The following is a 57671-nucleotide window of genomic DNA, read 5'->3' as shown; positions in this document are numbered from 1 at the left end:
TAAAAAATTTGTAAAAATCTAACAAACAATCCGTCTTTGACCAAAAACATAAAGCATAAAAAACCCGAGATAATCTCGGGTTTTAGTTTTAATAATAATCTTAAAACTCTACATATTTCGTCGATACTGTCCTCCAACCTCAAACAGTGCCGAGGTAATTTGCCCTAAAGAACAAACCTTTGCCGCTTCCATCAATTCCTCAAACATATTTTCATTTTCTAAAGCAGCACGTTGTACTTTTTTCAAAGTATCTTCAATTCTATCAGCATAGGTGGCATGCAATTGCTCCAATGTTTTTATTTGGTTCTGCTTTTCTTCCTCTGTTGCTCTAATGACCTCTTTTGGCTGAACCGTTGGTGATCCCTTGCTACTTAAAAAGGTATTCACTCCAATTATCGGAAAATCACCATTGTGTTTTAAGGTTTCATAATAAAGACTTTCTTCTTGAATCTTGCTGCGTTGATACATCGTTTCCATTGCACCCAAAACACCTCCACGTTCGGTAATACGATCAAATTCTTGCAATACCGCTTCTTCCACAAGATCAGTCAATTCTTCAATAATAAAAGCACCCTGAATAGGATTTTCATTTTTAGCCAATCCCAGCTCTTTATTAATAATCAACTGAATCGCCATAGCCCTTCTTACAGACTCTTCAGTTGGCGTTGTAATTGCTTCATCATAGGCATTGGTATGCAATGAATTACAGTTGTCGTATATCGCATAAAGCGCTTGAAGCGTTGTACGAATATCATTGAAATCAATTTCTTGAGCATGCAAACTCCTACCTGAAGTTTGAATGTGATATTTCAACATTTGAGCTCTAGCATTGGCTCCATATTTATTTTTTAAAGCCTTAGCCCAAATTCGTCTGGCCACACGACCTATAACGGCATACTCGGGATCGATTCCATTACTAAAGAAAAAGGATAAATTAGGACCAAACTTATTGATATCCATCCCTCTACTCAAATAATACTCGACGTAAGTGAACCCATTAGCCAGTGTAAAAGCCAACTGGGTTATAGGGTTTGCACCGGCTTCCGCAATATGATAACCTGAAATGGAAACCGAATAAAAGTTCCTTACATTATTTTGGATAAAATATTCCTGAACATCCCCCATCAAACGTAGAGCAAATTCTGTAGAAAAAATACAAGTGTTTTGAGCTTGATCTTCTTTCAAAATATCTGCCTGAACAGTTCCCCTAACTTGTGAAATGGTTCTAGCTTTTATTGTTTCATAAACCTCTTTTGGCAACACTTGATCCCCTGTTACACCTAGCAACATCAACCCCAAACCATCATTTCCTTCTGGTAGTTCTCCAAAATATCGAGGTCTCTCCTTACCTTCATAAATAGCATTTATCTTGGCCTCAACCTCAGCTTCCAAGTTATTTTCCTTAATATAAAGCTCACACTGTTGATCAATAGCTGCATTCATAAAAAAGCCTAACAACATAGGCGCCGGACCATTAATGGTCATACTCACAGAAGTCATTGCATCAGCCAAATTAAATCCGGAATACAATTTCTTAGCATCATCCAAACAACAAATACTTACCCCTGCATTACCAATTTTCCCATAAATATCGGGGCGGTAGTCGGGATCATTTCCATATAAGGTCACACTATCAAATGCTGTTGAAAGTCTTTTGGCCGGCATGCCTAAACTCACGTAATGAAAACGCCTATTTGTACGCTCTGGCCCTCCCTCGCCGGCAAACATCCTGGTAGGATCTTCCCCTGTTCTTTTAAAAGGGTACAAACCTGAAGTGAACGGAAACTCACCAGGAACATTTTCCTGTAAGACCCACTTCAGAATATCTCCCCAAGCCGAATACTTTGGCAATGCTACCTTCGGAATTTGTGTATGTGATAAAGACTCAGTATGTGTTTCTATTTTAATTTCCTTATCCCTTACCATAAAGGAATAAATCGGCTGTCTGTATTTATTAACTTTTTCATCCCAGCCTAAAATAACCTCCCAATTGTAAGGATCTAAATTCATTTTTACTCTATCAAATTCTTTCTTCAAGAGGTCAATAAATTCAGAATTCCCATTTTCTTTCGTAGCCTCCAAAACGTCATCGTCAATGCCATAGGCATTTAGTTTCAGTGAAGCATTTGAAACGCTTTCCAAAGCGGTAAAAATTCCAAATAATTTTTGGGCTACCTCAACCTGAGCTTCAACTTGCTTATCATAAGCCCGATTATTTTCTGAAATTTCAGAAAGATAACGGGTTCTAGCCGGTGGAATGACAAATATCTTCTCACTCATTTCTTTAGAAACTTCAAACGTAGATTCTAAATCAGCTTGAGCTTTTTCCACTAACTCATCCATAACGGCTTTATAAAGGGAATTCATTCCAGGGTCGTTAAACTGGGATGCTATGGTACCAAAAACCGGCATATCATCTGGATCGGCATGCCACAGGTTGTGATTACGCATATATTGCTTTTTCACATCCCTAAGAGCATCCTGAGCTCCTCGTTTATCAAATTTGTTGATTGCTACCAAATCAGCAAAATCCAACATATCTATTTTTTCCAACTGTGTGGCAGCTCCAAATTCAGGAGTCATCACATATAGAGAAACATCGCTATGTTCTAAAATTTCGGTATCGGACTGTCCAATACCTGAAGTTTCCAAAATAATAAGATCAAACTGAGCTGCTTTTAAAACTTCAATAGCTTCATTCACGTGCTTAGATAGGGCCAAATTGGATTGACGTGTTGCCAAACTACGCATATAGACTCTTGGCGAATTAATGGCATTCATTCTGATTCGGTCTCCCAATAGGGCTCCCCCCGTTTTTCTTTTGGACGGATCTACAGAAATAATACCGATAGTCTTTTCTGGAAAGTCAATAAGGAATCGACGTACTAACTCATCTACCAAACTGGATTTACCAGCACCTCCTGTTCCTGTGATTCCTAAAACAGGTGATTTAGCTGTTTTATTTCTATCGTGAATGATATTTAGTGTATCCTTGGCAACTTCCGGGAAATTCTCAGCCGAAGAAATAACTCTAGCAATGGATTTAACATCTCTGGATTCCAAATGATTTACTTCACCATTTAAATCATTGCCAACGGCAAAATCTGACTTTTCTACCAAATCATTGATCATTCCTTGCAATCCCATCTCCCTACCATCATCAGGGGAGTAAATTCTAGTGATTCCATAAGCCATAAGCTCCTCTATCTCCTCTGGAAGGATAACACCACCGCCACCACCAAAAATTTTGATATGGTCAGCACCTTTCTCCTTTAGTAAATCATACATGTATTTAAAATACTCATTATGCCCACCCTGATAGGAGGTCATTGCAATGGCATTGGCATCTTCTTGTATCGCTGTATTGACAACTTCCTCAACACTTCTGTCGTGACCTAGGTGAATAACCTCAACGCCAGTAGCTTGAATAATACGACGCATGATATTGATAGCTGCATCATGACCATCAAAAAGAGAGGCCGCAGTAACAATTCTAACTTTATTTTTGGGTTTATATGGTGTTATTTGTTCCATTGATAAAAAAACAGTTTTAAAGCGGAACAAATTTAAAGAATATTCAACAAAAGGAAGTATCTACTTTAAATATTCTAAAAAAATAGATTAAAAAAATGGGATATAAAATAAGTTAATTGATATGCTGATTGCTTAACCCGTCCTCCAATAGTTTCTGAAATGCTGGATATGAGTGATTATGACGGATAAAAATTTGTTGGACCGCTCTTATAAATGGTAAAACTTTAAATAAGATTGGACCATTTTCTGAGGATTCCAAAAGTTCCTTCTGCCAGACCAAAAACAGCTCATTGAATAACTCTTTATGCGCCTCATAATTATTTTCAATCTGGAACAGCATACTTCTGGAATAACTCTTAAACAATAACGGCATATTAATGATGCGATTAAAAAAACATTTGGTTTGCTCAGCAATTTCCAATTCACTGTTCATGGTTCTAACTATGAAATCGTTCCTTTTCCTACCTTTAGTAGTCACCAATAGCAAAAAGGCACTAACAATCAAATCATCATGTGGTACTTCACTTCTGTAATAAAAATCAACTCCTATATTAGTATTGATAATCATGACATTTCTTTTTAGCAAATCCTTTAAAAAATGTTGTAACGTAAAAACATCTTTTGGTGTAACCAACAATTGACGTTTGTAGGCCTTATCAGAAATGCTAATTATTTTTAAATGAAAATGAGGTGTCATAACTTTTATCGAATTACTAAATTTAAAAATAAAAAGCGATATAATTAAACATTTATCAAAATACGACCTTGTTTTTATCTATTTTGATAATTATTTAATGTGAAATTGGCACTCCTTCTTAAATTATTACGCCTAGGCACACGGGTAACAAACCAATAATTCGCAATGAAGTTGATTGGCAATTAGTATCTTTACTCTCAAATTTAACCTCAAAATACGAATGAAAACAAAACTTCTAGCCCTTTGCTTAACCTTTACTATTTTTAGTTGTGCCGAATTGCAAGATGTAGTCAACAACCTTCCAGACACCACTCAAACTCCCGGTATAGGAAATTCAGAAATTGCTGCTGGCTTAAGACAAGCCTTAGATAAAGGCATACAAGAACAAGTAAGCAAACTCACTCAAACAGATGGTTTTTATAAAAATGACATGGTCAAAATTTTGCTTCCTGATGAATTGAAAAAAGTTGACAAAACATTAAGAGACATAGGCCTAGGTAATCTAGCTGATGAAGGTTTAAAACTTTTGAATAGAGCTGCTGAAGATGCCGTTAGTGAAGCCACCCCTATATTTGTTGATGCGGTAAAAGGAATCACCTTTAATGACGCTAAAAACATTTTACTAGGATCTGACAATGCCGCCACCCTTTACCTTGAAAATAAAACACAGGTAGCTCTATATGAGAAGTTCCATCCGGTTATCAATAAGTCTTTTTCCAAAGTAGGAGCAGACCAAATTTGGGCTACCTTAATTCAGAAATATAATTCAGTTCCATTTACTGATGACGTAAATCCAGACTTAACCGATTATGTGACTACCGAAGCACTTCAAGGTGTCTACAAAATGATTGCTGTTGAAGAAAAGGACATCAGAAACAATATAGGATCCAGATCCACCGATCTGCTGAGAAAAGTATTTGCTCTACAGGATTAAATCTGAAATCATAGACCACAGAACCGAATAGCGTAAGTTATTCGGTTTTTTTATATAAACCGTCAAACGCGATCTTAGGATCTTTTCCTTCTGTAAAGGTTTGCCAAAACTGCCTTACGGTTCCATCGGGATTATTAGTCCAAGTAATTTGATGATAGCTCTTTCTACCTTCTTGATCCATAAACCCATCTGATTTTAAAATCATTTGATTTCCATTCAAACCGCCTCTTAAATGTAATTGCCCGCCTTGATTATCAATCCATAATTGTTCCCACTGGTCAGTTGAAGCATTATAAAAACTGTAACTACTACCCGTAAAATTACCTTTAGCACTTTTCCAGTTTTCTTGAAGCGCACATCCATCCTGAACTTTAACAATTCTATTTGAACCTGCCTTTGTGCCATCTGTTTTATAAACCTGCCAATTTCCTACCCAAAAATCAAAGGCCAGATGGTTTTCTGCGCAACAACCACAATTTGGTTCTGTTTGAGCAGAAAGCTGCAAACCGATAAAAACAAACACAAGAATAACTAATCTACTCATAATCTATCATTTACAGTTAAAACTATTTAATTACAATTAATAAAAAGCTAATATTAACATAACATTAGACTTGAATTTTTACAACATCTTTGCACTACGCTATCAAGGCGTCACTTCACCATAAAATTTGAATTAGTAAGAGTTAGTTAGTTTAAGGAATCGGGTCAAGTCCTTTGACCCGATTTTTTTATCAACAATTACCAAATTTAACTTGCTGTTTTACAAGTTTTTAAATATATTTAAAATTCTAACGCGTTGTTACAATGAAAAATCTCACAAAAATTAGGACAACCCAATCTCGACTACTTAAACGCTACAAACAACTTATGGAGCAGGCTTATAATTTTCGAGAAACGGATTCAGCTTTGAGTGATATTTCGGAGTATGATGCTATCAAGCTTTTAAATAAAATAAATCGATTAAAATACCTTCACATCGATGAAGTTACAAGCATACCTCCCCCCTTGAATAATTAATATAATTTTAACCTTTTAAATACGTCTAACACACTTTAATTAACGTAATTACATATAAAATTTAATCCTTTATATGAAATCACATTTTTGTAGAGTTGGCCGAAGAACAGTAAGCCCTCTAAGCAATAACAATTTAGACGAATTGAAAAAAAATCACGACAATATGGTGGAGCAAGCATATAGTACTATGCATACCGATTCTAGCCTAAGTGATTTACTTTTTCATGAAGCGTCAAAAATTAAGAAGAAAATTTTGAGCCTTAAGAATGACCTTAATGCTTCAAATCTAGATGCAGCGTTTTAAAGTATTTAAACGCATATTGCAATCTAGATCCGTACCAGGAAAAAAATTCGCCATCAGCAAGGACTATTTGGGCATTGGGGAAATTTTTTCTTAATAAGTTTTTATGCTCTATATTGAAGGGGTAAGGCTCCGAAGAGAGTAGTACCAAATTAACCTCGTCATACACTTCATTCAACACCACCTCTGGATATCTATCCAATGATTTGAAATAATTTTCAAAATGATTTAGCTGCAACATGGCATCTATAAAAGTTTGGTTAGCTGCAACCATCCAAGGATCTTTCCAAATAAAATAAGCAACCTTTTTTGAGGGCTTCACATCCACCCAATTAGTAAATTTTTGATACTCATTTGTAATTTTTGAAATAAGATCTTGCGCCATTGTCTGAACTTGAAAGACATCTTGATACATCTCTATTAATTCAAACACATCCTCCAAATTGAATATATCACTTAAATGTACTGGAGCAATTTGTACCAGTTCCTGAATCATTTCAAGTGTATTCTCTTCTTTGTTACACAAAATTATATCTGGCTGAAGGGACTTTATTTTTTCAAAATCCACTTGTTTAGTTCCTCCCACAACAGCCACTTCCTTTCTTATGTGCCCCGGGTGTACACAAAATTTTGTAACACCAACCAATTGACTTTCTAGTCCCAAGTCACAAATAAGCTCTGTAATACTTGGCACTAAGGATATGATTCTAGTTGGAGATTTGGAAAAGTATAGTTTTCTATTTAGTTGGTCTCTAAACTCCATTATAGATTTTCCAGAAAAGACTTCATTTGCCTTTGTAATTCTTGCGCTTTTTGACCCGCAACTTCTGCAAAATCCGCTTTATTGGAAGCATATATAATTCCTCTGGATGAATTGACCAACAAGCCGCAGTCTTTGTTCATTCCATATTTACAAACATCTTCCAAACTTCCACCTTGGGCACCAACTCCTGGCACCAATAAAAAGCTTTCTGGAACAATTTGCCTGATCTCCTTTAGATATTCTGCTTTGGTTGCTCCCACTACATACATCAAATTTTGAGCATTCTCATAAGATTTAGACGTTTCCAAAACATGTTTATAAAGCTCTGTACCATCAATTTTTTTAGTCTGAAAGTCGAATGCTCCTTCGTTGGAAGTCAAGGCTAACAAAATGGTGTGTTTATCTGCAAAGGATAAAAAAGGCTCAACAGAATCTTTCCCCATATAAGGTGCTATTGTCACACTATCAAATCCTAAGTCTTCAAAAAAGGCTTTAGCATACATCTTACTTGTGTTTCCAATATCTCCTCTTTTAGCATCAGCTATCGTAAAAACCTCTGGATACTTATCATTGATATAGTCTATGGTCTTTTTCAAAGATTGCCACCCTTTGATTCCATAGGATTCAAAAAAAGCAATATTAGGCTTATAAGCCACAGCCAAATGATGGGTTGCATCAATAATAGCCTTATTAAATGAGAAAATGGGATCTTCCTCCTTCAATAAAAATTCTGGGATTTTGTTTAAATCGACATCCAATCCAACACATAGAAAGGATTTCTTTTTTTTGATTTGCTCAATGAGTTGTTGCGTAGTCATAATCAGTTATAAAAAAAGCCCCGTTAGAGGCTTTTCATTAAATAGTTTCATCACTTGCTTTCAATTTCTGAGTGTTTTCAGCAAGCATTAATTCATCTATAATTTTTTGAATGTCGCCATTCATAATATTTTGTAAGTCGTATAAAGTCAAACCAATTCTGTGATCTGTTACTCGTCCTTGAGGGTAGTTATAAGTTCTAATTTTAGCACTTCTATCACCAGAACTTACCATACTTCCTCTTTTGGCTGCTTCTTCCTCCTGCTTCTTAGCCAATTCCATATCATACAATCTGGAACGTAATACACGGAAGGCCTTCTCTTTGTTTTTGTGCTGCGATTTTTGATCTTGACATTGTGCTACCAACCCAGTTGGAATGTGAGTCAATCTTACCGCTGAATAAGTGGTATTTACCGATTGTCCACCAGGACCAGACGAACAGAAATAATCAATTCGCACATCCTTTGGATCAATTTCCACATCAAACTCTTCTGCCTCAGGAAAAACCATACATGTAGCTGCACTGGTATGAACCCTTCCCTGAGTTTCTGTTTGAGGAACACGTTGTACACGGTGCACACCTGCCTCAAATTTTAAAGTGCCATAGACATCCTCACCGTTTACTTCAAACTGAATTTCTTTGAATCCACCATTGGTTCCTTCACTAAAATCCACGGTACTTACTGACCAACCTTTGCTTTCACAATATTTGGTATACATTCTGAACAAATCACCTGCAAAAATACTTGCTTCATCACCTCCGGTTCCTGCACGTAACTCAACCACCGCATTTTTAGAATCTTCAGGGTCTTTTGGAATTAAAAGAAACCTAATTTCATCTTCCAGAACTGGAATCTGTTCCTTGGCTTCATCATATTGCATTTTGGCCATTTCAACCATTTCAGCATCACTACCATCAGAAATAATTTCTTCAGCTTCTTCCAATCTATCTAAAACCTGCTTGTACTCATCACGCTTGTCAACTAGTACTTTCAGGTCTTTATACTCTTTATTTAACTCAACATAACGTTTTTGATCTGCAATAATATCAGGCTGAATGATTAAATCACTCACCTCATCAAAACGCTGTTTAACTATGTTTAATTTATCTAACATACAGATACCTCGAATTAGGCTGCGAAATTACGAAAAAATAGTTTAAGCCAAATGTTCGTATTTAGGAGTTGTCATTATTTTTTATATTCGCCTAAAACCAATTATTTAACACCTATTGAAACTCCTTAGACTACTATTATTTTGCCCCTTCCTCATCCTTGCACAAACACCAAACACCTCTTACCTGACTCCTGAAATTCAGTTAGGAAAAACTCTGGAGGCCAATGATGGTTTTCCCAATACCCAGCTCCAAAAAAGCTTTTTTTTAAGCTGGGGAAATTATAATAATCACAGGGATCAAGAATGGGTTTACAGACTCAACCAACCAAAAACAGGAGTTACTTTAGGTCTCATTGACTTTGGAAATAGCGAAGCTATTGGCACGGGTTTATCTGCTATGACTTTCATTGACTTTTCATTGAACAAATCCAAAAAACTAAGATTAAAGATGGGCTTAGGCGCATCCTATTTTAACAAACAATATGACAGCATCCACAACCCAATGAATAGAGCTATAAGCACCAATTTTACCTGGTCTTTCAATTCCTTTCTCTACTATCACATACATCAATCTGAAAATATAGACTATAACTTAGGCCTAGGATATTACCACCATTCTAACGGGCACACCAAACTGCCCAACCAAGGCTTAAATTCCCTATTAGTGAGTTTCTCTGGAGATATTAGATGGCAACACATAAACCAAACCGAGGAACCAATAACTAATGATTTTAAGAGAAATAGCTATAGATACTTTTCGAGTGCCTTTGGTCTGGGTTGGAACACCTTATCAAATAAATTCAATTCCACCAAAAATGTTTACAACCTGACTCTTTCTTATGGTAAGGTGATCAATAGAACCTTCAAGTTTGGTTTTGGAGCTTATTATAGATTCTATGAACATTATTATGACTATATTAAAAATGAAGAAACACTAATATTAGAGGAATATCCACAATTTAAAGACAATCCTTATGGATATGCTACTAATATTGGTCTATTAGGAAAAGGTGAATTACTTCTGAATCATTTTGGCTTAGAATTTCAAATTGGATTAAATATTTACAAACCTTTTTACTCGATTGATTGGAAACTAAACCAAGGTTATACTTATGAAAGACCTACAGAAAATGGACCTATAACCGTTGAAGTTCTGGGTGAACTCGACTGGTATTATGAAGTAAAACGAACGATCTCCAGTAAAATGGGAATCAATTATTACTTCATTGGAACTGATAAAACACCCAAACACAATTTTTTTATTGGTGCCCACATCAATGCTAATTTAGGTCAAGCAGATTTCACTGAATTTTCAGCTGGATATGTTTACAGTTTTCATTTTAGAAAATAAAACTTTTATCTAGTCGTTTTTAATACATGAATCAATTGGGAGCCATACTACTTTTCTATAAACCCTATGTTTTATGGTCTTTCGCCATTAATACTTTATTACTGGCCTACAATCCGGATATCATCCCTCTCATTTTCACTAAATTCTTTCTTGTTCTTTTGTTGTGGTTCATCATTAAGGAATCCCATGCCAGAAAAAAACTCGTTTTTTACAAAAACTTAGGCATAGGCACTTTCAAATTATTCTCCACTTTATTTTTCATAGACATTTTCGTTTCCTTAACTTTCATCTTGACTTTAAAAGTATTTATATGATTCTGGAAGTTGATAATGTTGAATTATCATTTAACAAAAAAACCATTCTTAACAGCGTCTATTTTAAGGCAGAACAAGGGAAAATTACTAGTTTGATTGGTAAAAACGGCTCTGGTAAAAGTTGCTTGCTTGAAATCATTTTTGGTTCGTTACAACCTAAATACAAACTAATAAGAATAAACAAAAAACCCTTTTTAAAGCCTTTACACTTATACAAGAATAAAGTTGGCTTTCTACCCCAACACCAAATTAGCCCAAGTAGGTTAAAAATTAAATCAATTTTCAAGTTGTTTGGAGTTTCACTAAACCAATTTATGATTGACTTTGAGAGCTTTAATAAATACAGAAACTCAAGAATCAATGAGCTTTCAAGTGGCGAGATTAGAATTCTTGAAACGTATGTGATTTTAAAAAGCCCGATGGATATTATTTTGCTGGACGAACCCTTTTCTTATCTAGCCCCCATAGCCGTTATTAAATTAAAGGAATTAATAAAAGAAGAAAAGGAGAAAAAAATCATCATTCTCACTGACCACCAATACCGAGAGGTCTTAGATATTTCAGACACCTGTTACTTTTTAAGTCAAGGAGGAACAAAATTGATTTCTTCTGAAAAGGATCTACAAAACCAAAATTATATATCATAAAAAAAGCGCTTCGTTATCGAAGCGCTTTTCATTTGAATTAGCCTTGGCTTAACCACATTTGGAGGACCCACAATCTGTACAGGTCAAACATCCTTCTTGGTAAACCAATTTATCTGAATTACAATTACTACATCTTCCTTTGGCTTGTGTACCATCTTCCACAAAACGCTTCAAAGCTCTTACAACACCATTTTTCCACGTATTAATTGACTCGTTATCCAATTGCAAACTATTAATCAAGTCTACAATCTTGTCAATTGGCATACCGTGTCTCAAGGTACTTGAAATCAGTTTTGCATAGTTCCAAAACTCAGGATTAAATTTATGGCTTAGGCCTTCAATGGTAGTTTTGTAACCTCTCTTATTCTTGTATTGGAAATCGTAACGAGAAGTTCCATCTTCATTTCTATTTTTGATGATTAATCCATCGGTAGCCCAACGAGGAATCAGGATGCCATCTTCATCATCAGCTAGCCCGGTGAAAATTTCATATGGCTTACCATCAATCAAACCAATAAATGCAATCCACTTTTCCTTATTGTTTTGGAATCTTACCACATCAGCTTCTAAAACCTGTGGACGTTTCGTTGGGAAAGCAGTCAATGTTTCTTGATCTTCTTCCTTTTTCTCTTCATTAGTAATCAAAACTCCAGAACGAGATCCATCACGATAAACAGTCACACCTTTACAACCAACTTCCCATGCTTTTAGATACAAATCTCCTACCAAGTCCTCTGAAACATCATTTGGTAAATTAATGGTCACACTAATGGAGTGATCTACCCATTTTTGCACCGCTCCTTGCATGCTCACCTTACTTAACCAATCCACATCATTTGAGGTAGCCTTATAATAAGGAGATTTCTTCACTAAAGCATCTAATTCTGACTGTGTATAATTTTTATCGGTATCAATACCGTTAACTCTCATCCACTCCTTGAACCTGTGATGGAAAACCACGTACTCTTCCCAAGAATCACCTACTTCATCAACAAAATCAACTCGAACACCTTTGTCGTTAGGGTTCACTTTACGACGACGTTTATAAACAGGAAGAAAAACAGGCTCGATTCCAGAAGATGTTTGAGTCATTAAACTTGTTGTTCCCGTAGGAGCAATCGTTAACAACGCAATATTTCTACGACCATATTCCATCATTTCATAATAAAGCTTTTCATCAGCTTCCTTCAATCTTAAGATGAATGGGTTATCTTTTTCACGTTCGGCATCAAAAATTGAAAAAGCACCACGCTCTTTAGCTGTATAAACAGACCCACGATATGCTGCTATAGCCAAAGTTTTATGGACTTCAACAGAAAAAGCATTTCCTTCCTCAGACCCGTATCTGATACCTAAAGCCGCCAACATATCGCCTTCAGCCGTAATCCCTATTCCAGTTCTTCTTCCCTCATAGGCCTTTTGACGAATGTTCAACCAAAGGTTTTTCTCCACAGATTTAATTTCCTCATTCTCAGGATCGGCATCAATTTTAGCTAAAATAGCATCTATTTTCTCCAATTCCAGATCAATAATATCATCCATCATTCTTTGAGCAAATCCTACATGCTTTTTGAACAATTCAAAATTGAATTTAGCTTTATCTGTAAACGGGTTTTCTACATAAGATAACAAATTGATAGCCAATAAACGGCAAGAATCATAAGGACACAATGGAATTTCACCACAAGGATTTGTGGAAACCGTTTTATAACCTAAATCAGCATAGCAATCGGGCACAGACTCTTTGGCAATGGTATCCCAAAACAAAATACCAGGTTCTGCAGATCTCCATGCATTATGCACTATCTTTTTCCAAATACCATTGGCGTCAATCGTTTTTGAAAATTGAGGTGATTCACTGAAAATTGGATATTTTTGCGTGTATTCGCTACCATTTTTAACCGCTTTCATAAAATCATCATCGATACGCACAGACACATTGGCTCCTGTGACTTTCCCTTGCTCTAATTTGGCATCAATAAAATCTTCTGAATCTGGATGGTTAATAGATATAGATAACATCAATGCGCCTCGACGTCCATCTTGGGCCACTTCTCTGGTAGAATTGGAATAACGCTCCATAAAAGGAACAATCCCCGTTGAAGTCAACGCAGAATTCTTCACATGACTCCCCTTTGGTCTAATATGAGACAAATCATGCCCTACACCACCGCGACGCTTCATCAATTGAACCTGTTCTTGGTCAATTTTCATAATCCCACCATAAGAATCAGAATCTCCATTATTGCCTATCACAAAACAGTTGGATAATGATGCAATTTGGTATGGATTACCAATACCCGCCATAGGGCTTCCTTGAGGAACGATATACTTAAATTCCTTAATCAAATCAAACACCTCATCTTCCGTCAATGGATTGGGATATTTTGCCTCAACTCTTGCAAGTTCTTTTGCAATTCTGCGATGCATATCATCTGGGGTTAATTCATAAATATGCCCTTCAGAATCTTTGAGAGCATACTTATTCACCCAAACCCTTGCAGCTAAATCATCTCCTTTAAAATATTTGAGGGATGCTTCAAATGCTTCTTCTGGTGTATAAGTCTTCTTAGACACGCCAACTGTATCTGTCTTCATTTAGTAATAGTTTGTTTGGATTAATATGAGTATTGAACAAATCGAATTTCGATATGTGAACTTACTAAAAATTTAAAACACAACACATGATAAATATCAGAAAGTTATCAAGATAAATGTGTTAATTTATTAATTATCAATAAGTTATTTATTTATCAACATAAAAAAGTTGACAAATTTTTATTTTTTGTTTAAAATTAATTTGGATGTTTTTTTTGGAAATACGAACTAAAAATCTACTACTACTCCTAGTCCTAAAATTTGTTTCCACTGAATTCTAGCTCCTTTCTCCACCAAATCCCCATCCTCAGCTTCTTCAAGGATTTTAATATCATCATCATACTTGAGGTGTGATGCCAAAGTGGCCCGTACGTAGTTATTCACTTTACAATCTAGACTAACCTGCCAATCTACATCTACATTTCCAAAGTTATTGATGTAATCTGTATAAAGGCTAATCCCATTCTTGAGATAGATATTGTAGAAAATCTGTGATTCATAAGCGCTTGTAAACAAAATCCCTAATTCACGCCTCACTTTTTGACCTCTTCGGATTAGGTTACCCTCTTCATCGTAAACAGCTGGATCAACACCAAAAGACCCCAAATTTGCCAAACGCTCATCTAAAACGAAGGTTGACTTGAGGGTTAAGGGTGAAAAATACATTGAAAACTTTTCTATATTCTTGCCATATTCCATACCGCCCCCAAGGAATAAATAACCTGGAGCCATAAATCTAGAAATAGCATTTTCGGTATCTGGATAATTATAACCATTGGAAAACTGGGACTTAAAATTGAATCGTGCAGAGAAATACCAATTACTTAAGGTATCCCTTCGATACCCTAAGTTTGACGTGATATCCATTAAATCATCAGTCTTTCTTAACGTTTGCTCCTCCTGCTTATTAACACCATATCGTGCTGTTGCTACGTTAACCCATGTTAAGTTCTTCGTCTCATACTTCAGTGAGCTTTCAAACCCTAGCAACCCAGAAATAGAGTTGGTACCCCCTGCATTCCAATTCACAAATGCCACTTGAGTTATATCAACACCAGCCTTGTTTTTAAGTGTCCAAAGTGGCTCATCAGTCTTCAGCTTTTCTTTTTCAAAAAAAAGGGAGTCCGGTTGCCCCACCATATTTTTCGAACAAAGAACAACCAAAAGGAGAATAAGTCCTTTAACAAATTTCTGCATTCAATCAATAATTAAATTCTCCAAATTCACTTTTGATAGTTAATTTTTTGACTTCAGAAGCCTCCACTCTACCAATGATTTGAGCATTAACGTTAAATGATTTTGAAATTGCTATAATATCATCTGCAATCTCTGGCTTCACATACAATTCCATTCTGTGCCCACAGTTAAATACTTGGTACATTTCTTTCCAGTCGGTATTAGACTGCTCCTGTATCAATTTAAACAACGGCGGAACCGGAAACATATTATCTTTTACAATATGAAGATTCTCAACGAAATGAAGTATTTTAGTTTGAGCTCCACCACTACAATGCACCATTCCATGCAGAGATTCTTTATCGTATTTAGAAAGAATAGCTTTTATTATTGGAGCATAAGTTCTGGTAGGCGACAAAACCAATTTACCTGCATCGATTGGCGAACTTTCGACAGCATCGGTCAATTTCACACCTCCAGAATATATCAACTCTTCCGGAACAGAAGGATCAAAACTTTCAGGGTACTTCTTCATTAAATAATTATGAAACACATCATGACGCGCAGATGTCAACCCATTACTACCCATACCACCATTATATCCTTTTTCATAAGTAGCTTGACCGAATGATTCCAGCCCCACAATCACATCGCCTTCATTAATATTTGAATTATCTATAACAGCATTTCTTTTTATTCGAGCAGTTACTGTTGAATCCACAATAATCGTCCTAACTAAATCCCCTACATCAGCAGTTTCTCCACCCGTAGAATGTATGGTTACTCCAAACTCCTTCAACTCAGAAATAAGTTCCTCTGTACCATTTATTATGGCAGATATCACTTCTCCAGGAATCAAATTTTTGTTTCTCCCTATCGTTGAGGAGAGCATAATGTTATCAGTAGCCCCAACACATAGAAGGTCATCCACGTTCATTATTAAAGCATCTTGAGCAATTCCTTTCCAAACGGACAAATCCCCAGTCTCCTTCCAATACATATAAGCCAAAGAGCTCTTAGTTCCAGCACCATCTGCATGCATAACCAAACAATAATCATCATCATTGGTTAAATAATCTGGAACAATTTTACAGAAAGCCTTAGGAAACAATCCTTTATCAATATTTTTAATGGCATTGTGAACATCCTCCTTTGAAGCCGAAACACCTCTCTGAGAATATCTTTTGCTTACTTCTTCACTCATAAGTTTGGTTTGAAATGCAAAAGTAATAATTGTAATTTATTTAACGCTGAAGAATCGTTTTGGAATTTTTTCAAAATGATAGAATCTGAAACCAAAATAGAATTGGATCCTAATCCCTCTTCCCTCTCAAGAATAAAAATAAAAAAAAGATCTATCGCCCATAATAGCAACAGATCCTCGTCTCTTAAATTTGGAACATAAGAATATTATTTTCCTTGCATTTGTTCCAAGTGAATTTCGTCTAAATTTGATTTCGCAACTTTCTTATCAACTGACCTCTGAGAAAAAATCAAGGTTGCAGCCATAAGCATAAGAACACTTACAATAAGCCTTTTCATGTTAAAATTAAGAATTGATTAATAGCAGTACTAAAGTACAAATAAATATCCTATGATATTTGTCATACTTTCCCTTTTCGTTAATCGCACATGAAATTAAGATGAAATGCAACGCTCAAAAAAAACCCGTAAAAAATACGGGTTTATAACATTAAAAAAACACCAAAGCTTATTTGGTAAATAGTAGTTCTCTATACTTGGTAAGAGGCCAAAGCTCATCATCAACTTCAAGCTCCAATTTATCACAATGGTATCTTATCTCCGTTAAGTAAGGCTTAACATTTTCGCAATAACCATGGGCCTTTTTATCAAGATCACTCAATTGATTCAACGTTTTTCGTTCCTCAATCATTTTAGTGACATTGGAATTGATTGCTGCGATATGTGATGATATATCTTCAATAAGACTTAATTGCTCGTTCGCTAATTTTTTATAATCCTTTCCATATATCTCCTTTAGTCCTCTCACGTTTTCTATAAGCAAATTTTGATATCTAACTGCCGTGGGGACCACATGATTTCTTGCAATATCACCCAGCACTCTACTTTCTATTTGAAGTCTCATGATATATTCTTCAACTTCAATCTCATACCTTGCCTTAGACTCCACTTCATTCATGACACCAAGATCTTTAAACAACTTGATGGCTTCCTTGGAAATCTTAACCTTTAAGGCTTCGGGAGTTGTCTTATTATTGCTTAAACCACGTTTGTGCGCTTCCTTTTCCCAAGCTTCACTGTACCCATTACCCTCAAACAAAATGTTACGGGATTTTTTGATATACTCTCTTAATATATTAAATATCGCCTCATCCTTTTTTAGGTTTTTCTTAGCGATAAGCTTATCAACTTCCCCTTTAAAATCGATTAATTGTCTGGCAACAATCGTATTTAAAACAGTCATCGGACTGGCACAATTTGATTTTGAACCTACAGCTCTGAACTCAAATTTATTCCCTGTAAATGCGAAAGGGGAAGTCCGATTCCTATCTGTATTATCTAATAAAATTTCAGGAATCTTTCCAACAACATTCAATTTAAGATCTGTTTTTTCCTCCGGTGAAAGTTTTCCAGAAGTAACATTCTCCAATTCATCCAACACCTTAGTCAATTGCTCACCTATAAAAACAGAAATAATGGCAGGAGGCGCTTCATTGGCCCCCAAACGATGGTCATTGCTGGCCGAGGCTATAGAAGCCCTAAGCAACTCTTCATAATCATAGACCGCCTTTATGGTATTTATAAAGAAGGCGAGAAATTGCAAGTTACTCATTGGTGTTTTACCTGGACCAAGCAAATTAACTCCAGTATCTGTACTTAAACTCCAATTGTTATGCTTTCCTGAACCATTAACTCCTGCAAACGGCTTTTCGTGAAGCAAAACTTTAAAATTATGACGCTCTGCCACTTTCTCCATGACATCCATTAAAAGGGAATTATGATCGACAGCCAAATTAGCTTCTTCATAAATTGGAGCCAATTCAAATTGGTTAGGTGCCACTTCATTATGCCTGGTCTTTACCGGGATACCCAACAACATACACTGATGCTCTAAATCACGCATATAAGCCATCGCTCTATTGGGAATAGTACCAAAATAATGATCATCTAATTGCTGCCCTTTTGCAGCAGAATGCCCTAACAAGGTTCTTCCGGTTTGCACTATATCTGGTCTGGATGCTGCCAAACCACTATCAATAAGAAAATACTCCTGCTCCCAACCTAGGGAAGCATTTACTTTCTTTACATTTTTATCAAAATATTTACAAACCTCTACCGCAGCATTATCCACAGCTTGAAGTGCTCTTAAAAGCGGGGTTTTATAATCTAAAGCTTCACCTGTGTATGCTACAAATACGGTAGGTATACAAAGCGTTGTTCCATAAATAAAAGCGGGAGAAGTAGGATCCCAAGCAGTATAACCTCTCGCCTCAAAAGTGTTTCTTATACCTCCATTTGGAAAACTAGAAGCATCAGGTTCTTGTTGAACCAACTGTCCGCCACCAAATTTCTCTATTGCCTGCCCCCCGCCTATTGGCTCAAAAAAGGCATCATGCTTCTCTGCTGTAGATCCCGTCAACGGTTGAAACCAATGGGTGTAATGCGTTGCTCCCTTTGATATTGCCCATTCCTTCATTCCTGTAGCAATATGCTCTGATACTACCCTATCAATTTTAGCCCCCTTCCTAATAGCGTCCATAACACTAGTATAAGCCTCTTTAGTCAGATACTGAAGCATGGAGTGCTCGTTAAATACGTGGTTACCAAAAATTGAAGACCTACGCTCATCTTCAGAGACACTTAATGGTCTTTTATTAATAGCTTCTTTTAAAGCATGAAATCTTAAAGTTGACATATAGAAAAATTATAATTCTGATTACAATATTAAAAGCTAAGAAATTACGAAAAAAACAGATTAAGACATAATTATTAACAAATATTCACCCGAAGCCTATCAAAATTAAAATTTATCAAACATACCCCCATCTTTCATAGGGCACACTAAAAAGAAATGTAAAATTTATCAAAAACCACCCTTCATAAATAGCAGATAAGTTAAAATAACATATATTTGCCCCATTATTGAATTATCAAAAATTAATTTAAAAAATGGCAAAATCTAAACTTGAGTATATTTGGTTAGATGGTTACTATCCAACTCAAAACATGAGAAGTAAAACCAAAGTTGAAGATGACTTTAGCGGGAAGTTGGAAGACTGCCCAATTTGGTCATTTGATGGAAGTTCTACTAAACAAGCAGAAGGCGGGTCATCTGACTGTCTTTTAAAACCGGTTGCAATTTATCCAGATCCTGCAAGAAGAAATGGATACTTAGTAATGACAGAAGTTTTAAACGCTGACGGAACTCCTCACGAATCAAATGGAAGAGCTACTATTGACGATGATGATAATGATTTTTGGTTCGGTTTTGAACAGGAATACTTCATCATGGATAAGAAAACACAATTGCCATTAGGATTTCCAGTAGGTGGATATCCAGGACCACAGGGATTATATTATTGCTCTGTAGGGGGGTTAAACACCCACGGAAGAGCCTTTGTTGAAGAACATGCTGATTTATGTATAGATGCTGGATTAAACTTCGAGGGAATTAACCAAGAAGTTGCTTCAGGACAATGGGAATTCCAATTGTTTGCGAAAGGAGCTAAGAAAGCAGGAGATGAAATTTGGATTGCCCGTTACTTACTTGACCGCTTAACTGAAAAATACGGGTATTATATTGAATACCATCCAAAACCTGTTAAAGGAGACTGGAATGGTTCTGGAATGCACGCGAACTTCTCTAATTCAGTATTGAGAACATGTGGAGACAAAGAAACCTACATGAAAATTTGCGAAGCTTTCAGACCAGTAACTAAAGAACATATTGAAGTTTATGGTGAGTTTAACGACCAACGTTTAACTGGAAAACACGAAACCGCTTCAATTAACGATTTCAGTTATGGCGTATCAGATAGAGGAGCTTCTATAAGAATTCCTATTATCACTGTAGAAAAAGGATGGAAAGGATGGTTAGAAGACCGTCGTCCAGCTTCTAATGGTGATCCTTATAAAATTGCAGGTAGAATTGTTAAAACAGTTAAATCTGCTATTTTAGACTAGACTGCCTCATTAATTTGTTCATAATAAAAAAGCTTACGGTATCGTAAGCTTTTTTTATTTTAAATACTTCTACAAACAAACTTATTTTATAGCCATATAAACAAATAAAATGTAGGCTCCTAATAGAACAAAACCCTTATACCTATAAATTTCAAATCGACGCGGGATATATACCATAGGTAATAGTACAGCAGCAATTCCTATCATCCAAAAGATATTAGTGGATAGAATTTCAGGAGTTGCAGGATTAACTTGAATTGGTTTAATGATAGCTGTTAGCCCCAAAACAGAACAAATATTAAAAATATTGGACCCTATCAAATTACCAAGTGATATAGCCTTTTCCTTTTTCAATGCCGCAATCACCGATGCCGCTAGTTCTGGAACACTCGTACCAATAGCAATCACCGTAACTGAAATAGCATATTCAGAGACCCCTAGCGCTAAGGCCAATTCCTTGGCTCCAAAAACCAACCATTCACTACCAAAATATAATGCCAAAGCACCTATCAACAACCACATAAATATTTTAAAGCCAGACACTTCTTTTAAAGCATCGTCTACTTCTTCCAAATTAATTGTCAAAGTCTTTCGGGAATCCCTTATCAGAATGATTAAAAATAGGATCAAAACAGCCATAAAAAATACTCCCTCCCATTTGCTCAATAACTGATCGTTTTTTAGAAAAACATAAAGCAACAGAGACATTATCATCATCATGGGCCAATTTAATTTGAAAAAACTGCGATCTACTATCAAGGGCGAAATTATCGCTGTCACTCCTAAAACTAACCCAATATTGGCTATATTAGAACCTATAACATTCCCCAAAGAAATATCTGAAGATCCATCCAAGGCTGCCTGAAGACTCACCAACAATTCTGGCGCTGAAGTTGCAAACGACACAACAGTCATCCCGATGACCAGTTTAGACAATTTCAGCTTAAAAGATAGTGCGACTGACGACCTTACCAAAAATTCTCCTCCAACAACTAAAAGTAAAAGCCCTAAAAGCACCCAGACAAAACTCATATTACATTTTTGTGCGAAGATAGACAACAGGAATTTCTTTTCACAATGGAACCAGAAAAAGGTAGAATTGAGTACTTTTTAAAATCATATTAATATTCTTTCACAGTATTTAACAATTAAGGTCATTTTCGACCTAAAGTCATGTTAAACTTTTACAGAAATCAAACTTCCGTTGTAATTTTGAATAAGAAATTTAAATAAGATTACAATATACTACATGACCATGTAGTTGTTTTCATAAATAGTTAGTTAGTTAAGAGTTAAAAACGTGCCGATGGCACGTTTTTTTTTACTCTTTCTTGAAAAAACTAAAAAAATAGTTAAAAAACTACAATTTTAGTTGTATAACTATTTTTTTAGTTATATGTTTGAATCAGAACAGTCAAATTTTAGATCGTTATGCAAAAGCTCACAAACAAAGAGGAAGAAATCATGCACATTTTATGGAGGCTTGAAAAAGCCTTTGTAAAGGATGTTTTAGCTGAAATTCATGACGACAAGCCACACTACAACACCCTTTCCACTATAATTAGAAACTTAGAAGATAAGGGTTATGTAACCTATAATGCCTATGGGAAGACTCACCAATACTACCCTATCGTTTCTAAAGAGGATTACAAAAAGAAATTCATGAACACGGCCATTGAAAGCTTTTTCAATAATTCTTATAAAAATGTCGTATCCTTTTTTGCCAAAGAAGAGAAAATAAGTGTAGAGGAGCTTAAGGAAATAATCGATTTAATCGAAAATAAGAAATGATATGGAATATTTCATTAAGGCTTCGAGCATTTTAACCATTTTCTATTTGGTTTATTTCTTATTCCTAAAACAGGAAACTTTCTTCCAAAGCAATCGGTTATTTTTGCTGACTGGGATTATATGTGCAATCATTTTACCTAATATTCTCATTCCTATTTATGTTGAAATAGAGCCTCAAACAATAAATTCAGACTTACCACAAGGCGTTTTGATTGAACCTACTGAAATCACCTCAAAGTTCGATTGGCTTATTCTTATTCCTTATACCTATTTCACTATTACCATCGTTTTATTGGGTAAATTTTTAATAGAGATTACCTCAATTTTTGGTCTTATAAAACGGGGGGATGTAAGAGATTCTGAAGATTTCAAAATGGTAGAGACCATTGATCCCATTTCACCCTTCTCCTTTTTTAAATGGATTTTTTACCATCCAAAACAATTTCACCTTAGTGAACTCAAGTTAATCATAAACCACGAAAAGGCTCACGCAAAACAATACCACTCCCTAGATGTCCTATTTATGGAACTGACATGTATTATATTCTGGTTTAATCCTATTTCATGGATTTACAAAAAATCGCTAAAACAAAATTTGGAGTTTATAGCTGATAAGGAAACGCAAAAATCATCTCAATGTCAAAAAACCTATCAAAGGTTACTTTTAAAAACAAGTCTCAAAAATCATCACATGGCCCTGGCCAACCCTTTTTATAATTCATTAATCAAAAAACGAATAGTTATGTTACAAAAATCAAAGTCAAGTAAAATTAAGGCATGGAAATACATCCTTATTCTTCCCCTTTTAGCAGGGTTTCTTATGAGCTTTAATACCAAGGAGGTGTTTCTAACCAAGAAGACAGAACCTACTAGTACCAATCAAATAACAGTGAGGGCTTCATGAACCACTCAAGAATTGAATAAGATAGAGGGTATGTTCACCAACAAGAATTTACAATTTAAATTTACAGATCTTACAAGAAATTCAAATCAGCTTATTGAAACGATTTCTATCAGCACAAAAAAGTTTAATGATTCAAAATTTACCAAACGCCTAACTATTAACAAACAAGATAATGCAGAAGGGATTGCTTCCTTTAATATTTCAAAACAGGGTGATGGCGATGACATTTTATTTCAATTAGCAGACAATAAACGTTTTCCCCAATCGAATCCAACTGTGCTTTTGGGAGAAAGAACCATAGGAATGTTAAAAGAAGTGGAAAAAGAGGAAAAGATGTTAGGAGACTCTCCACTTTACATTGTTAATGGAAAACCTTTAAAAACATACCAAATTCCCTCCAAACAATTTACTGTAGACAGCTCCATCACACTTATGCCAAAAAAAGAAGCTATTAAAACCTACGGTAATCAAGCGAAGGATGGTGCAATCATTTTTAATGGAAAGGTTTCCTTTGACCAAAGTAAAACCATCACAGAAATAATTATTAATAAGGATTTCACGGAAGCAGACTTGGTCAAGGTCAAGAATGATTTCAAAAAGGAAGGTATTGAAATTAAATTCAAAGGAATTAAGCGTAACGAACCAGGTTAAATAATAGCAATTAAAATAACGGCCAAGGGAACCAATTTAAGCGCCAATTATCAAATATCAACAAGTACTCCCATAAACCCAATCGTTATTCAATACAATTCAGATGGCAACAAAATATCAATCGGTAATTGGAAACAAAAAGAAAAGGGAGAACCTATATATGTTATAAGAAAGCCTCAGGATGACACGGTAGAAATCAAGGTTGATGGAATTAGAGAAAGCGATATGATCTTTATAGATGAAGATGGAGAAAAACAAACAGTCAAAGTTGCGGGTACAACTAAATTTCGAAAAAAAGATTCACAAGAAATAATTGAAATCAAAACCGATAAAGATGGAAAAGTGTCAAAGAATGTTTGGGTTACCAAATCTGAAGATCAACCTATGATTTGGACCTCTGATGAAGATGTAAAGATTGAAATTGACTCAGAAAAATCTGGTGATTTTTTCTTCGCTAGTCCATCAAATGCAAATCCGCTTTACTTAATCAACGGAAAGGAAGTCTCGAAAGAGGATGTCTCGAAAATGGATAAGGAGAAAATTGAATCTATTGATGTACTCAAAGGCGAAAAAGCCATAGAAACATACGGTGATAAGGCCAAAGATGGTGTCATAAGCATTAAAACGAAGTAAAGAAAATAAAATTCATTTATTTAAAACCAGCTAAATTTAGCTGGTTTTTTGCTTTCAATGCGATTCTTTCTCTTTCCTAAACAACTACTGTTTTCTTCACATAGAAAGATGAAGTACACCCAAAACCATTCAAAATGTGTCCATTTTTAGAACATAGAACCAAAAAACCATCAAAAATCACCTAGAAAAGTTACAAAACAAAACTTAAAGAACGAATTTAAACTATATTTTGAAATCATCTTCAAGAGATTAAAGTTTCATTTTGAAATAAAAAACACCTAAAACACTTTTAAATCAGAAATCAATTTCATCAATTTCAAGCAAAACATTTGGAGAAAATTATTCGGTCATTGTATATTGAAAAAACAATTAAACTATTAACTTTTAAAACCTCAAAATTATGATCGCTATTGCTTTGTATCTCATTGACCTTATTTGTTCAATGTTCTAAAAATGTCTCTGTAAAACTTAGTTCTAGAATAAGTTTTACTATTTTTAAACATTACAGAGTATTACGAAACATGAAATCCAGGTTTTTTAAGTTTTTAGCTTCAATAAATAGGTACGTCTTACCAAGTTTCACCAAACAAAAATTAGATCTTGCAAAAGCTAAAAAATGGCAATTAGCCATTATTGGGTGGCGAGCTTATGTGACCAAACAAGCCTTAGATTAAAAAAAAAACCACGAAAAGATTCCGTGGTTCATCGCTATTAATAATTACCTAGTTCTTAGTGTGGTAATTTATTTCTTAATAATCCGTAAACATAAGTTCCTAAAAGAGCAGATACGATCACTACCAAGATTGGCAGAAACCCTGCTCCCAATAAAGTAAACATAGGACCTGGACAGGCTCCTGCAAGTCCCCATCCCAGTCCAAAAATAATGCCTCCTATTAAATAGCGGCTAATACTCATGTCCTTAGGCGAAAAGCTAATTTCCTTTCCAGTTGTATCTTTTATATGTTTTCTTTTAATGACTTGAACCATAACTACGCCTATAGCCAATGCAGATCCAATTATACCATACATATGGAAAGCATCAAATTGAAACATTTCATAAATTCTAAACCATGAAGCCGCTTCTGATTTAAACATGGTAATTCCAAACAGCATTCCTATCACCAAATATGTTATTGTTTTCTTCATCATAATTTAAAATATTAATGGGAATAATAAATGCACCATTACCAAACCTCCAATAAAGAAGCCTATAACAGCAATTAATGAAGGTAGTTGTAAATTACTCAAACCCGAAATAGCATGACCCGAAGTACATCCACCTGCATATCTTGATCCAAATCCAATAAGAAAACCTCCAATAATCAATAATGACAAGATTTTAAAATTTGATAAAACAGATAAATCAAACATTTCTGAAGGCAAATAAGAAGAGCCCGCACTGTCAAAACCCAACTCCTTTAAAGAAGCAATAGAATTAGCACTGATATCAACTGCTGTGGAGTTAGATAAATAATGAGAGGCAATAAAACCTCCAATGATTGTACCTACAACCACCAACAAATTCCAACGTTGCTTCTTCCAGTCAAAACAAAAGAACTCGCAATTCTTATCTGCACCACATATGGTACATAAAGTTCTCAAGTTAGAAGACATTCCAAATTCCTTTCCGACTTTTAAAAGTAGAAACATCACAAACGCTATTAATGGCCCAGACACATACCAAGGCCATGGCTCCAAAATAAAATCCATAATTTTATTCAAATTAATTATTGTACAAAGTAACGGCAATATAAGCCTATTGTATGTAACATTTGTTACTTAATCACCCAAAAACTTAGTGTTCTCCATAGCTCACATGATCCATCTTACCTTTAAAAACCTTGTATTGAATGAAAAAATAAACTGCGACTAATAGAATAGCAACAGCAAACCACTTAATCCCTACTGACAACCCATAATCATCGGCTGCCATATTGTAAATAGTTAATGAGGGGTTTAAAGAATTGGTAGATGGCAACAAGTTTGGAAAGATGGAAGCCGCAGTTGATGCAAAACCACCAACAAGAAATAACGTTGAGAAAATAAGTCCTGTACCGTCCTTCTTAAAGCTTCTAATACGAAACAATCCAAATAGCCCGACAACCATTAAAACTGGAAACACCCATAAATATGGGTTCTTTATAAAATTATCAAATGGATTTGGTTCAATAATATGCCATGTTAAAACAGAAACAATTACCAAAGCCATTAGAATAAAGTTCAAAATAAATATGGCCTTTCTTAATTTCTTATTCAAAGAAGAATTGGTTTTAAAAATGATCCAATTGGCTCCATGGATGGTTAAAATAACAACTGCAATTATACCCAGAAGAATGGTAAACCAATCTATAATACCCAGATGCACCGCTTTCGGACTAAAAGTAGGATTCCATAATGGCAGAAAAAAATAATGAGGTTCATGTGCAGACACTCCATTTTCAACCATTCCCAAGTTCACACCTCTTACCACATTTCCTAGAGCTATCCCAAAAAACAATGCCAACAATAAACTTGAGATACCAAATGCCTTATCCCAGATACTTTCCCACATTTTATTGTGAACTTGCCCTCTCAATTCCAAACCAACGGCTCTAAAAATTAACAACCATAAAATCATCATTAAGGGCAAATAAAAACCACTGAATGAAGAGGCATACAATGTAGGGAAAGCAAAAAACAAAACACCCCCAGAAGCAATCAACCAGACCTCATTAGCATCCCAAAATGGACCTATAGATTTAGTAATTGCTTTTTTATCTTCCTCTGATTTTGCGAAAAACAAATGAATAATACCAGCTCCAAAGTCATAACCATCTAAAACCACATATATGGCTAACATAAACATAAGTACGATATACCAAAATAATTCCATAATTACGATTTTACGGGATGTGGCCCTTTATAAATAATTTTCCCCACTAAAATTAAAAACAACATTCCTAACAGTAAATAAAGGCCGATAAACCCTAAAAGCGTAAACAAGGTATTCCCTGAAGACACTGTTGGTGAGGCCCCTTCTGAGGTTCTCAGTAAATTATAGACCAACCATGGTTGTCTACCCAGTTCTGCCGTATACCAACCTGTAGTATTGGCGATATACGGAAATGGAACCATAAACAATAGCGCCCATAATAACTTTTTGGTTTGAAATAGTTTCTTTCGCTTCAACTGTATAAAAGCTAAAAGCATTAACCCAATAAAAATGGTTCCCAGCCCCACCATAATGTGGTAAGAATAATACAATCCAGGAATATTGGTTGGATACAAATCGGCATCAAATTCATTTAATCCTTTAATTTCAGCATCCCACTTTTGATAGGTCAAAAAGCTTAATATGTTAGGAACCGCAATTTTATTGTCTAACTTCTTATCTAAGATATTAGGTTGTCCTATAAGGATTATTTCAGAACCCCCATCTTCTGTTTCAAAAATACCTTCCATAGCAGCAAAGGTTACCGGTTGATGTTCCACCACATTTTTAGCTGCTAAATCTCCAGTAGGAAATGCTACCAAAATTGTTGAAATCAAACCAAAAATAATGCCCGTTTTTAGGAATAATTTTCCAAACTCAAGATGTTTATTATTCAAAATATAGAAGGCTCCAACAGCAGTCACTACAAAGGAACTAGTCACTACAGAAGCAGCTTGATTATGTAAAAATGAGGGCCACAACCAAGGATTTGAAAATAGTGCTGAAAAATTGTTCAAAACAAACTTTCCGTTTTCTAGAATCTCATACCCCACTGGATATTGCATCCAGGAATGAGTGGCAATGATAAGGAAACCGCTTGCCCAAGAGCCAAGAAAAACCAAAAAACCAGTTACAAAATGAAGTTTATGGCCTAAAAGTTTTTCTCCAAAAAGAAACAAACCAAGAAAAGAAGATTCCAAGAAAAAGGAAAACATCCCCTCCATGGCTAAGGTTTGTCCTATAATACCTCCAGTTAGTTCCGAAAATTTAGCCCAATTGGTTCCAAATTGAAATTCCATTGGGATTCCTGTCACCACTCCCATAGCAAAATTAAGAGCAAAAATTTTCATCCAAAACTTGGCGGCATCATTGTACTTCTCTAAATGAGACCGAAGATATTTCCATTTAAAGTAGACAATCATTAAAGACAGTCCCATGGTAAGTTGTGGAAATAAATAATGGAAGGTTATTGTGAACGCAAATTGCATTCGATCGTAGAAAAGCATATCCTCCATAAAGGCAATTAATTTTAGCTTATCAAATTTAAGAATTTAACTAAGGAACACAGCCATAAATACCAATAATAAAACTTCATTTCTAGCTGTAATTAAAAATTTAACACAAGTGATTTTTAGTAAAAAAACTCTAACTATCATTTCATACTTCAAAAGGCTTTTTTTGCAAAAAACCTGATGACTGAGGCTTCACCTTGATGATATTCACCCTCATCAAGAATAATAAAATCTTTTCTCAATTCTAAAAATTCCAGACCATCAAAATAGTCCTTTACCTCATCCGGTGAGAACAACATATCTTTATCTTTCGGTCCACCGGAACTAAAATTCAATTGTTCTTTTGAAAAACCCTCAAAAATCACATGCCCCCCTGGCTTCAAAAATTTCAATAGGTTTTGGAATACTTGTTTTTGGATGGATACAGGAAAATGAGTAAAACTAAATCCTATCACATCAAACAGCGTCTCTGATTCAAAATCTAGAGCATCGCAGACTTGATAATTAAATTCCACCCCATTCTTCGCAGCCAATTCAAGTGCTTTCTTCCTTCCTACTTCACTGTAATCAAAGGCCGTAACCTCCCAATATTGTAATGCGGCATAAACCGCATTTCTACCTTGACCTTCGGCAGGTAATAGAAGGCTTCCCTGATTTAAATCCCGCAACTTTTCCTTAAAATATTCATTGGGCCTTGTGCCATAGGTATACTCCTCTTCTTGATATCTGTTATTCCAAAAGTCTTTCATACTTAAATATCGTTAAAAGAGAAGAGATGGATTCTACCATCTCTTCCCTACCTAACTAAAAATCTAATTACATCAATCTAATTATACATTTTGGCCTTTTAACATTTTGTTCCAATACAAATAAGGCAATCCATATTTTTTCAACAACCACAATCTATAATGCTCCTTAGAACTATCAAAAATTAGCATTTGTTTTAACTTAGGGTCTGGAGTAAAATTGCCGTCATAGTCAAATTCAGCCAAAGCCATTTTACCATATCCAGTTATCAAAGGACAAGAAGAATATCCGTTATATTTCTTGTTGGTTGCTTTCTGTGACGCCATAAGTTTTTTTATGTTATCAATTACTACAGGCACTTGTTTTCTAACTGCAGCCCCTGTTTTTGCGGTTGGCAACCCTGCAACATCTCCCAAGCCAAATATGTTTTCATACTTGTTATGCTGTAACGAGTGTAAGTCAACATCTAACCAGCCATCAGCGTTTACCAGACTTGATTCCTTAACAAATTTTGGTGCCGTTTGAGGTGGTGCTAAATGCAACATATCAAATGGCATTTCAACTACTGTTTCTCCAGACATTTTTTCTCCTAAAGAATTGTCTTCAGTCACATAACAATTGCTTTCATCAGGGTCAACATTTTTAAAATAAACCAATTTTTTATCCGCATCAATCTTCACTGGAGCATAAAAAGGTTTGAAATGCATACCATATCTATTGATAACCTTCTCTAATGTTTTTTTAATGGGTTTCACACCAAAAATAACACTACCTGGGGTAGCAAATACCACATTAGTTTTATCTAAAAGATCATGTTTTCTGAAATAATCAGCAGATAAGTAAGCTATTTTTTGTGGTGCCCCACCACATTTTATTGGGGTGGTTGGTTGGGTAAATACGGCATTACCTCCTTTAAAATTTTTCAAGGTTTCCCATACATGTTTTGGATTGGTATAAATACTACAAACCACTCCTTTCTCCATAGCTTCAGGAAGTCCTTCAATGAGCTCTGGTGCCATCACCAATCCTGGTGCAACAACTAGATAATCATAGGAAATATCTCCATTATCTTTGGTTGAAACAGTATTTTTCTCTGGAATAAATCCAGTTGCAAAATCCTTAATCCAAGTCACCCCAGAAGGAATAACTTCTTTCATAGGCTTTGAGGTATCTTCATAATCATAAGTCCCAGCTGCTACCAAAGTAAAAGCTGGTTGATAGTAATGAGTATCTGATGGTTCTATAATTGCAACATCAAAATTTTTATTTTGATTTTTTAATTGGGCTGCAGTCATAATACCAGCCGTCCCTCCTCCAATAATAAGTATTTGATAATGTGATTTCATCTCGTCAAAATTTTACACTATAAAGATACCTCAAGGTCACAATTTATTCAGTAACCTTTGTTACAGATTGTTTATTTACAAAGAACTTAGAAATCTGACTACAATCTATTTCTTACAAGTATTTATTCCTAAAATAGGATATAGCGGACAAAAACCGACCAAGCTGGTTAGGATAAAAACTGCGGCCAAAACATACAGAATAATTGCAATCGTACCTTCTATGATATTAAAATACCCTAAGGCAATAAAAACGACAGCCAATAAAAGTCGAATGGTCCTGTCTGGATTTCCCATGTTATTTTTCATGACATTAATCTTTTAGCAAGTTTATAGTTCACCTAAAGTTAAGCAATAATATGCTCTAAAACATCCATTTACACTTATATCTAACCAAAAAAATTAGATTCCTTTTGATCCTTTATTATAAAAGTCCTAAATGGATGTTAGAATTTTCTGGGTCAAATCTCTTTCTTGAAGAACACCAGGTTGTTTCCACAAAATTTCCCCTTGCTTAAATAACATAAGGGTAGGTATGCTTCTAATGGCATATTTTGCTGATAAGGCTTGGTTCTTGTCCACGTCAATTTTGATAATCCTAACCTTATCACCCAAGCTTTCTTTAACCTGTTCTAGGATAGGAGCCATCATTTTGCACGGACCACACCAATCGGCATAAAAATCAACCAAAGTAGGTTGAGATGAAGCAACTATTTCTGAAAATTTTGCCATAACTAATTGCGTTTAAATTTTTAAATAATTTTATAAGTCAAAGTGGTTTCCCAAATATGATTTGTCACAAATGAATCTGAGTTGAGTTTCAAATACACATCGTGATACCCACTTCTGATTGATACCTTATCATTAATTCGATATTTCAATCCCAAGAACATCCAATTCTGATTGAGAGACTTAGGCCTTACACCTTGATCCAAATTTAATAAAACCTCATCATAAGCCGTAACCTGCAATTTGGTTTTCAATTCCTCTTTAAAAATGGGAATATTAACTATGAAACGGTATCGAAACCTATGATTAAACTTAGTTCCCTCAATTTGATAAACGCCTTGGTTGTTTACCAAGCGATCTTTAAATCGTTGTTCCAATCTTAATCTATGTGCCAGATTGAATTTCTTGAACTTATTTTTAAGTATCACCTGCTCCCAGACATTATTTTCCAAAACATCAAGCCTAGTACTAAAACTTGAATACGCATAATTTTTAATGTATGAATATCCGATTGAAAGATCCACTTCCTCTTTTGAAATATAATGAAACGAGGGTCTAACAATAAACTGCTCCCAATCTGTCGTAAAGTTGGTGCGTCTAAAATTAAATTCGGCACTCACATAATATTTAGCACTAATAGCACCTTCTAAGATTAGGGTATTCCAACTACTATAATGCTTGTAATTTGTATCTTGAGATTGTGCCTGTGGTATTACTAAAAGTAATAAAATACCCCACAAACAACTTTTTAAATTCTTCATTTAGCTTTTTAATTACATAAGAAAGCTTATTGGCTAAAGTCTTTTGTTCTGACATCCCTGCTTTTGATGGTCTTTAAACCACTCTGGCTGGTTCAATTCATTGTCAAACATATAATCTGCAATCAACCTAATGTCTTCCTCACTAAATGCTTGTTTGGGCATCAAGTTAAACTTCCTGACGGCCCCAGGCATTTGGGATTTTTCTAGAGTAGGTTCTTTAACAAACTCCCAAATCGCAGATTTAAAATCTTCTTTACTAGTTTCTGATCCCAAATAGTGCATTTTCACAGCTTGCATAGGTGGAGCCAACCTATTATCCATTGTAGCCGTAGGACTGTGACAAACTGCACATTTTGAATCTAAAAGTGCTTTCCCTGGATGATTTTCACGACTAGTCTCTACACGGTCTGCCGCTAGATAGTTCTCTTTTTTTACGGGTTGTTCACAAGCATTCAAGCCTATAAAAACTATTACTAATGCCACTATTTTTTTCATAATTAACTTATTTTACCAGTCATACAACTTACCATTGACTTGGCTTTTGCTGTTAGACCATTTTCTTCATCAATTGATGGATATCCCAATGACTTTAAAGTCTCTTTTACCTTCAAACTATCTGCTTCTGAATTACTGTGAAAAGAAACTTTGGATTGCATCACGTCAACCTCAACGTCAGAAATATTATGTATTTCAGACACTTTGGAAATGATTGTTTTTGCACAACCTCCACATTTTAGATTTTGAACTATTATTGCTGTTTTCATTTGAATTAAAAATTTTTCTCCCAGGCGAGATATCCTCCTTTGAGATCATATATTTGAATAAATCCCATTTTTTTCAAAACTTTTGCAGCATTGAAGCTACGCTGTCCTGATCTGCAAAAAACATAAACGGGTTTTGATTTGTCCATTTTGGCAAAACCTTCTCGAAAAGATCCCTGATCAAAATAATCTAAATTCAAGGCATTTTTAATAGTGCCTCTTTGGTATTCTTCAGGTGTTCTAACGTCTACCAGTTGCACGTTGTCTTGAATAGCCTTTTTATATTCTGAAATTTCAAGGACATCTATTCCTTCTATATTCTGGGCACCTAGCCCCATTAAATCACTTAAAAATGACATACTTACTAATTTTTGTTTAATGAATTGAGTTTGGGTTTACTGGTTTAAAGTGGATGGACATACATAATCTGTAACAGGAACCCCCGCTTCTTTTAGACCGTCAATCCCCCCATTTATATCAATTAAATTATGATATCCTCTACTTTTTAAAATTGAAGCTGTAATCATACTTCTATAGCCTCCAGCACAATGCAGATAAAATGTATCATCTTTAGGGAACTTTGATAAATAATCATTAAGATAATCTAAAGGTGTATTTTCTACATCCAACAAGTGCTCTGAAAAATACTCGCTCTCCTTTCTAACATCAAAAACTTCAATGGGTGCTTCAGTTTCCAAAATTTCCTTAAAGGTTTCTGAAGAAATGGAGCAAACCGAATCATAATCTTTTGATTCTGTTTTCCAGGATTCAAACCCACCTTTTAAATAACCTAAAGTTTGGTCAAATCCTACTCTTGACAATCTAGTAACTGCCTCTTCGACACGATCCTCTTCAACTACCAACAACAAGGGTTGAGCAATATCTGCTATCAATGCTCCTACCCAAGGTGCAAAATTGCCATCTAAGCCAATAAATATGGACCTTGGGATATGACCTTTTGAAAATTCTTCTTCAGATCTAACATCCAAAACAATAGCACCTGTTTCATTAGCAGCCAATTCAAACTCATTAGGTGTTAAAGCTCTAGTACCTTGAGCCAAAACCTTATCTATATCCTCATAACCTTCTTTATTCAATTTGACATTCAAAGGAAAATACTCAGGCGGAGGCAAAAGACCATCTGTTACTTCTCTTACAAACTCCTCTTTGGTCATATCTGCTCTCAAAGCATAATTCATTTCCTTTTGGTGACCTAAGGTATCTACAGTTTCCTTCATCATGTTTTTACCACAGGCTGAACCAGCACCATGTGCCGGATAAACCACTACGTCATCTGATAAAGGCATGATTTTATCCCTTAAGGAATCAAAAAGGGTTTCTGCTAATTGTTCTTGAGTCATATCTGCCGCCTTTTGAGCTAAATCAGGTCTTCCTACATCTCCCAGAAACAAGGTGTCTCCACTAAAAATAGCATGATCCTTACCATGTTCATCTCGCAACAAATAGGTCGTACTTTCCATTGTATGACCTGGAGTATGCAAAACTTTAATGGTAACAGCCCCCAAAGAAAATTCTTGCCCATCTTTTGCTATAATAGCATCAAAACTAGGGTTCGCATTTGGACCATATATAATTGGGGCTCCTGTTTTCTTGGAAAGGGTCACGTGTCCGCTAACAAAATCAGCATGAAAATGCGTTTCAAAGATATATTTGATTTTAGCATTTCTGCAATTAGCTTTTTTTATATATGGTTGAACCTCTCTAAGCGGATCAATAATAGCGACCTCACCATTGCTTTCAATATAATAAGCTCCTTGAGCTAAACATCCGGTATAAATTTGTTCTATAGTCATTCGTTCTATTTTATTTTCAAAAATAATTTCAAACCTATTGTCTTACAGTAACATTGGTTACATTCCCGTGATACCCACAAAAAAAAGCAGCATTGACATAATCAATGCTGCTTTCTAAGAAAATGAGTAGGTACTTTGACGAGTACTTTATAATAACGTTGTGGGACAGACGTAATCTGTTTTCGGAATTTGGGTGTTGGCAGAGATTTCATCAAGACCTCCTTCAACATCTACAAAATTTTCCCATCCCCTTTGTTTTAAAATAGAGGCTGCAATCATACTTCTGTAACCTCCTGCGCAATGTAAAACAAATGGTTTGTCCTTTGGAAATTCGGACAAGTGTTTATTGATTTCATTTAAAGGTACATTTACCGCATCGATAATATGTTCAGAATCAAACTCACTCTTTTTTCTGACATCAATAATAAGTGGTTTGTCTTCATATCTTTTTTCTAACTCTTTAGGAGAAATTCGGGATACAGAATCAACTTCCTTTCCGCTTTCTTTCCAGCTTTCAAATCCACCTTTTAAATAACCTATAGAATGGTCATACCCCACTCTAGATAATCTTGTGATCGTTTCTTCTTCCTTCCCTGGATAAGTGATAAATAATATTTCCTGTTTCACATCGGGGATCATTTCTCCTACCCACATAGCAAAATTACTTTCCAAACCAATATTGATACTATTTGGAACAAACCCTTTTGCAAAGTCTTCATTCTCTCTAGTATCTAACAACAAAGCCCCAGTTTCATTGGCTATGACCTCAAATTCCTCTGGCGTTAAAGCTTTGGTAGCGCGATCCATAATGGTATCCAAACTTTCATAACCCTTGATGTTCATTAAAACGTTCTGAGGAAAATAACCAGGAGGTGTAGTAAGCCCAGTAAGCAATTCCTTAATGAATTCCTCTTTGGTCATATCGGCTCTTAAAGCATAATTGGTTTTCTTTTGATTTCCTAAAGTATCTGTTGTCTCAGTACTCATTTTTTTACCACAAGCTGAACCTGCTCCATGGTTAGGGTAAACAATTAGGTCATCACTTAAAGGCATAATTTTATTACGCAAGGAGTCAAATAAATGAGCCGCCAACTTCTCTTCTGTCAAATCTGCCACCACATGTTGGGCCAAATCAGGTCGTCCTACATCTCCAATAAATAAAGTGTCACCCGTAATAATACCGTGTTCCTTTCCTTTATCATCGATTAGAAGATAAGTCGTACTTTCCATAGTATGCCCAGGGGTATGAATTACTTTTACTTGATAATTTCCAACCTTAAATATTTGACCATCTTCAGCTACAATTGCTTCATAACCTGGTTTGGCATTAGGTCCAAAAACAATATCAGCTCCAGTTTTTGCTCTCAGGTCAAGGTGACCACTTACAAAATCGGCATGGAAGTGAGTCTCAAAAACATATTTGATTTTAGCTCCATCTTCTTTAGCTCTGTCAATATAGGGACCTACCTCCCTTAACGGATCAAATACCGCTGCTTCCCCATTATTTTCAATATAATAGGCGGCATGCGCTAAACATCCTGTATAAATTTGTTCTACTTTCATTGTAATTAGATTTAAATTAATTTGATTTAATTCAAAATTAAAAGGTAAACTCCTTCTTTTCAGTAACTTTGGTTACATTTAATTTTTCACAAAGAATTCCATATAAAATATGAAAAAAGCCATTACGAAAATGAAATATCCAAATCCTTTTTTTAGTTTTTTACCATCTATAAAATTACTTAAATAGCTTCCGATAAAAATTCCTACAAAAGAGATTGATGTAAAGACCAAAAGAAAGGTCCAGTCAATATTCATAGTTAATGCATCTCCCAAGAAAAAACCCATTAATGATTTTAAAGCAATGATAATAAGAGAAGTTCCTACCGCCACCTTCATTTCAACATTGGCTAAGATCACTAAGGCTGGAATAATTAAAAATCCACCACCAGCACCAATCATTCCTGTGATTCCTCCTACAATTAATCCTTCTAAAAGAATTAGTGGATAATTATATTTGACTTCTTGTTTTTCAACAGCCATTAATTCTTTTTTGACTTTCTTGTTTTTTAACATAGAAAACGCCGCCGGAATCATTAATGCAGCAAAAAGCCCAAACATTCCCATCCTTCTTGTAAACTCGAAAGAACCTATTTCAAACAAAACTTCTGGTAGTGCTGGAACTACATAATGTCTTACAACAGACACTCCAATGATGGCTGGCGCTCCAAAAACAAAAGCAGTCCTCCAATCAACATACCCCTTGAAATGTTGTTTTATCCCTCCTACTAAAGCACTTGCTCCCACAATAAAAAGGGAATACGCTGTAGCTGCTTTTTCATTAATTAAAAACAAATAAGCTAAAACAGGGACCGCTAAGATGGATCCTCCTCCACCTATAAGGCCTAAAGAAATCCCAATAATTAAAGCGCTGATATAGCCAAAAATTTCTAGTAGTGTCATGATTTTGATTTCGTTTTAAGGCAAATTTATGGGGAGACACTCAGGCTCGCAGTAACAAGTGTTACATAAAACTACAAATCAATTATTTCAAGATAATTTCTATGCAGCTCTATCCTTCCCATTTGCTCTAGCTTTTTCAGCAACCTAGATATGACCACCCGTGATGTATGCAAATCATAGGCAATTTCTTGATGTGTATTTTTAATAATATTTTCCTTATTTACACGAGCCTTTTCCTTTAGATATTGAATAAGGCGTTCGTCCATTTGATAAAAGGCTATACTATCAATTGTTGATAACAGCTCGTTGATGCGATTATGATAACTTTCAAAGATAAAGTTCCTCCAACTTTTATATTTGGAAGTCCACTCCTCCATTTTGGCTATAGGCACCATAATCAATTTTGAATCGACTTCGGCAATCGCTCTAATCTGACTTCTATGCTGCCCCATACAGCAAGCCATAGTCATAGAACAGGTATCTCCCTTTTCTAAATAATATAAAAGCAGTTCGTCACCATCTTGATCTTCTCTTAAAACCTTAATAGCCCCAGATATCAATAGAGGCATAGACTTTACAAACTCACCTATTTCCATCATTTTATGACCTGCGGGAATTTCCTTAAAGGTTCCAACCTGAATGATATCGTTGATTAAAGCTTTTTCAAATATATGACCGTATCCTTCGGTGAGTTCCTGTATCATAATTAATGTGAAGTTTTTTGATCTTCCTTTTTAAACTTAAAAAAAAGATTGGCCCAAATAATTTTGGACAATCTATATAATATTGGAGCTAAGATAACCAAAGATACCAAGAAAGTCACAAAAAGAAACCCAGGACCTTTATCTGGGAAAAACAATAGTTTTAAAACCCATATGGCTACAAACAATGCCACTCCCAAACTATAAGAAACATAGTATGAGCCCTGATAAAAACTTGGCTCCATATGATATTTCAATTGACATTTAGGGCAATGGTCTCTCACTTTTCCAATATTGGAAACATCAAAAATAGACCCTTCAAAAAAGGCTCCTTCTTGACATCTTGGACATGTCATAGTAAAGATGCTGTATAGTTTTGTTCCTTTCAACATTTTTAAAAATTTGAAGTAAAACTAAACCTTTCAAAAAGGTTTAAAAGTAACATGGGTTACATATAAGTCTACCGGGAAATAAAAAACCCTATCAAAATTGATAGGGTTTTAGGTTGTGACCTCGGCAGGATTCAAACCTGCAACCTTCTGAGCCGTAATCAGATGCGCTATTCAGTTGCGCCACGAGGCCTTTTTAAAGTGGCTGCAAATATAAATCAATTATTTATTATCCGAAAGGGATTTAAAAAAAAATAAAAGTTTATACAATTTCAGCACTCAAACCAGCATCCAATAACATACTGCAACGCGGTCTTAAATCATCAAAATCACCTGTTTTTACCGTACATTTTCCTTTATAGTGAACTATAATGGAACACTGTTCTGCCTGTTCAGGAGTGTGGTCACAAGCATAAATTAAGGTGTTAATTACGTGATCAAAAGTATTTACATCATCATTGTACAAGACAATCTCATTTTGGTTTTGTACTTCTTCTTCAAGGAGTACATCTACTGAAACCTTTTCCTTGATACTCATAAGCTATTAATTTCTACTAATTTATAAATTTTAGGGCAACCCAATGGTTCTTTTCTAGAGTTTCAACGAGTTTTAACATATGCTTATTGCACTCAGCCTCAATGGATGGGATGTCCTCTCGGTAAAAACCACTCAACAAAAGTGTGCCATTCTCATTCAACGAAGCCACATATGTCTTTATGTCATTAAGAAGGATATTCCTGTTAATATTGGCAATGATGACATCATAGCTTCTATTAGCAAGCATATTGGCATCTCCTTCATAAACATTAATATGGCTGCAATTATTACGTTCAACATTCTCCAAACTATTGATATAGCACCAATTATCAATATCTATAGCGTCCAAATGTGTTGCGCCTCTCATTTCTGCCAAGATGGCCAAAACACCAGTACCGCAACCCATATCCAGCACCGATTTCCCTTCAAACTCATTTTTCAATACATATTGAATCATCATATGGGTTGTTTCATGATGCCCTGTACCAAAACTCATTTTGGGCTCAATAACAATATCATACTTGGTATCAAATTTCTCGTGAAAAGGCGCTCTAATAGCACAGAGGTCATCCACTATAATTGGAGAAAAATTCCGCTCCCATTCCTCATTCCAATTCACCTGTTCTATATCCTCAAAATGATAGGAAATTTCAAACTCATCAGATTTTAAAATCTGTATATCGTCCAATATGTTTTCCCTCCACTCCTCTTTAAGAATATAGGCCGACACACCTTCTTCGGTTTCAACAAAGCTATCAAATCCTACATAGCCTAATTCTGCGATTAAAATCTCAACAGCAGGTTCCAAAGGTTGAACCTTAAAATAGTAGCCAATATAAATCATGGGAGGTTAATTTTTTGGCAAAAGTACTAATCGTTTTAGTGCCAAATAGAATTTTATATTTCTTTTTGCATTTTCCCAATATACCTTCCTGCAAAAAACCCGGTTTAGGAAGGTTACCATCAGAATTGAAACATAAATCTTGAAGAAACCCTATAGAAATTTCCGATGGTTACAAGAATGGTAGAATAAAAAAGGGGTGAAAATTTCACCCCTTTTGATCTATTTAAAATGCATTTACAATCGCAAAGAAATCGTCTGCTTTTAAGGAAGCTCCTCCTATGAGCCCTCCATCAACATCTGGTTTTGAAAAAATCTCTTTCGCATTATCTGGTTTAACACTTCCTCCATATAAAATGGAAACCGAATCTGCAACATCTTCTCCATACTTTTCAGCCAAGGTTTTTCTGATAAAAGCATGCATATCTTGTGCTTGTTCTGGAGAAGCAGTTTCTCCTGTACCAATAGCCCAAACAGGCTCATAAGCTAAAACAATACTTTTAAAAGCTTCTTTTGGCAAATGGAATAAGGCTTCTGAAATCTGGCTTTTTACTACATCTTCTTCTTTCCCAGATTTTCTATCACTTAATTCTTCACCAAAACAATAAATCACACTCATATCGTTATCCAAAGCAGCATCTACTTTCTTGGCCAACAATTCATTCGTCTCATTAAAATATGCCCTTCTTTCACTATGACCTAAAATAACGGTGGTTACCCCAATACTCTTTAGCATTTTCGCGCTTATTTCTCCCGTGTATGCTCCACTTTCTGCAAAGTGCATGTTTTGCGCGATTACCTCAATATCACTTTGACGCAATGATTCAAAAGCCATCCAAAGATTCGTAAAAGTTGGTGCAATCATTACCTCAGCAACGGAGGTGTTTTTTTGTTTTTTAAGGTCCGAAATCAAAGACTCGGTATGTGCCAAATCATTGTTCATCTTCCAGTTACCTGCAACAATTTTTTTTCTCATTTTAATACAGATTTTAAATTGGTATCATCAGCCTTAATGGCTTTGTAAATTTTGATGTTGCCTTTTTCATCAACAACCATATATCTTGGAATCCAATCCAGTTTTAAGAAGGTACCAAAATCTCCTTTCCAACCAGATTGCATAAAATAGTGCTCCCCTTTAACTTCATATTTGTCGATACCCTTTTTCCAACTCTCGATGGACTTATCCAAGGACAAGAATACAAAGTCTATTGCCTCATATTCCTTTTGCAGTTCTTTCACCTTAGGCATGCCTTTAATACAATCACTGCACCAAGAAGCCCAAACTTCAATGAAGAGCATTTTTCCCTGATGTTTCTCAAGAATGGATTGAAAGCTAACAGAATCACCATCCAAAGTGATAAAAGTATCATTTAAGGCTTTTTCAGAAAAAACTGTTGGATTTTCCTGCGCCTGAGTTGTTATATACATTAGGGCAGCTACAAATAAAAGGGCTATTTTTTTAATCATGTTATTCTAATTTGACTTTAGGATCTAGGTAAACATAGATGATATCTACAAAAATATTGATAATAATAAACAAAAGCGCAATAATTAACACGGAACCCATTATCACCGGTAAATCTAGCGTGTTCAAAGCGTTGACGATTTCTTTTCCAAGACCATTCCAACCAAAAATATACTCAACAAAAACAGCTCCTGCCAGCATGGAAGCAAACCATCCTGAAATAGCTGTCACCACAGGATTCAAAGCATTTTTGATTGCATGTCTCTTCACTATTTGAAATTCACTTAATCCCTTAGCCCTAGCCGTTCTGATATAATCTTGATTGAATACTTCCAACAACGAATTTCGCATTAATTGAATTACCACCGCCAAAGGCCGAATACCCAAAACTACGGCTGGAAGCAATAAGTTTTTCCAACGAATGTGCATGGATTCCCCAAAATCATCCAACTCATATAAGCTACCTGTCATTTCCAAATGGGTATATTTATGCAACACAAATCCAAAAAACCAAGCAAAAAGAATAGCACTAAAAAAAGAAGGTATACTCATCCCAAAAGTGGAACCTATTTGAATGACCTTATCCAGCCATTTATCCTTAAATAGAGCCGAAACAATTCCCAAAACAACTCCCAGAAACATAGCCATTGTAATCGCTGAAACTGCTAAAACAAAAGTATTGGGAAGTGTTTCCGCCAATACGGAACTAACTTTTTTTCCTTGTTTTGTAAACGACTCCCTTAGGTAGGGAAACTTAACAACAATGGTGGAATTCCCTATTGAAAAAAGTTGAGAAGCCGTATATTTCCCTTTTTGTAAATGGGTATAATCGCCTTCATTTTTTGAATGAAAAGAAATGGGACTTAAATCATTCAAGTAATAAAAGTACTGAGTCAATAAGGGCTTATCAAAACCATATTTGGCCTTAACCATGGCCAACTGCTCACTATCTTCATTTTGACCCAACATCATTTGCGCTGGATCCCCTGGTAGCACATTAAAAAGAAAAAAGATGACCGTCACTACACCAAACATAGTGAGGAAGGCATAAAAAGCTTTATTTAAAAAATACTTGATCAATTACAACTTCAAATCTTCTACATCATTCCAATGAACTTTTTGGGTAATGGTTCCATTATTTAGAACCAAAATTCCCGGACTAGCCCTTACAATAGTTTTTAAGGCAGTTTCATCGCAGAAATAGAAATCAAAATCTAAACTGTAGTCTTTTTTTACCCTATCCTGGATTTCTGGACCACTAGCTGTCATCCCTATCACTTTATAACCTTTAGCTTTTGCTTCTTTTTCCAAAGAACTCAATTTACTCAAACCATCAGCCTCTGCATTGTTCAAGTTGTAAGTCACAATCATAACCAGCTTGTCCTCATTCAACATATCCTCTGTATAGTCTTCTCCATCCCTTTCAATTGAAAAATCATGAATAGGTGGTTCGTATCCCGGAGTGACTTCCTCGGTATCCACACCAATAAACTCACCGTTAACCGTTGGATACTCCCCTCTGGTTGTTATGATTTTTTCCTCTCCATTTACTTTGAATTTCCAATGGTAATCATTGACCGCTTTTGGCGCCCCTTCAGGGACTATCATATTTTCGTTGATATTAGCACCCACTTTATATGGTCTAAAATCTTTTGAAGGCAAATGCATTAAAACATGATAACCAAACCATAAACTACCTAAAAATCCAACCAGCGCAACAACAGTAACCACAAAGGTGCTAAATATGGGTTTGATATATTTTACCCCAATAAACAAAAATAGTATCATGACCAATAAAGCCACATCCTTCCAAAAACTTTCCCATGGAGTCAATTTTAAAGCATCCCCAAAACATCCACAATCCTTTACCTTATTGAAATAGGCCGAATAAAAAGTAAGAAACGTAAAAAACACTATCATCCCCAGTAAGCTCCAAACGGTGAATTTGGGTTTATATCCTATAAGAAGAAAAACACCCAAAACAACTTCAAAAACAACCACGAATACCGAAATTAACAAAGCATAAGGCTCTAACGCCGGAAGGTTTAAAACTTGTTCACTAAAATACTCTTGTAACTTGTAGGAGAAACCTAAGGGGTCATTCAGTTTAATTAACCCTGAAATAATGAATAATACACCAACTAAGATTCGGAAAACAGTAACTAACATCTTCATAATTTAATTTAAATGGATTAAGGCAAAAACGGCGTAGTTGATCATGTCTTGATAATTGGCATCAATTCCTTCACTCACTAAGGTCTTTCCTTGATTATCTTCAATTTGCTTGACCCTCAATAATTTCTGCAGAATCAAATCGGTTAAAGAACTTACACGCATATCCCTCCAGGCCTCACCATAATCATGATTTTTGTCCATCATTAAGTTCTTGGTCACTTCTACTTTTTCATCATATAGTTTGGTAGCTTCTTCCACGGATAAATCGGGTTGCTCAACCACACCTTTGTCCAATTGAATCAAAGCCATCACGCTGTAATTAATGATTCCAATAAACTCACTGACTTCGCCCTCGTTTACTTTCCTTACATCATTTTCTTGCAAGCCGCGAATTCTTTGGGCTTTAATAAAAATTTGATCAGTAAGGGAAGGTAATCTTAAAATCCTCCAGGCGCTTCCGTAGTCTTTCATTTTATTCACAAAAAGGTCCCGACATGTTTTAATAACATCGTCGTATTGTTTTGAGGTATCCTGCATAAATTGAAATGAATTTTGTGTAAATTTCGCTTAAATTGTTTAAAGTTTCAAGTAATCCAAGCCTAAAGTTGATACCTCTTTGCGATTCCATATTTTTGTTGCATCATTCAACCATTGCAATGTTATTTAGACCCTAATTATTATGACCATAAACTGTAAAGGCAACTTAATTGATCTTTCCACCCCTAAAGTGATGGGAATTTTAAACGTCACTCCTGATTCCTTTTTTGATGGCGGGAAATATAAATCTGAAAGTGACATTTTAAGCCAAGTTGAAGCAATGCTTGAACAAGGTGCCACTTTTATTGATCTGGGAGCTTACAGCTCTCGTCCCAACGCGAATTTTGTTTCGGAAAGTGAAGAACTTCAAAAAAGCATTCCCATTGTTGAGTTATTGACAAAAGAATTCCCACAAATTCTCATCTCAATTGACACCTTTAGAAGTGAAGTAGCCAAGAACTGCATTGAAGCAGGGGCAGCCGTAGTAAATGATATTTCAGCTGGTCATCTGGACGACCAAATGATAGAGGTGGTTGGAAAATTAAAAGTGCCATACATCATGATGCACATGAGGGGAACACCCCAAACGATGCAGCAAATGACTTCCTATGACGATTTATTGAAAGAAATGATCTATTACTTTTCTGAAAGAATCCAATTGGCAAAATCCAAAGGTATTGTTGATATGATTATAGATCCAGGGTTTGGATTTGCAAAGAGCACCAAACAAAATTTTGAATTGCTGAACAAATTAGACTTATTGAACATCATCGATAAGCCTTTATTAGTGGGAGTCTCAAGAAAATCCATGATATACAAAACTTTAGAGACCACAGCAGATCAAGCTTTAAATGGAACCACCAGCATTAATACCATCAGCCTTTTAAAAGGCGCAAAAATATTGAGAGTTCATGATGTAAAAGAAGCTATAGAGACTGTGAAATTATTTAATGAAATGATTTCAAACTAATTGGAAATTTTTATTTTTACCTAAACGCCTTTCACTTGGAAATCTTTAATGAGCTATTAAAATTCACGGTTGTCGACATCATTGATGTCATACTGGTTGCTTTCCTACTCTATTACATATACAAGCTTCTTAAAGGCACCGTAGCTATCAATATTTTCATAGGTATTGTAATCATATATTTTATCTTCTTGATTACAGATGCGCTTCAAATGAAAATGCTCAGTAAAATATTGGGCGGATTCATGAGTGTGGGTATTATTGCGTTAATCGTCGTTTTCCAACCAGAAATCAGGAAATTTTTACTGATGATTGGGTCTACTAATTTCAGAAAAGGCGGGAACTTTTTCAAGCAGTTCAATTTTTTGAAAACCGAACAAGTTTTAGATATGGATGTGGATTCCATAATCTCTGCTTGTAACAAAATGGCAACCACAAAAACCGGAGCTTTAATTGTTTTAGAACGAAACAACAACTTAGATTTCCTCTGTAAAACGGGAGACGACATGAATATTAAAGTGACACAGGCCATTCTAGAAAGCATCTTTTTTAAAAACAGTCCGCTTCACGATGGCGCCGCAATAATTTCTGGAAATATCGTGAAAGCTACAAGGGTTATTCTTCCAGTAAACAATGAAAAAAGTCTACCAAATCGTTTCGGCCTAAGGCATAGAGCGGCAGTTGGTGTTACTGAAAAAACCGATGCCTTGGCCATAGTGGTAAGTGAAGAAACTGGACAAATCTCCTATTTCATGGACGGTGAATTTATCATGTTCAATGATACCCAAGAATTGATTGATATGATTAAAAAAGATCTGTCCTAGGAGCGTATGACTTGTAAAAATTGTGAATCCCATCTTGAAGAAACCGACAACTATTGTAGGAAATGCGGTGCTCAAATTATCAGAAACAGGCTGACCATTGGAAACATTTTCAACTACATTGGGGAACAATATTTCAATATAGACAATAGATTTCTTCAAACCTTCATCACCTTGTTCACCAAGCCCGAAGAAGTGATTGAAAGTTACATTAATGGAACTAGGAAAAAATATGCAGATGCGATTAGTTACTTTGCGGTTGCTGTTACCATGGCCGGTTTGCAACTTTTTGTAATCAACAAATTCTTCCCAGATGCCATGGATTTTTCTAAGATGAATAAAGATGGTAATCAGTTTACTATTGACATGCAAAATGATATTCAAACTTGGACGAGTGAATATCATACATTATTTATGATGTTTTACATTCCCCTTTATGCACTTTTCTCAAAATTGATTTTTATAAATATTAAGAAATTTAATTATACAGAGCACTTGGTGATCTTCATGTATATCCAATCTCAATATTCTATATTCTCCTTTTTCTATACCACAATACTTCTAGCTCTAGATTTACCGTTCACTATTGTCGGTTTCTCTCTTATGCCCCTTCTCATTCTCTATTCGGCATATTGCTTAAAGCGGCTTCACGACCTAAGTTTGGCTGGAATTATTCTCAAGACCGTAATTTTCAGCATAGCCTTCTTCATTTTATTCGTTTTGTTTTCACTTGTAGTGGCCGGGATTTACCTTTTAATGCATGGAGTTCCTGACACTCTTTAAGCAGTTTCCTTTTGCAAAAATTGAACTTCATATAGATTCTTGTAGTATCCGTTTTCTTTTTTAAGAAGTTCTTTGTGTGTCCCCTGCTCTACAATTTGACCAGAATCCATGACAATAATTTTGTCAGCCTTTTTAACCGTAGCCAATCTATGGGCAATAATGATAGATGTTCTTCCTTGGGTGATTTTCTCTGTAGCCGTTTGAATTAATTTTTCTGAATAGGAATCCACCGATGAAGTCGCTTCATCCAGCACCAAAATACTCGGATTGGTTACATAAGCCCTTAAAAAAGAAATGAGCTGCCTCTGTCCAGATGACAACATAACTCCGCGCTCTTTTACGTTATAAAAATAACCATTTGGCAAACTCATGATAAAGTCATGAATCCCTATATCCTTAGCTGCTTGTTGCACATCCTCTAGTGTAATTTCCGGATGATTTAAAGTAATATTACTGAAAATGGTGTCGGCAAATAAAAACACATCTTGCAGCACAACGGCTATTTGAGTCCTTAAAGAAGCTAGCGTAATGTCTTTAATATTTGTGTTATCCACTAAAATGGTTCCGTCAGTAATATCATAAAAGCGATTCAACAGATTAATGATAGTCGATTTACCAGCTCCAGTAGCCCCTACTATGGCCACAGTTTCTCCTGCCTTCACATCAAAGGAAATACCTTTTAAAACTTCTTCATCTGCTACATAGCTAAATCTAACCTTATCAAAATGGAGATCTCCTTTCAAGGCATCAATTTCCATGGTTCCAGAATCATCAATCTGCGAGGTGGTATCCAAAACCTTAAAGACTCTGTTAGCGGCTACCATTCCCATTTGTAGTGTGTTGAAATTATCGGCAATTTGCCTTAAGGGTCTGAATAACATAGGAATCATCATAATAAATGCCGTTAATTCTCCCAAAGATGTACTTTGGTCCAAAACTGCATTGTTTCCACCGTACCACACTACCAAACCTACTGTAACCGACGACAAAACTTCAACTACGGCAAAAAATATAGAATTATACCATACCGTTTTCAGCCAACCTATTTTGTGCCTCTCATTAATTTTTTTGAATTTTATATACTCAGTATCCTCTCTTGTAAAAAGCTGAAGGATTTTCATCCCCGTTAAACGTTCTTGAACAAACGAATTAAGATTGGAAACCTCGGTTCTCACCTCTTCAAATGCCAATTTCATATACTTCTGAAAAAGTCTTGTCGAATAAACCATAATTGGCATCACAAAAAAGACAATTAAACTCAGCTCCCAATCCATAAAAATCATTTGGATAGAAAGAACCATCATTATTAGAAAGTCCCTAAAAATCATAAAAAAACCCTCTCCAAAGACATCGGCTATACGTTCCATATCAGTTACGGCTCTTGTTATCAAAACCCCTACCGACGAATTATCAAAGTATTTCATTCGGAAGCGGATCATGTGATTGAAAAGCTTAACCCGAATATCCCTAACCACATTTTGCCCTAAAAAGCCCGAGTAAAAAATGAATAAGTACTGACACAAGACTTCACCAATCAACATAGCTCCCATTATTAATATATAGGGCATGAAGCCTTCTAAAGTTCTTGTTGCAATGTTGTTGTCAATAGCCAGCTGAAGAATTTTAGGTCTGGCTGCAGTAAATCCAGCTAATAAAACAACGGCTACCAACACACCATAAAAAACCCTTTTATATGGCTTGATGTATGTAAATAATCTTTTTAAAAGATTGATATCGTAAACTTTGGTACTACTCATTAAAAATATCTTGTGGGTAACAAATTTCCTTTAAATATAAACCGTGAGCTGGCACAGAATAACCTGCCTGCCCTCTATCTTTTGACCTAATAATATCATGTACAGAAGCCACTGGTATTTTCCCTAAACCAACGTTCAATAGTGTTCCTACAATGGCCCTCACCATATTTCTTAAAAACCGATCTGCCTTGATATAAAAATGCCATTCCTTATCGACGACCGTCCAATGCGCCTCCATAATATCACACAAATAGGTTTTCACATCGGTATTGCTTTTAGAAAAACACTGAAAATCCTCATATTCAAAAAGGATTTTTGTCGCTTCCTGCATTGCCTCCAAGTTCAATTTTGTTTTTAAAAAATAGGCACTGTCAAAATTAAAGGGATTTTTCTCAATAGCAATCCTATAAACATAAGACCTACTTGTGGCATCAAATCTTGCATGAGCCTCAGAACTCACTTGTGTTATTCCGTAAATAGCAATATCCTTGGACAAAAACGAATTTAACTTATAAATCAAATCGTCGCTATCCATAGAGCCTTCATAATCAAAATGGGCATACATTTGTAAGGCGTGAACACCCGCATCGGTTCTTCCGGCACCAACAATTTCAATGGATTCTCCTAATAATTTTGATAAGGCATCTTCCAAAACTTCTTGCACTGAAATGGCATCTGGCTGGTTTTGCCAACCGTGATATGCCTTACCATTATAGGAGAGTTCAATAAAATATCTCAAGGATTGATTAATTTTGTAAGTTGAAGATACAAAGATACACAGTTTTAAGAGTTTCCTTTTTAGATTAACATTAAATGAAGAAAATCCTCCTACTCTCTGATACACACAGCTATATAGATGATGACATCATAAAATATGTCAAACAGGCAGATGAAGTATGGCATGCTGGGGATATTGGAGCTCTATCTGTAACCGACGAAATCAAAAAATGGAAACCTCTCAAAGCAGTTCATGGCAATATAGATGACAACAAGGTTAGACAGGAGTTTCCTGAGAACTTAAGATTCTTCTGTGAAGAAGTCGATGTGTGGATTACCCATATAGGCGGTTACCCTCCTAAATACAATCCTCGAGTCAAACCAGAAATTTACACCCATCCTCCCAAAATTTTTATCTGCGGACATTCACATATTTTAAAAGTCATGCCCGATAAAAAACTAAACCTCATTCATATGAATCCAGGGGCAGTAGGCAAACATGGATTTCATAAAGTAAGAACCATGTTAAGGTTTACCATTGATGGAAAAAAAATTGATAATTTGGAAGTGATTGAGTTTAAGAAATAGCCCAAAATAAATGTTTATGTATGGGCTACTATCATTTTAAGGTATTTAAATTTTATAGGGAATAATAACCGTAAATTAAAAAGCTTAACACAAAGGCTATCACTAGCCCCATTTTCTTGATTTTTGAAATGTTCACCGTTTTATCTCTAAAAACAAAAAACATAGCGATCAGGGAAATAACATTAATAGTTATCAAAATATAAAAATCTACCTACTCATTAAATAAATCCAATTGTTTAGTAACAATCAAATACAGCACGATCAATAAAATGGGTAGGTTTCTGAGTAGTTTGGAAGACATAGACTATTGGAAGAAAAGATTAAAGTAATTGGATAATTTATATTAGGTACCAAGGTAGGAAATCTTAATCATAAACATAAAAAAACCCAGACAAAAAATCTGGGTTTTAACGCACTAATACTACTAAGATGTTAGGTTTACCGTAATCTATCTACTGATTTTACAAGATCTTCATCCTTTTTAATGGCTTTATTGGCTAAAGCCAGTAATACGATAGAAACAATAGGAAGAAAAATCCCAATACCTTTCTCTGAAACAACTGTTTCTCCAGATAAATTTAGAGATCGATACACGAAAAATCCTAGTAAAATAAAGTTTAATATGATGTTAAGTCTGCCCATTACGAACTGAGACTTTCTATTTTTAAAATTAAATATCGAAATCAATGATAACAAGGTGGAACCAAAAAACAATCCCAAAAACAACAATTCATCCTTAGCAAAAACAATTGCTCCCTCATTGGTCACCCATAAGTGGAAAACAAAAATCAATCCACCAGTAACGATAGCCGATAAAAGAAGGTATAAAGTTTGAATGCGTTGTATCATCTAATTTTCTTAAACGAGGGCACAAAAATAGAAGATTATTTTTAGAAAATAAACCCAATTTGTAAAAATAATGTTGTATAATTGCAATACAAAGGGCAACATCCACAGTTGCACTGAATTAAATCTTCCGATTAAAAAAGTCATTTTTTTCAAAATCATTCTAATTCAAATTCAATCACGAATTTTCAATTCAACAATCTAATGTTTGAAATATCACAATTAAAAGAAAAAAAGCTTCCTGAATTACAGGAAATAGCACAAAAATTGAACGTTCCTAAATTTCGTTCACTCAAAAAATTGGATCTTGTTTACCAAATCTTAGACCATCAAGCATCCAACCCAAAGGCAGTACAAGAAGTAGTAAAAGAGGAAAAGACAGAAGAATCTCAGCCACAAAAAAGGTCTAGAAAAAGAATTCAAAAGTCAGATAACGCTCCGCAAACTGACAACAAGCCACAGGCCACTAAAAAACCTGAAAGCAAACCAGCACAACAACCACAAAATAAAACTGAGGATCAAGCGAAGCCAGCCAAACCGGCAGCACAAGAAAAACCAAAACCTCGCGATAATTCCAATAAAGACCAGAACTCTAATAAAGATCAAAATAAAGGTCGCCAAAAAAATACCAATCACAAGAATCAAAATCAGAATCAGAATCAGAATAAAGGAAACCAACCTAACGGCAACAAAGACAGCAGAAACCGTTACAGAGAGCCTGATTTTGAATTTGATGCCATTATTGAAAGTGAAGGTGTCCTAGACATCATGCAGGATGGTTATGGATTTTTAAGATCATCTGACTACAACTATTTATCATCTCCTGATGATATCTATGTGTCCCAATCACAAATCAGGTTGTTTGGCCTTAAAAAAGGAGATACCGTTTTAGGAAATGTAAGACCTCCAAAAGAAGGAGAAAAATATTTCCCTTTAATCAAAGTAAATAAGATTAACGGTTTAGACCCTCAAGTGGTAAGAGATCGTGTTTCTTTTGAACACCTTACTCCGCTTTTCCCTAAGGAAAAATTCAATTTAGCTGAAAGACAAAGTACCATTTCTACAAGAATCATGGATCTTTTCGCTCCTATTGGAAAAGGACAACGTGGAATGATTGTTTCCCAACCAAAGACAGGAAAAACCATGTTATTAAAGGATGTGGCTAATGCTATTGCTGCAAACCACCCTGAAGTTTACCAAATGATTTTGTTGATTGATGAAAGACCAGAAGAGGTAACCGACATGCAACGAAATGTGCGTGGTGAAGTTATTGCTTCTACTTTTGACAAGGAAGCACATGAGCATGTGAAAATTGCCGATATCGTTTTGGAAAAAGCAAAAAGATTAGTTGAATGCGGACATGATGTGGTTATTTTATTAGATTCAATCACAAGATTGGCCAGAGCCTATAACACCGTTCAACCTGCCTCAGGAAAAATATTAAGTGGGGGTGTTGATGCCAATGCACTGCACAAACCTAAGCGTTTCTTTGGAGCGGCACGTAATATAGAAAATGGAGGATCTTTAACCATCATTGCAACTGCCCTTACAGAAACAGGTTCCAAAATGGACGAAGTCATCTTCGAAGAATTTAAAGGTACGGGTAACATGGAGCTTCAATTGGATAGAAGAATTGCCAATAGAAGAATATTCCCTGCTATTGACCTAATCTCTTCCAGTACTCGTAGAGATGATTTATTACTAGATGAGACTACAGTACAACGCATGTGGATTATGAGAAAATATCTAGCAGATATGAACCCCGTTGAAGCCATGGAATTCATCAATGATAGATTTAAACAAACAAGAAACAACGAAGAGTTTTTAATATCCATGAATGGATAATCAAAACTTAATGAAACAAAAAAAGCCTTGGAAAAAATTTCCGAGGCTTTTTTTTATTTCAATATTGTTCTTAAATCGATTTGTTTATTATCGAAATAGATTAAAATAAAAAAGCTTCCCATAAGGAAGCTCTTTCATTATTATATAACCTTTAACCAAATAATTATAGAGCAGCTACATGCTTAGCCAAACTAGACTTAAGGTTAGCAGCCTTATTTGAATGAATGATATTCTTCTTAGCTAACTTATCTACCATAGATGCTACAGAAGGATATAAAGATTCTGCTTCTTTCTTATCAGTTAATTCACGTAACTTTTTAATAGCATTACGAGTTGTTTTGTGCTGGTATCTGTTAAGCACTCTCTTTGCTTCGTTACTTCTGATTCTCTTTAATGCTGACTTATGATTTGCCATTTTCTAACTTCTTTCCTTTTATAAAAAAATTGTAGCCCGTAGGGGAATCGAACCCCTCTTACCAGGATGAAAACCTGGCGTCCTAGCCGATAGACGAACGGGCCATTTTTTTGAGTGTGCAAATATAAAATAAAAATTTAAACTTGCAAAATTTTTCAAAAAACGTTCAATGTTTCCATTGCGGATGCAAAAATACAACTATTTTTAAATGTTGCAACACCTAATCTAATTTTTTTTAAAAAAATTTAATAGGCCTTTGCAAAAAGCACCCTCTTACTAGAAGGATTCCCTGTTAACACACAGTTTCCGGACTCCTCTTTAGCATCTACAGGGATACATCTAATGGTAGCTTTGGTCAATTCCTTGATTTTAGCCTCGGTCTCTGCTGTACCATCCCAATGGGCTGAAATAAAGCCTCCCTTAGTCTCTAATACTTCTTTAAACGCTTCAAATGAATCTACCTCGGTTATGTGATCATCTCTAAACTCCAGAGCTCTTTTATATAGACTCACCTGAATCTCTTCCATCAAGCCTTCTATTTTTCCTGTTAAAGTATCCAATGGAACAATTTCTTTGGTTAGAGTATCCCTTCTCGCCAATTCAACCGTTCGATTTTCCAAATCTTTTGGCCCAATGGCAATTCTTACAGGTACTCCTTGTAATTCGTGTTGAGCAAACTTAGCTCCTGGTCTTAAAGTATCTCTATCATCTAACTTGGCAGAAACTCCCTTTTCCTTTAATTCAGAAATTATGACTTGAGCTAATTCAGAAATTTCATCTAATTGTTCCATTGATTTGTAAATAGGAACAATAACCACTTGATCAGGCGCTAAATTTGGAGGCAAAACCAACCCATTGTCATCACTGTGGGTCATTATTAACGCACCCATTAATCGTGTAGAAACCCCCCATGAGGTAGCCCAAACATAATCTAAGTTTCCTTCCTTATTAGCAAACTTCACATCAAATGCCTTTGCAAAATTCTGCCCTAAAAAATGAGATGTTCCAGCCTGCAGCGCTTTACCATCTTGCATTAAAGCCTCTATACAATAAGTATCCACAGCACCAGCAAATCGTTCACTTTCTGTTTTCACACCTTTAATCACAGGTATAGCCATAAAGTTTTCTGCAAAACTAGCATACACATTGTTCATCAACTCCGTTTCCCTTACAGCTTCTTCCCTAGTGGCATGGGCCGTATGACCTTCTTGCCATAAAAATTCTGCCGTTCTTAAAAATAGGCGTGTCCGCATCTCCCATCGTACCACATTGGCCCATTGATTGATTAAAATCGGTAAATCTCTATAAGATTGAATCCAACCTTTATAGGTATTCCAAATAACTGCCTCACTGGTTGGCCTCACAACAAGCTCTTCTTCCAATTTTGCTTCTGGATCAACTCTTAGCTTCCCTGGTTTGTCCGGATCATTTTGAAGGCGATAATGTGTAACTACTGCACATTCTTTGGCAAATCCTTCCGCATTCTTTTCTTCTGCCTCAAATAAACTTTTTGGAACAAATAATGGGAAATAGGCATTTTTATGTCCAGTTTCCTTAAACATTCGATCCAATTCGGCTTGCATTTTCTCCCAAATGGCGTATCCATAAGGTTTGATAACCATGCAACCTCTAACAGCTGAATTTTCAGCTAAATCAGCCTTGACAACCAACTCGTTATACCACTTGGAATAATCCTCTGCTCTACTTGTAAGTTTTTTACTCATGTACAGTGTTTTGGCACAAATATTGTGCTTTTGTTAAATAAGGGAAATAGTTCGGCAAAACTAACTATTTTTGTTATGTTCAACAATAAAAATTAAGAGTTATGAGATTTATTTACAATATGATCAAAGTACCGGTAATGCCTGTTTTAGGAATTATGGTTCTTTTGACTTCTTGCGGGTCATCCCAATATGCAAGTCAAAACAACGACGGTATTTATGGTTCAGGAAATAGTGTTGAATACCAAGAAGAAGTAGCAGTTCAACCTGATAATTCTGCTTACTACCAAAATTTATTCAAAGAGAAATCCATGGATTATCAAATGCCAGCAGATCAGCAAGGGGAAGTTTTCACCGATGTTGATTCTTACCAAGGCAATTATGATGACCAATACTATGCTGAAGATGGCTATACAGGATACGCCGGTTGGGGCCAATCATCAAGTAATATCTCTGTAAACGTTTACAATGACAGTTGGTGGTGGGGCAACCCATATTGGTCTTTAGGCTGGGGCTATGCCAACCCTTACTGGGGTTGGGGATATGGCTGGGGCTGGGGAGCTGGCTACTGGGGTGGTTATTGGGGCGGTTACTGGGGCTGGGGCTCTGGATGGTATGGTTCTGGTTATTATTACCCTTATTATAACAACCCCTACTATTATAATAGAGTTTCTACAAGAAGAGGTTACTCAAGATATGCCTACGCTGATAGAGGTTATAACTCTCGAAATTCTGCAGTTACTAGAAGATCTAGCAGTCAGATGAGAAACAGAAGTAATTTAAATACGAGATCCAACAATTCGGTAAGAACAATGAGATCTACCAGAAATACTACAGTGCGACCTCAAACTAATATAAGAAATAATAATTCTACAAGAAGCACTAGGACGACGAGATCTTATAACAATAGATCAACCTCCCCTTCTAGAAGTTATTCTACACCAAGCAGAAGCTCTAGCGGTGGCGGAATGAGATCTGGCGGCGGAGGATCTAGATCAAGTGGAGGCGGTGGTCGACGCTAGTCCTAACTAATTACTTATCTGAAAAGAAAAATATTTATGAAAAAAATTGCCCTTTTGACCCTTGTAATGGGAATGATACAATTTGGTTTTTCCCAAGACATTACAGATGCTGTGAGATATTCAGAAGACAATATCCAAGGTACCGCTCGATTTAGAGCTTTAAGTGGTGCTTTTGGAGCTTTGGGCGGTGACATGAGCGCCGTAAGTATCAACCCTGCTGGTTCGTCTATTTTTAACGATAGCCATATCTCTATTTCTACAGCTATTAACATCAAAAATAACGATGTTCAATATTATAACGGATTTAATAACTCTAAAAAAACGAACTTTGACCTTAATCAAACCGGTGCTGCCTTTGTTTTTTATAATAGAAATCCAGATTCTAAATGGAAGAAATTTGCTTTTGGGGCCTCTTATGATAAGGTAGAAGATTACGACAACAATTGGTTGGCAAGAGGAACCAGTAATTCCTCCATCGATAACTACTTCCTCTCTATTACTCAAAACCAAGCAATTCCATTCGGGGTTTTAAAATTGCAACCTGGAGAATATATTGAAGATGCCTATGCAAATATTGGAGCCAATCCTAATTACGGCTATTCAGTCCAACAAGTCTTTTTGGGGTATTGGGCCGGAATTATTGATCCTGTCAATTTAGATGACCTGACCAATGACGAAGAAACCAATTATTTGTCTAATATAGCTCCGGCTGATTCTTTTAATCAAAGTTACATTTATAATTCTACAGGATATAATGGGAAATTCTCTCTTAATTTCTCTTCACAATTTACTGATAGGATTTATTTTGGTATAAACCTGAATTCCCATTTCATTAACTATGATAAAATCACTCAATATTATGAATCAAATTCTCACCCAGACGCGTTAGTCAATAATGTATATTTTGAAAATATTCTATCTACCTACGGTTCTGGTTTTTCGTTTCAATTAGGATCTATTGTAAAAGTCACCCAAAGTTTAAGAGTTGGATTAACCTATAACTCTCCTACTTGGTATCGTATTGAAGAAGAAAGCAGCCAAAATATAGATTCAAATTATGCTGATCCTGAAATAGGATACATCGGCGATATTATAAATGTATATCCAGCATACAATCTAAAATCACCGGGGAAATTTACTGGAAGTTTAGCTTATGTTTTCGGAAAATATGGTCTCATTAGTTTTGATTATTCTTTAAGAGATTACAGCAACACTAAATTTAAACCATCTTCAGACCCCCATTTTTCAGAGCAAAATAGTATTATAAACAATCTTCTTACTACCGCATCAACTTATAAGATTGGTGGTGAATTAAGATTAAATCAATTGAGTATAAGAGGTGGTTATCGATTTGAAGAAAGCCCATACAAGGATAGCTTCTATCAAAGTGATTTGAACGGTTACTCTGTTGGTCTTGGATATTCCTTTGGTAATTTCAATATGGATTTAACCTTTGATCAGGCACAACGAGACTCCAATTACCGCTTATATAGCAATCCAGGCTTTTCAAATAGTGCTTTTATTGATAACAAGCAATCCAACATTACTTTTACCGTTGGATTCAATCTATAACGACTTTCCATTATTGGATCAAGTCAAAAAAAGAAAACCAGAGAATATATTTTCTGGTTTTCTTTTTTTACAATGACTTAGTCTCACTGATTCTTCTTTTCATCATATTAGACAGTCCCAATTTCAATGTTAGACTTATTCTGGAGCTTAAGGGAACTGCAACTAAGAAACTATAAATCCCAAAACCCAATTCTCGTTAGATTCCAGCTGATTAATTAAAATCAATGTCGATGCCAATTCCATATTATAAAAGGAAGCCATTCTATAAAATCATTCAACCAAAACTAAAATAAAAAAGCCCCTGATTTCTCAGGGGCTTTTTAGGTTTATAATGAAGTTAGTTTAAGAGTTTCCTTTATTAACGCTTGAGGGTAAAATGTTCCTTTAGGATCTTTGTTTCCCCGTTGCTTTCTCCCGGTTCGGTGTACTCGACCGTGAACCAGTAGTCGCTCGATGGCATCAGCTCCCCATTATAGGTACCGTCCCATCCCTCACCAGTGGGGCTCAATTGCTTGAGCAGCTTTCCATAGCGGTCAAATATATAAATTTTAGCGTTAACTTGGGTGTTAATATTGTAAATCTGCCAAGTGTCGTTGTCCCCGTCCCCATTAGGGGTAAAGAACAATGGGTAGTCCATTACCGTCACCGTATCACTGCCGATACCGCAACCGTTGATATCCCTTACCTGTACCAGGTGTTCCCCGAAGGACAGGTTCTCAAACACATAACTGCCGTCAT

Annotated in this window: 60 protein-coding genes and 2 tRNA genes (1 of these 62 running past the window's edge); 19 read left to right on the top strand and 43 right to left on the bottom strand. The window is 35.5% G+C overall.

Going from position 1 to position 57671, the window contains the following annotated elements:
• Positions 1–22, top strand: partial view of a zinc-dependent metalloprotease gene (locus LOK78_RS05565; RefSeq protein ID WP_232634228.1) — the end only. Its footprint begins 1736 nt before the window's first position; 22 of the gene's 1758 nt are visible here — the last part of the coding sequence; its start codon lies beyond the left edge, outside the window; its stop codon occupies positions 20–22.
• 86 nt (positions 23–108) lie between these two features.
• Here LOK78_RS05565 and LOK78_RS05560 read toward each other — a convergent pair whose 3' ends face one another.
• Positions 109–3534, bottom strand: coding sequence for a methylmalonyl-CoA mutase family protein (locus LOK78_RS05560; protein ID WP_232634226.1), 3426 nt, complete (start codon positions 3532–3534; stop codon positions 109–111).
• 112 nt (positions 3535–3646) lie between these two features.
• The gene (locus LOK78_RS05555) at positions 3647–4231 is read right to left on the bottom strand and encodes a hypothetical protein (RefSeq protein WP_166959182.1); all 585 of its coding nucleotides are present in this window, start codon (positions 4229–4231) and stop codon (positions 3647–3649) included.
• A 220-nt stretch (positions 4232–4451) separates the two neighbouring features.
• Here LOK78_RS05555 and LOK78_RS05550 point away from each other — a divergent pair, with 220 nt between their 5' ends.
• Positions 4452–5165: a DUF4197 domain-containing protein gene (locus LOK78_RS05550; protein ID WP_232634225.1), complete on the top strand. Its 714-nt coding sequence runs from the start codon at positions 4452–4454 to the stop codon at positions 5163–5165.
• Positions 5166–5202: 37 nt separating this feature from the next.
• Here the strand turns inward: LOK78_RS05550 and LOK78_RS05545 are convergent, their stop codons facing one another.
• Positions 5203–5709, bottom strand: a complete 507-nt coding sequence (locus tag LOK78_RS05545; protein WP_232634223.1) for a hypothetical protein — start codon at positions 5707–5709, stop codon at positions 5203–5205.
• Positions 5710–5972: 263 nt separating this feature from the next.
• Between LOK78_RS05545 and LOK78_RS05540 the strand changes: the two genes are divergently transcribed.
• A complete protein-coding gene (locus LOK78_RS05540; protein WP_053972263.1) occupies positions 5973–6185 on the top strand; it encodes a Lacal_2735 family protein in 213 nt (70 codons plus the stop codon).
• A 73-nt stretch (positions 6186–6258) separates the two neighbouring features.
• Positions 6259–6489 carry a Lacal_2735 family protein gene (locus tag LOK78_RS16805; protein WP_157492149.1) on the top strand — a complete coding sequence of 77 codons (231 nt, stop codon included), beginning with the start codon at positions 6259–6261 and terminating at the stop codon, positions 6487–6489.
• Here LOK78_RS16805 and LOK78_RS05535 read toward each other — a convergent pair.
• Genes LOK78_RS05535 through prfA form a run of 3 tightly spaced genes read right to left on the bottom strand, consistent with a single transcriptional unit; the run spans position 6458 to position 9181 of the window.
• Positions 6458–7249, bottom strand: a complete 792-nt coding sequence (locus LOK78_RS05535; RefSeq protein ID WP_232634221.1) for an ABC transporter substrate-binding protein — start codon at positions 7247–7249, stop codon at positions 6458–6460. The genes LOK78_RS16805 and LOK78_RS05535 overlap by 32 nt on opposite strands.
• A complete protein-coding gene (gene pyrF, locus LOK78_RS05530) occupies positions 7249–8067 on the bottom strand; it encodes an orotidine-5'-phosphate decarboxylase (protein WP_232634220.1) in 819 nt (272 codons plus the stop codon). The genes LOK78_RS05535 and pyrF overlap by 1 nt, the downstream gene beginning before the upstream one ends.
• A 37-nt stretch (positions 8068–8104) precedes the next feature.
• Complete coding sequence (gene prfA / locus LOK78_RS05525; RefSeq protein WP_053972260.1) at positions 8105–9181, bottom strand: peptide chain release factor 1; 1077 nt, start codon at positions 9179–9181, stop codon at positions 8105–8107.
• Between the two features lie 115 nt (positions 9182–9296).
• Here prfA and LOK78_RS05520 point away from each other — a divergent pair, with 115 nt between their 5' ends.
• Together LOK78_RS05520 and LOK78_RS05515 are read left to right on the top strand one after the other, a co-directional pair.
• Positions 9297–10532, top strand: coding sequence for an acyloxyacyl hydrolase (locus tag LOK78_RS05520; protein ID WP_232634219.1), 1236 nt, complete (start codon positions 9297–9299; stop codon positions 10530–10532).
• Between the two features lie 310 nt (positions 10533–10842).
• Complete coding sequence (locus LOK78_RS05515; RefSeq protein WP_232634217.1) at positions 10843–11493, top strand: ATP-binding cassette domain-containing protein; 651 nt, start codon at positions 10843–10845, stop codon at positions 11491–11493.
• Positions 11494–11541: 48 nt separating this feature from the next.
• Here the strand turns inward: LOK78_RS05515 and LOK78_RS05510 are convergent, their stop codons facing one another.
• The 4 genes from LOK78_RS05510 to LOK78_RS05495 form a co-directional block, all read right to left on the bottom strand.
• Complete coding sequence (locus LOK78_RS05510; protein WP_232634216.1) at positions 11542–14091, bottom strand: adenosylcobalamin-dependent ribonucleoside-diphosphate reductase; 2550 nt, start codon at positions 14089–14091, stop codon at positions 11542–11544.
• Positions 14092–14319: 228 nt separating this feature from the next.
• Positions 14320–15288, bottom strand: a complete 969-nt coding sequence (locus tag LOK78_RS05505) for a DUF3078 domain-containing protein (protein WP_232634214.1) — start codon at positions 15286–15288, stop codon at positions 14320–14322.
• Positions 15289–15292: 4 nt separating this feature from the next.
• The gene (locus LOK78_RS05500; RefSeq protein ID WP_232394499.1) at positions 15293–16471 is read right to left on the bottom strand and encodes an AIR synthase related protein; all 1179 of its coding nucleotides are present in this window, start codon (positions 16469–16471) and stop codon (positions 15293–15295) included.
• A gap of 507 nt (positions 16472–16978) precedes the next feature.
• On the bottom strand, positions 16979–19165 hold the full coding sequence (locus LOK78_RS05495) for a glutamine synthetase III family protein (RefSeq protein WP_232634212.1): 2187 nt from the start codon (positions 19163–19165) through the stop codon (positions 16979–16981).
• A 254-nt stretch (positions 19166–19419) separates the two neighbouring features.
• On the opposite strand from LOK78_RS05495, the gene LOK78_RS05490 reads away from it, so the two are divergent.
• Positions 19420–20433, top strand: a complete 1014-nt coding sequence (locus LOK78_RS05490) for a glutamine synthetase beta-grasp domain-containing protein (protein WP_053972252.1) — start codon at positions 19420–19422, stop codon at positions 20431–20433.
• An 81-nt stretch (positions 20434–20514) separates the two neighbouring features.
• On the opposite strand, the gene LOK78_RS05485 is transcribed toward LOK78_RS05490, so the two are convergent.
• Positions 20515–21465, bottom strand: coding sequence for a calcium/sodium antiporter (locus tag LOK78_RS05485; protein WP_232394501.1), 951 nt, complete (start codon positions 21463–21465; stop codon positions 20515–20517).
• Positions 21466–21864: 399 nt separating this feature from the next.
• Between LOK78_RS05485 and LOK78_RS05480 the strand changes: the two genes are divergently transcribed.
• From LOK78_RS05480 to LOK78_RS05460, 5 genes are all read left to right on the top strand, one after another.
• Entirely contained in the window at positions 21865–22224 is a 360-nt protein-coding gene (locus tag LOK78_RS05480; RefSeq protein WP_053972250.1) for a BlaI/MecI/CopY family transcriptional regulator, read from the top strand.
• 1 nt (position 22225) lies between these two features.
• On the top strand, positions 22226–23128 hold the full coding sequence (locus LOK78_RS05475) for a M56 family metallopeptidase (protein ID WP_232634210.1): 903 nt from the start codon (positions 22226–22228) through the stop codon (positions 23126–23128).
• Positions 23129–23140: 12 nt separating this feature from the next.
• On the top strand, positions 23141–23779 hold the full coding sequence (locus LOK78_RS05470) for a hypothetical protein (RefSeq protein ID WP_232634209.1): 639 nt from the start codon (positions 23141–23143) through the stop codon (positions 23777–23779).
• Positions 23780–24004: 225 nt separating this feature from the next.
• Positions 24005–24412 (top strand): hypothetical protein, encoded by a 408-nt coding sequence (locus LOK78_RS05465; RefSeq protein WP_232634207.1) that lies wholly within the window; start codon positions 24005–24007, stop codon positions 24410–24412.
• Between the two features lie 521 nt (positions 24413–24933).
• Entirely contained in the window at positions 24934–25086 is a 153-nt protein-coding gene (locus tag LOK78_RS05460) for an SsrA-binding protein (RefSeq protein ID WP_232634206.1), read from the top strand.
• A 55-nt stretch (positions 25087–25141) separates the two neighbouring features.
• Here the strand turns inward: LOK78_RS05460 and LOK78_RS05455 are convergent, their stop codons facing one another.
• The 25 genes from LOK78_RS05455 to LOK78_RS05335 all read right to left on the bottom strand — a co-directional run bounded on the left by LOK78_RS05455 (position 25142) and on the right by LOK78_RS05335 (position 43879).
• A complete protein-coding gene (locus LOK78_RS05455) occupies positions 25142–25558 on the bottom strand; it encodes a YeeE/YedE family protein (protein WP_053972563.1) in 417 nt (138 codons plus the stop codon).
• A 6-nt stretch (positions 25559–25564) separates the two neighbouring features.
• Positions 25565–26122: a YeeE/YedE family protein gene (locus LOK78_RS05450; protein WP_232634204.1), complete on the bottom strand. Its 558-nt coding sequence runs from the start codon at positions 26120–26122 to the stop codon at positions 25565–25567.
• 85 nt (positions 26123–26207) lie between these two features.
• Positions 26208–27284 carry a cytochrome d ubiquinol oxidase subunit II gene (gene cydB, locus LOK78_RS05445; RefSeq protein WP_232634202.1) on the bottom strand — a complete coding sequence of 359 codons (1077 nt, stop codon included), beginning with the start codon at positions 27282–27284 and terminating at the stop codon, positions 26208–26210.
• Between the two features lie 2 nt (positions 27285–27286).
• A complete protein-coding gene (locus LOK78_RS05440; RefSeq protein ID WP_053972245.1) occupies positions 27287–28618 on the bottom strand; it encodes a cytochrome ubiquinol oxidase subunit I in 1332 nt (443 codons plus the stop codon).
• Positions 28619–28767: 149 nt separating this feature from the next.
• A complete protein-coding gene (locus LOK78_RS05435) occupies positions 28768–29364 on the bottom strand; it encodes a class I SAM-dependent methyltransferase (RefSeq protein WP_232634200.1) in 597 nt (198 codons plus the stop codon).
• Positions 29365–29445: 81 nt separating this feature from the next.
• On the bottom strand, positions 29446–30708 hold the full coding sequence (locus LOK78_RS05430; RefSeq protein ID WP_232634199.1) for an NAD(P)/FAD-dependent oxidoreductase: 1263 nt from the start codon (positions 30706–30708) through the stop codon (positions 29446–29448).
• Between the two features lie 105 nt (positions 30709–30813).
• Positions 30814–31014 (bottom strand): YgaP family membrane protein, encoded by a 201-nt coding sequence (locus tag LOK78_RS05425; protein ID WP_166959144.1) that lies wholly within the window; start codon positions 31012–31014, stop codon positions 30814–30816.
• Between the two features lie 126 nt (positions 31015–31140).
• Complete coding sequence (gene trxA / locus LOK78_RS05420) at positions 31141–31437, bottom strand: thioredoxin (RefSeq protein ID WP_053972241.1); 297 nt, start codon at positions 31435–31437, stop codon at positions 31141–31143.
• Positions 31438–31457: 20 nt separating this feature from the next.
• Entirely contained in the window at positions 31458–32195 is a 738-nt protein-coding gene (locus tag LOK78_RS05415; RefSeq protein WP_232634197.1) for a DUF2490 domain-containing protein, read from the bottom strand.
• Between the two features lie 33 nt (positions 32196–32228).
• Positions 32229–32690 carry a c-type cytochrome gene (locus tag LOK78_RS05410; RefSeq protein WP_232634187.1) on the bottom strand — a complete coding sequence of 154 codons (462 nt, stop codon included), beginning with the start codon at positions 32688–32690 and terminating at the stop codon, positions 32229–32231.
• A gap of 2 nt (positions 32691–32692) precedes the next feature.
• Entirely contained in the window at positions 32693–32959 is a 267-nt protein-coding gene (locus tag LOK78_RS05405; RefSeq protein ID WP_166959138.1) for a heavy-metal-associated domain-containing protein, read from the bottom strand.
• Between the two features lie 5 nt (positions 32960–32964).
• Entirely contained in the window at positions 32965–33315 is a 351-nt protein-coding gene (locus tag LOK78_RS05400; RefSeq protein ID WP_232394508.1) for a rhodanese-like domain-containing protein, read from the bottom strand.
• 36 nt (positions 33316–33351) lie between these two features.
• Positions 33352–34770, bottom strand: coding sequence for an MBL fold metallo-hydrolase (locus LOK78_RS05395; RefSeq protein ID WP_053972236.1), 1419 nt, complete (start codon positions 34768–34770; stop codon positions 33352–33354).
• 147 nt (positions 34771–34917) lie between these two features.
• Positions 34918–36333, bottom strand: coding sequence for an MBL fold metallo-hydrolase (locus LOK78_RS05390; RefSeq protein WP_053972235.1), 1416 nt, complete (start codon positions 36331–36333; stop codon positions 34918–34920).
• Positions 36334–36411: 78 nt separating this feature from the next.
• Positions 36412–37233, bottom strand: a complete 822-nt coding sequence (locus LOK78_RS05385; RefSeq protein ID WP_232634186.1) for a sulfite exporter TauE/SafE family protein — start codon at positions 37231–37233, stop codon at positions 36412–36414.
• A 71-nt stretch (positions 37234–37304) separates the two neighbouring features.
• Entirely contained in the window at positions 37305–37937 is a 633-nt protein-coding gene (locus tag LOK78_RS05380; protein WP_232634184.1) for a Crp/Fnr family transcriptional regulator, read from the bottom strand.
• 2 nt (positions 37938–37939) lie between these two features.
• Complete coding sequence (locus tag LOK78_RS05375; RefSeq protein ID WP_232634183.1) at positions 37940–38326, bottom strand: DUF983 domain-containing protein; 387 nt, start codon at positions 38324–38326, stop codon at positions 37940–37942.
• A gap of 116 nt (positions 38327–38442) precedes the next feature.
• Positions 38443–38516: transfer RNA gene (locus LOK78_RS05370), tRNA-Arg, on the bottom strand.
• Between the two features lie 69 nt (positions 38517–38585).
• Complete coding sequence (locus LOK78_RS05365; RefSeq protein WP_053972231.1) at positions 38586–38861, bottom strand: ATP-dependent Clp protease adaptor ClpS; 276 nt, start codon at positions 38859–38861, stop codon at positions 38586–38588.
• Between the two features lie 16 nt (positions 38862–38877).
• A complete protein-coding gene (prmA, locus tag LOK78_RS05360; protein ID WP_232634182.1) occupies positions 38878–39705 on the bottom strand; it encodes a 50S ribosomal protein L11 methyltransferase in 828 nt (275 codons plus the stop codon).
• Between the two features lie 223 nt (positions 39706–39928).
• The gene (gene tpiA, locus LOK78_RS05355; protein WP_232634181.1) at positions 39929–40678 is read right to left on the bottom strand and encodes a triose-phosphate isomerase; all 750 of its coding nucleotides are present in this window, start codon (positions 40676–40678) and stop codon (positions 39929–39931) included.
• Positions 40675–41169: a TlpA family protein disulfide reductase gene (locus LOK78_RS05350; protein WP_232394514.1), complete on the bottom strand. Its 495-nt coding sequence runs from the start codon at positions 41167–41169 to the stop codon at positions 40675–40677. The genes tpiA and LOK78_RS05350 overlap by 4 nt, the downstream gene beginning before the upstream one ends.
• Before the next feature lies 1 nt (position 41170).
• A complete protein-coding gene (locus LOK78_RS05345) occupies positions 41171–42247 on the bottom strand; it encodes an ABC transporter permease (protein ID WP_232634179.1) in 1077 nt (358 codons plus the stop codon).
• Entirely contained in the window at positions 42248–43336 is a 1089-nt protein-coding gene (locus LOK78_RS05340) for a BT_3928 family protein (protein ID WP_336246328.1), read from the bottom strand. It lies immediately after the preceding gene.
• A gap of 9 nt (positions 43337–43345) precedes the next feature.
• The gene (locus LOK78_RS05335) at positions 43346–43879 is read right to left on the bottom strand and encodes a DUF1599 domain-containing protein (protein WP_053972224.1); all 534 of its coding nucleotides are present in this window, start codon (positions 43877–43879) and stop codon (positions 43346–43348) included.
• Between the two features lie 142 nt (positions 43880–44021).
• Here LOK78_RS05335 and folP point away from each other — a divergent pair, with 142 nt between their 5' ends.
• Genes folP through LOK78_RS05320 form a run of 3 tightly spaced genes read left to right on the top strand, consistent with a single transcriptional unit; the run spans position 44022 to position 46450 of the window.
• Positions 44022–44849 carry a dihydropteroate synthase gene (gene folP / locus LOK78_RS05330; RefSeq protein WP_232634176.1) on the top strand — a complete coding sequence of 276 codons (828 nt, stop codon included), beginning with the start codon at positions 44022–44024 and terminating at the stop codon, positions 44847–44849.
• A gap of 35 nt (positions 44850–44884) precedes the next feature.
• The gene (cdaA, locus tag LOK78_RS05325; RefSeq protein WP_053972222.1) at positions 44885–45670 is read left to right on the top strand and encodes a diadenylate cyclase CdaA; all 786 of its coding nucleotides are present in this window, start codon (positions 44885–44887) and stop codon (positions 45668–45670) included.
• A gap of 6 nt (positions 45671–45676) precedes the next feature.
• Positions 45677–46450, top strand: coding sequence for a DUF3667 domain-containing protein (locus tag LOK78_RS05320; protein ID WP_232634175.1), 774 nt, complete (start codon positions 45677–45679; stop codon positions 46448–46450).
• Here LOK78_RS05320 and LOK78_RS05315 read toward each other — a convergent pair.
• Together LOK78_RS05315 and truA are read right to left on the bottom strand one after the other, a co-directional pair.
• Positions 46447–48207, bottom strand: coding sequence for an ABC transporter ATP-binding protein (locus tag LOK78_RS05315; RefSeq protein WP_232634173.1), 1761 nt, complete (start codon positions 48205–48207; stop codon positions 46447–46449). The two genes, LOK78_RS05320 and LOK78_RS05315, sit on opposite strands and share 4 nt — an antisense overlap.
• Positions 48200–48946, bottom strand: a complete 747-nt coding sequence (gene truA, locus LOK78_RS05310) for a tRNA pseudouridine(38-40) synthase TruA (RefSeq protein ID WP_232634171.1) — start codon at positions 48944–48946, stop codon at positions 48200–48202. Before truA ends, LOK78_RS05315 begins: the two co-directional genes overlap by 8 nt.
• 74 nt (positions 48947–49020) lie before the next feature.
• Between truA and LOK78_RS05305 the strand changes: the two genes are divergently transcribed.
• Positions 49021–49512 carry a metallophosphoesterase family protein gene (locus LOK78_RS05305; protein WP_232634169.1) on the top strand — a complete coding sequence of 164 codons (492 nt, stop codon included), beginning with the start codon at positions 49021–49023 and terminating at the stop codon, positions 49510–49512.
• Between the two features lie 438 nt (positions 49513–49950).
• Here LOK78_RS05305 and LOK78_RS05300 read toward each other — a convergent pair whose 3' ends face one another.
• Positions 49951–50361, bottom strand: a complete 411-nt coding sequence (locus LOK78_RS05300) for a DUF4293 domain-containing protein (protein ID WP_166959106.1) — start codon at positions 50359–50361, stop codon at positions 49951–49953.
• Between the two features lie 201 nt (positions 50362–50562).
• Between LOK78_RS05300 and rho the strand changes: the two genes are divergently transcribed.
• Positions 50563–52203: a transcription termination factor Rho gene (gene rho, locus LOK78_RS05295; RefSeq protein ID WP_232634168.1), complete on the top strand. Its 1641-nt coding sequence runs from the start codon at positions 50563–50565 to the stop codon at positions 52201–52203.
• A 163-nt stretch (positions 52204–52366) separates the two neighbouring features.
• On the opposite strand, the gene rpsT is transcribed toward rho, so the two are convergent.
• From rpsT to proS, 3 genes are all read right to left on the bottom strand, one after another.
• The gene (rpsT, locus tag LOK78_RS05290; protein WP_053972214.1) at positions 52367–52618 is read right to left on the bottom strand and encodes a 30S ribosomal protein S20; all 252 of its coding nucleotides are present in this window, start codon (positions 52616–52618) and stop codon (positions 52367–52369) included.
• Positions 52619–52650: 32 nt separating this feature from the next.
• A tRNA-Glu gene (locus tag LOK78_RS05285) sits at positions 52651–52722 on the bottom strand.
• Positions 52723–52863: 141 nt separating this feature from the next.
• Positions 52864–54342, bottom strand: a complete 1479-nt coding sequence (gene proS, locus LOK78_RS05280) for a proline--tRNA ligase (protein ID WP_053972213.1) — start codon at positions 54340–54342, stop codon at positions 52864–52866.
• Between the two features lie 101 nt (positions 54343–54443).
• On the opposite strand from proS, the gene LOK78_RS05275 reads away from it, so the two are divergent.
• Both LOK78_RS05275 and LOK78_RS05270 read left to right on the top strand, forming a co-directional pair.
• The gene (locus LOK78_RS05275; protein ID WP_232634166.1) at positions 54444–55361 is read left to right on the top strand and encodes a hypothetical protein; all 918 of its coding nucleotides are present in this window, start codon (positions 54444–54446) and stop codon (positions 55359–55361) included.
• A 36-nt stretch (positions 55362–55397) separates the two neighbouring features.
• On the top strand, positions 55398–56933 hold the full coding sequence (locus LOK78_RS05270; protein ID WP_232634165.1) for an OmpP1/FadL family transporter: 1536 nt from the start codon (positions 55398–55400) through the stop codon (positions 56931–56933).
• 358 nt (positions 56934–57291) lie between these two features.
• On the opposite strand, the gene LOK78_RS05265 is transcribed toward LOK78_RS05270, so the two are convergent.
• On the bottom strand, positions 57292–57671 hold a 380-nt coding region (locus tag LOK78_RS05265), incomplete at its 5' end, for a T9SS type B sorting domain-containing protein (RefSeq protein WP_232634163.1).

Source organism: Mangrovimonas futianensis (genome assembly GCF_021245805.1).
Lineage (GTDB): Bacteria > Bacteroidota > Bacteroidia > Flavobacteriales > Flavobacteriaceae > Mangrovimonas > Mangrovimonas futianensis.
This window is presented reverse-complemented; position numbering and strand designations above follow the sequence as displayed.

Excerpts from the sequence above, each read along its gene's own strand:
- LOK78_RS05560 (WP_232634226.1), bottom strand. The coding sequence starts at position 3,534 with ATGGAACAAATAACACCATATAAACCCAAAAATAAAGTTAGAATTGTT.
- LOK78_RS05555 (WP_166959182.1), bottom strand. The coding sequence starts at position 4,231 with ATGACACCTCATTTTCATTTAAAAATAATTAGCATTTCTGATAAGGCC.
- LOK78_RS05550 (WP_232634225.1), top strand. The coding sequence starts at position 4,452 with ATGAAAACAAAACTTCTAGCCCTTTGCTTAACCTTTACTATTTTTAGT.
- LOK78_RS05545 (WP_232634223.1), bottom strand. The coding sequence starts at position 5,709 with ATGAGTAGATTAGTTATTCTTGTGTTTGTTTTTATCGGTTTGCAGCTT.
- LOK78_RS05540 (WP_053972263.1), top strand. The coding sequence starts at position 5,973 with ATGAAAAATCTCACAAAAATTAGGACAACCCAATCTCGACTACTTAAA.
- LOK78_RS16805 (WP_157492149.1), top strand. The coding sequence starts at position 6,259 with ATGAAATCACATTTTTGTAGAGTTGGCCGAAGAACAGTAAGCCCTCTA.
- LOK78_RS05535 (WP_232634221.1), bottom strand. The coding sequence starts at position 7,249 with ATGGAGTTTAGAGACCAACTAAATAGAAAACTATACTTTTCCAAATCT.
- pyrF (WP_232634220.1), bottom strand. The coding sequence starts at position 8,067 with ATGACTACGCAACAACTCATTGAGCAAATCAAAAAAAAGAAATCCTTT.
- prfA (WP_053972260.1), bottom strand. The coding sequence starts at position 9,181 with ATGTTAGATAAATTAAACATAGTTAAACAGCGTTTTGATGAGGTGAGT.
- LOK78_RS05515 (WP_232634217.1), top strand. The coding sequence starts at position 10,843 with ATGATTCTGGAAGTTGATAATGTTGAATTATCATTTAACAAAAAAACC.
- LOK78_RS05510 (WP_232634216.1), bottom strand. The coding sequence starts at position 14,091 with ATGAAGACAGATACAGTTGGCGTGTCTAAGAAGACTTATACACCAGAA.
- LOK78_RS05505 (WP_232634214.1), bottom strand. The coding sequence starts at position 15,288 with ATGCAGAAATTTGTTAAAGGACTTATTCTCCTTTTGGTTGTTCTTTGT.
- LOK78_RS05500 (WP_232394499.1), bottom strand. The coding sequence starts at position 16,471 with ATGAGTGAAGAAGTAAGCAAAAGATATTCTCAGAGAGGTGTTTCGGCT.
- LOK78_RS05495 (WP_232634212.1), bottom strand. The coding sequence starts at position 19,165 with ATGTCAACTTTAAGATTTCATGCTTTAAAAGAAGCTATTAATAAAAGA.
- LOK78_RS05490 (WP_053972252.1), top strand. The coding sequence starts at position 19,420 with ATGGCAAAATCTAAACTTGAGTATATTTGGTTAGATGGTTACTATCCA.
- LOK78_RS05485 (WP_232394501.1), bottom strand. The coding sequence starts at position 21,465 with ATGAGTTTTGTCTGGGTGCTTTTAGGGCTTTTACTTTTAGTTGTTGGA.
- LOK78_RS05480 (WP_053972250.1), top strand. The coding sequence starts at position 21,865 with ATGCAAAAGCTCACAAACAAAGAGGAAGAAATCATGCACATTTTATGG.
- LOK78_RS05475 (WP_232634210.1), top strand. The coding sequence starts at position 22,226 with ATGGAATATTTCATTAAGGCTTCGAGCATTTTAACCATTTTCTATTTG.
- LOK78_RS05465 (WP_232634207.1), top strand. The coding sequence starts at position 24,005 with ATGATCTTTATAGATGAAGATGGAGAAAAACAAACAGTCAAAGTTGCG.
- LOK78_RS05460 (WP_232634206.1), top strand. The coding sequence starts at position 24,934 with ATGAAATCCAGGTTTTTTAAGTTTTTAGCTTCAATAAATAGGTACGTC.
- LOK78_RS05455 (WP_053972563.1), bottom strand. The coding sequence starts at position 25,558 with ATGAAGAAAACAATAACATATTTGGTGATAGGAATGCTGTTTGGAATT.
- LOK78_RS05450 (WP_232634204.1), bottom strand. The coding sequence starts at position 26,122 with ATGGATTTTATTTTGGAGCCATGGCCTTGGTATGTGTCTGGGCCATTA.
- cydB (WP_232634202.1), bottom strand. The coding sequence starts at position 27,284 with ATGGAATTATTTTGGTATATCGTACTTATGTTTATGTTAGCCATATAT.
- LOK78_RS05440 (WP_053972245.1), bottom strand. The coding sequence starts at position 28,618 with ATGGAGGATATGCTTTTCTACGATCGAATGCAATTTGCGTTCACAATA.
- LOK78_RS05435 (WP_232634200.1), bottom strand. The coding sequence starts at position 29,364 with ATGAAAGACTTTTGGAATAACAGATATCAAGAAGAGGAGTATACCTAT.
- LOK78_RS05430 (WP_232634199.1), bottom strand. The coding sequence starts at position 30,708 with ATGAAATCACATTATCAAATACTTATTATTGGAGGAGGGACGGCTGGT.
- LOK78_RS05425 (WP_166959144.1), bottom strand. The coding sequence starts at position 31,014 with ATGAAAAATAACATGGGAAATCCAGACAGGACCATTCGACTTTTATTG.
- trxA (WP_053972241.1), bottom strand. The coding sequence starts at position 31,437 with ATGGCAAAATTTTCAGAAATAGTTGCTTCATCTCAACCTACTTTGGTT.
- LOK78_RS05415 (WP_232634197.1), bottom strand. The coding sequence starts at position 32,195 with ATGAAGAATTTAAAAAGTTGTTTGTGGGGTATTTTATTACTTTTAGTA.
- LOK78_RS05410 (WP_232634187.1), bottom strand. The coding sequence starts at position 32,690 with ATGAAAAAAATAGTGGCATTAGTAATAGTTTTTATAGGCTTGAATGCT.
- LOK78_RS05405 (WP_166959138.1), bottom strand. The coding sequence starts at position 32,959 with ATGAAAACAGCAATAATAGTTCAAAATCTAAAATGTGGAGGTTGTGCA.
- LOK78_RS05400 (WP_232394508.1), bottom strand. The coding sequence starts at position 33,315 with ATGTCATTTTTAAGTGATTTAATGGGGCTAGGTGCCCAGAATATAGAA.
- LOK78_RS05395 (WP_053972236.1), bottom strand. The coding sequence starts at position 34,770 with ATGACTATAGAACAAATTTATACCGGATGTTTAGCTCAAGGAGCTTAT.
- LOK78_RS05390 (WP_053972235.1), bottom strand. The coding sequence starts at position 36,333 with ATGAAAGTAGAACAAATTTATACAGGATGTTTAGCGCATGCCGCCTAT.
- LOK78_RS05385 (WP_232634186.1), bottom strand. The coding sequence starts at position 37,233 with ATGACACTACTAGAAATTTTTGGCTATATCAGCGCTTTAATTATTGGG.
- LOK78_RS05380 (WP_232634184.1), bottom strand. The coding sequence starts at position 37,937 with ATGATACAGGAACTCACCGAAGGATACGGTCATATATTTGAAAAAGCT.
- LOK78_RS05375 (WP_232634183.1), bottom strand. The coding sequence starts at position 38,326 with ATGTTGAAAGGAACAAAACTATACAGCATCTTTACTATGACATGTCCA.
- LOK78_RS05365 (WP_053972231.1), bottom strand. The coding sequence starts at position 38,861 with ATGAGTATCAAGGAAAAGGTTTCAGTAGATGTACTCCTTGAAGAAGAA.
- prmA (WP_232634182.1), bottom strand. The coding sequence starts at position 39,705 with ATGATTTATATTGGCTACTATTTTAAGGTTCAACCTTTGGAACCTGCT.
- tpiA (WP_232634181.1), bottom strand. The coding sequence starts at position 40,678 with ATGAGAAAAAAAATTGTTGCAGGTAACTGGAAGATGAACAATGATTTG.
- LOK78_RS05350 (WP_232394514.1), bottom strand. The coding sequence starts at position 41,169 with ATGATTAAAAAAATAGCCCTTTTATTTGTAGCTGCCCTAATGTATATA.
- LOK78_RS05340 (WP_336246328.1), bottom strand. The coding sequence starts at position 43,336 with ATGTTAGTTACTGTTTTCCGAATCTTAGTTGGTGTATTATTCATTATT.
- LOK78_RS05335 (WP_053972224.1), bottom strand. The coding sequence starts at position 43,879 with ATGCAGGATACCTCAAAACAATACGACGATGTTATTAAAACATGTCGG.
- folP (WP_232634176.1), top strand. The coding sequence starts at position 44,022 with ATGACCATAAACTGTAAAGGCAACTTAATTGATCTTTCCACCCCTAAA.
- LOK78_RS05320 (WP_232634175.1), top strand. The coding sequence starts at position 45,677 with ATGACTTGTAAAAATTGTGAATCCCATCTTGAAGAAACCGACAACTAT.
- LOK78_RS05315 (WP_232634173.1), bottom strand. The coding sequence starts at position 48,207 with ATGAGTAGTACCAAAGTTTACGATATCAATCTTTTAAAAAGATTATTT.
- LOK78_RS05305 (WP_232634169.1), top strand. The coding sequence starts at position 49,021 with ATGAAGAAAATCCTCCTACTCTCTGATACACACAGCTATATAGATGAT.
- LOK78_RS05300 (WP_166959106.1), bottom strand. The coding sequence starts at position 50,361 with ATGATACAACGCATTCAAACTTTATACCTTCTTTTATCGGCTATCGTT.
- rho (WP_232634168.1), top strand. The coding sequence starts at position 50,563 with ATGTTTGAAATATCACAATTAAAAGAAAAAAAGCTTCCTGAATTACAG.
- rpsT (WP_053972214.1), bottom strand. The coding sequence starts at position 52,618 with ATGGCAAATCATAAGTCAGCATTAAAGAGAATCAGAAGTAACGAAGCA.
- proS (WP_053972213.1), bottom strand. The coding sequence starts at position 54,342 with ATGAGTAAAAAACTTACAAGTAGAGCAGAGGATTATTCCAAGTGGTAT.
- LOK78_RS05275 (WP_232634166.1), top strand. The coding sequence starts at position 54,444 with ATGAGATTTATTTACAATATGATCAAAGTACCGGTAATGCCTGTTTTA.
- LOK78_RS05270 (WP_232634165.1), top strand. The coding sequence starts at position 55,398 with ATGAAAAAAATTGCCCTTTTGACCCTTGTAATGGGAATGATACAATTT.